47 protein-coding genes and 1 tRNA gene (2 of these 48 only partly in view) are annotated in these 57,671 nt (G+C 61.4%); 29 read left to right on the forward strand and 19 right to left on the reverse strand.

The features are described 5' to 3' along the window. Positions 1 to 207: the 5' end (the start) of an aspartate carbamoyltransferase catalytic subunit gene (locus AC0V6X_RS10120; protein WP_486185566.1), read on the reverse strand. 810 nt of this gene lie to the left of the window's left edge; the window shows 207 of its 1,017 coding nt (coding positions 1–207); the start codon lies at positions 205 to 207; the stop codon falls past the left edge of the window. 367 nt (positions 208 to 574) lie between these two features. On the opposite strand from AC0V6X_RS10120, the gene sppA reads away from it, so the two are divergent. Together sppA and AC0V6X_RS10130 are read left to right on the forward strand one after the other, a co-directional pair. Next, entirely contained in the window at positions 575 to 2,467 is a 1,893-nt protein-coding gene (gene sppA / locus AC0V6X_RS10125) for a signal peptide peptidase SppA (RefSeq protein ID WP_486184427.1), read from the forward strand. Positions 2,468 to 2,567: 100 nt separating this feature from the next. Next, a tRNA-Val gene (locus AC0V6X_RS10130) sits at positions 2,568 to 2,642 on the forward strand. Between the two features lie 37 nt (positions 2,643 to 2,679). Here the strand turns inward: AC0V6X_RS10130 and AC0V6X_RS10135 are convergent. Both AC0V6X_RS10135 and AC0V6X_RS10140 read right to left on the reverse strand, forming a co-directional pair. Continuing rightward, on the reverse strand, positions 2,680 to 4,785 hold the full coding sequence (locus tag AC0V6X_RS10135; RefSeq protein WP_486184428.1) for a TonB-dependent receptor: 2,106 nt from the start codon (positions 4,783 to 4,785) through the stop codon (positions 2,680 to 2,682). A gap of 36 nt (positions 4,786 to 4,821) precedes the next feature. Next, positions 4,822 to 8,076, reverse strand: coding sequence for a glycosyl hydrolase (locus AC0V6X_RS10140; RefSeq protein ID WP_486184429.1), 3,255 nt, complete (start codon positions 8,074 to 8,076; stop codon positions 4,822 to 4,824). A gap of 180 nt (positions 8,077 to 8,256) precedes the next feature. Between AC0V6X_RS10140 and AC0V6X_RS10145 the strand changes: the two genes are divergently transcribed. From AC0V6X_RS10145 to AC0V6X_RS10155, 3 genes are all read left to right on the forward strand, one after another. Next, positions 8,257 to 9,852 carry an alkaline phosphatase D family protein gene (locus tag AC0V6X_RS10145; RefSeq protein WP_486184430.1) on the forward strand — a complete coding sequence of 532 codons (1,596 nt, stop codon included), beginning with the start codon at positions 8,257 to 8,259 and terminating at the stop codon, positions 9,850 to 9,852. A 67-nt stretch (positions 9,853 to 9,919) separates the two neighbouring features. Further along, positions 9,920 to 11,383, forward strand: coding sequence for a putative basic amino acid antiporter YfcC (yfcC, locus tag AC0V6X_RS10150; protein ID WP_486184431.1), 1,464 nt, complete (start codon positions 9,920 to 9,922; stop codon positions 11,381 to 11,383). 58 nt (positions 11,384 to 11,441) lie between these two features. Then, positions 11,442 to 12,170 (forward strand): hypothetical protein, encoded by a 729-nt coding sequence (locus AC0V6X_RS10155; protein WP_486184432.1) that lies wholly within the window; start codon positions 11,442 to 11,444, stop codon positions 12,168 to 12,170. Here AC0V6X_RS10155 and AC0V6X_RS10160 read toward each other — a convergent pair. Continuing rightward, complete coding sequence (locus tag AC0V6X_RS10160) at positions 12,167 to 12,790, reverse strand: TetR/AcrR family transcriptional regulator (RefSeq protein ID WP_486184433.1); 624 nt, start codon at positions 12,788 to 12,790, stop codon at positions 12,167 to 12,169. The genes AC0V6X_RS10155 and AC0V6X_RS10160 overlap by 4 nt on opposite strands. Before the next feature lie 118 nt (positions 12,791 to 12,908). Here AC0V6X_RS10160 and AC0V6X_RS10165 point away from each other — a divergent pair, with 118 nt between their 5' ends. From AC0V6X_RS10165 to AC0V6X_RS10180, 4 genes are all read left to right on the forward strand, one after another. Beyond that, positions 12,909 to 15,260, forward strand: coding sequence for a TonB-dependent receptor (locus tag AC0V6X_RS10165; RefSeq protein WP_486184434.1), 2,352 nt, complete (start codon positions 12,909 to 12,911; stop codon positions 15,258 to 15,260). A 106-nt stretch (positions 15,261 to 15,366) separates the two neighbouring features. After that, positions 15,367 to 16,647 (forward strand): serine--tRNA ligase, encoded by a 1,281-nt coding sequence (gene serS / locus AC0V6X_RS10170; protein ID WP_486184435.1) that lies wholly within the window; start codon positions 15,367 to 15,369, stop codon positions 16,645 to 16,647. Continuing rightward, on the forward strand, positions 16,647 to 17,402 hold the full coding sequence (gene surE, locus AC0V6X_RS10175) for a 5'/3'-nucleotidase SurE (RefSeq protein WP_486184436.1): 756 nt from the start codon (positions 16,647 to 16,649) through the stop codon (positions 17,400 to 17,402). The genes serS and surE overlap by 1 nt, the downstream gene beginning before the upstream one ends. A 43-nt stretch (positions 17,403 to 17,445) precedes the next feature. Continuing rightward, positions 17,446 to 18,510 (forward strand): potassium channel family protein, encoded by a 1,065-nt coding sequence (locus AC0V6X_RS10180; RefSeq protein ID WP_486185567.1) that lies wholly within the window; start codon positions 17,446 to 17,448, stop codon positions 18,508 to 18,510. A 126-nt stretch (positions 18,511 to 18,636) separates the two neighbouring features. On the opposite strand, the gene AC0V6X_RS10185 is transcribed toward AC0V6X_RS10180, so the two are convergent. After that, positions 18,637 to 19,035 carry a DUF1761 domain-containing protein gene (locus tag AC0V6X_RS10185; RefSeq protein ID WP_486184437.1) on the reverse strand — a complete coding sequence of 133 codons (399 nt, stop codon included), beginning with the start codon at positions 19,033 to 19,035 and terminating at the stop codon, positions 18,637 to 18,639. Positions 19,036 to 19,102: 67 nt separating this feature from the next. Here AC0V6X_RS10185 and rimO point away from each other — a divergent pair, with 67 nt between their 5' ends. The 5 genes from rimO to AC0V6X_RS10210 all read left to right on the forward strand — a co-directional run bounded on the left by rimO (position 19,103) and on the right by AC0V6X_RS10210 (position 27,767). Further along, entirely contained in the window at positions 19,103 to 20,476 is a 1,374-nt protein-coding gene (rimO, locus tag AC0V6X_RS10190) for a 30S ribosomal protein S12 methylthiotransferase RimO (protein WP_486184438.1), read from the forward strand. Between the two features lie 196 nt (positions 20,477 to 20,672). Next, entirely contained in the window at positions 20,673 to 22,145 is a 1,473-nt protein-coding gene (gene zwf, locus AC0V6X_RS10195) for a glucose-6-phosphate dehydrogenase (protein ID WP_486184439.1), read from the forward strand. Then, positions 22,138 to 23,955 carry a phosphogluconate dehydratase gene (gene edd, locus AC0V6X_RS10200; RefSeq protein ID WP_486184440.1) on the forward strand — a complete coding sequence of 606 codons (1,818 nt, stop codon included), beginning with the start codon at positions 22,138 to 22,140 and terminating at the stop codon, positions 23,953 to 23,955. The genes zwf and edd overlap by 8 nt, the downstream gene beginning before the upstream one ends. A 10-nt stretch (positions 23,956 to 23,965) precedes the next feature. Then, on the forward strand, positions 23,966 to 24,952 hold the full coding sequence (locus AC0V6X_RS10205; RefSeq protein WP_486184441.1) for a glucokinase: 987 nt from the start codon (positions 23,966 to 23,968) through the stop codon (positions 24,950 to 24,952). A gap of 4 nt (positions 24,953 to 24,956) precedes the next feature. Further along, complete coding sequence (locus tag AC0V6X_RS10210) at positions 24,957 to 27,767, forward strand: phosphoenolpyruvate carboxylase (RefSeq protein ID WP_486184442.1); 2,811 nt, start codon at positions 24,957 to 24,959, stop codon at positions 27,765 to 27,767. A 378-nt stretch (positions 27,768 to 28,145) separates the two neighbouring features. Here AC0V6X_RS10210 and AC0V6X_RS10215 read toward each other — a convergent pair whose 3' ends face one another. Together AC0V6X_RS10215 and AC0V6X_RS10220 are read right to left on the reverse strand one after the other, a co-directional pair. Continuing rightward, complete coding sequence (locus AC0V6X_RS10215; protein WP_486184443.1) at positions 28,146 to 29,492, reverse strand: MFS transporter; 1,347 nt, start codon at positions 29,490 to 29,492, stop codon at positions 28,146 to 28,148. Positions 29,493 to 29,575: 83 nt separating this feature from the next. Next, on the reverse strand, positions 29,576 to 30,406 hold the full coding sequence (locus tag AC0V6X_RS10220) for a hypothetical protein (RefSeq protein ID WP_486184444.1): 831 nt from the start codon (positions 30,404 to 30,406) through the stop codon (positions 29,576 to 29,578). 92 nt (positions 30,407 to 30,498) lie between these two features. Here AC0V6X_RS10220 and lipB point away from each other — a divergent pair, with 92 nt between their 5' ends. Both lipB and AC0V6X_RS10230 read left to right on the forward strand, forming a co-directional pair. Next, positions 30,499 to 31,200, forward strand: a complete 702-nt coding sequence (gene lipB, locus AC0V6X_RS10225; protein ID WP_486184445.1) for a lipoyl(octanoyl) transferase LipB — start codon at positions 30,499 to 30,501, stop codon at positions 31,198 to 31,200. A gap of 13 nt (positions 31,201 to 31,213) precedes the next feature. Continuing rightward, the gene (locus tag AC0V6X_RS10230; RefSeq protein ID WP_486184446.1) at positions 31,214 to 31,528 is read left to right on the forward strand and encodes a hypothetical protein; all 315 of its coding nucleotides are present in this window, start codon (positions 31,214 to 31,216) and stop codon (positions 31,526 to 31,528) included. An 11-nt stretch (positions 31,529 to 31,539) separates the two neighbouring features. Here the strand turns inward: AC0V6X_RS10230 and AC0V6X_RS10235 are convergent, their stop codons facing one another. Next, a complete protein-coding gene (locus AC0V6X_RS10235; protein WP_486184447.1) occupies positions 31,540 to 32,652 on the reverse strand; it encodes an alkene reductase in 1,113 nt (370 codons plus the stop codon). A gap of 68 nt (positions 32,653 to 32,720) precedes the next feature. Here AC0V6X_RS10235 and AC0V6X_RS10240 point away from each other — a divergent pair, with 68 nt between their 5' ends. Next, positions 32,721 to 33,629 (forward strand): DMT family transporter, encoded by a 909-nt coding sequence (locus AC0V6X_RS10240; protein WP_486184448.1) that lies wholly within the window; start codon positions 32,721 to 32,723, stop codon positions 33,627 to 33,629. Here AC0V6X_RS10240 and AC0V6X_RS10245 read toward each other — a convergent pair. Both AC0V6X_RS10245 and nadA read right to left on the reverse strand, forming a co-directional pair. Beyond that, positions 33,626 to 34,291: a DUF2971 domain-containing protein gene (locus AC0V6X_RS10245; RefSeq protein ID WP_486184449.1), complete on the reverse strand. Its 666-nt coding sequence runs from the start codon at positions 34,289 to 34,291 to the stop codon at positions 33,626 to 33,628. The two genes, AC0V6X_RS10240 and AC0V6X_RS10245, sit on opposite strands and share 4 nt — an antisense overlap. A gap of 14 nt (positions 34,292 to 34,305) precedes the next feature. Further along, positions 34,306 to 35,307 carry a quinolinate synthase NadA gene (gene nadA, locus AC0V6X_RS10250; protein ID WP_486184450.1) on the reverse strand — a complete coding sequence of 334 codons (1,002 nt, stop codon included), beginning with the start codon at positions 35,305 to 35,307 and terminating at the stop codon, positions 34,306 to 34,308. Positions 35,308 to 35,432: 125 nt separating this feature from the next. Between nadA and AC0V6X_RS10255 the strand changes: the two genes are divergently transcribed. Further along, positions 35,433 to 37,040, forward strand: coding sequence for a class I adenylate-forming enzyme family protein (locus AC0V6X_RS10255; RefSeq protein ID WP_486184451.1), 1,608 nt, complete (start codon positions 35,433 to 35,435; stop codon positions 37,038 to 37,040). Between the two features lie 8 nt (positions 37,041 to 37,048). Then, positions 37,049 to 37,414: a hypothetical protein gene (locus AC0V6X_RS10260; protein WP_486184452.1), complete on the forward strand. Its 366-nt coding sequence runs from the start codon at positions 37,049 to 37,051 to the stop codon at positions 37,412 to 37,414. Between the two features lie 4 nt (positions 37,415 to 37,418). Here the strand turns inward: AC0V6X_RS10260 and AC0V6X_RS10265 are convergent, their stop codons facing one another. The 3 genes from AC0V6X_RS10265 to AC0V6X_RS10275 are packed head-to-tail and all read right to left on the reverse strand — an operon-like array spanning position 37,419 to position 39,730. Continuing rightward, a complete protein-coding gene (locus AC0V6X_RS10265) occupies positions 37,419 to 38,129 on the reverse strand; it encodes an SDR family oxidoreductase (protein ID WP_486185568.1) in 711 nt (236 codons plus the stop codon). 16 nt (positions 38,130 to 38,145) lie between these two features. Continuing rightward, entirely contained in the window at positions 38,146 to 38,847 is a 702-nt protein-coding gene (locus AC0V6X_RS10270; protein WP_486184453.1) for a VIT1/CCC1 transporter family protein, read from the reverse strand. Between the two features lie 4 nt (positions 38,848 to 38,851). Next, positions 38,852 to 39,730 (reverse strand): MBL fold metallo-hydrolase, encoded by an 879-nt coding sequence (locus AC0V6X_RS10275; protein ID WP_486184454.1) that lies wholly within the window; start codon positions 39,728 to 39,730, stop codon positions 38,852 to 38,854. Between the two features lie 58 nt (positions 39,731 to 39,788). Here AC0V6X_RS10275 and glpK point away from each other — a divergent pair, with 58 nt between their 5' ends. Beyond that, positions 39,789 to 41,261 (forward strand): glycerol kinase GlpK, encoded by a 1,473-nt coding sequence (gene glpK / locus AC0V6X_RS10280; RefSeq protein ID WP_486184455.1) that lies wholly within the window; start codon positions 39,789 to 39,791, stop codon positions 41,259 to 41,261. An 8-nt stretch (positions 41,262 to 41,269) separates the two neighbouring features. Here glpK and AC0V6X_RS10285 read toward each other — a convergent pair whose 3' ends face one another. After that, positions 41,270 to 41,731 carry a DUF1465 family protein gene (locus tag AC0V6X_RS10285; RefSeq protein ID WP_486184456.1) on the reverse strand — a complete coding sequence of 154 codons (462 nt, stop codon included), beginning with the start codon at positions 41,729 to 41,731 and terminating at the stop codon, positions 41,270 to 41,272. 387 nt (positions 41,732 to 42,118) lie between these two features. Next, positions 42,119 to 42,316 carry a YdcH family protein gene (locus tag AC0V6X_RS10290; RefSeq protein WP_486184457.1) on the reverse strand — a complete coding sequence of 66 codons (198 nt, stop codon included), beginning with the start codon at positions 42,314 to 42,316 and terminating at the stop codon, positions 42,119 to 42,121. Positions 42,317 to 42,615: 299 nt separating this feature from the next. Here AC0V6X_RS10290 and AC0V6X_RS10295 point away from each other — a divergent pair, with 299 nt between their 5' ends. From AC0V6X_RS10295 to tilS, 5 genes are all read left to right on the forward strand, one after another. Continuing rightward, entirely contained in the window at positions 42,616 to 42,816 is a 201-nt protein-coding gene (locus AC0V6X_RS10295) for a YdcH family protein (protein ID WP_486184458.1), read from the forward strand. Between the two features lie 94 nt (positions 42,817 to 42,910). Continuing rightward, entirely contained in the window at positions 42,911 to 45,193 is a 2,283-nt protein-coding gene (gene ptsP / locus AC0V6X_RS10300; RefSeq protein ID WP_486184459.1) for a phosphoenolpyruvate--protein phosphotransferase, read from the forward strand. Positions 45,194 to 45,364: 171 nt separating this feature from the next. Next, complete coding sequence (locus tag AC0V6X_RS10305; RefSeq protein ID WP_486184460.1) at positions 45,365 to 46,222, forward strand: helix-turn-helix domain-containing protein; 858 nt, start codon at positions 45,365 to 45,367, stop codon at positions 46,220 to 46,222. Positions 46,223 to 46,382: 160 nt separating this feature from the next. Then, a complete protein-coding gene (locus AC0V6X_RS10310; RefSeq protein WP_486184461.1) occupies positions 46,383 to 47,372 on the forward strand; it encodes a tetratricopeptide repeat protein in 990 nt (329 codons plus the stop codon). Positions 47,373 to 47,512: 140 nt separating this feature from the next. Then, a complete protein-coding gene (gene tilS, locus AC0V6X_RS10315; RefSeq protein ID WP_486184462.1) occupies positions 47,513 to 48,421 on the forward strand; it encodes a tRNA lysidine(34) synthetase TilS in 909 nt (302 codons plus the stop codon). A gap of 21 nt (positions 48,422 to 48,442) precedes the next feature. On the opposite strand, the gene AC0V6X_RS10320 is transcribed toward tilS, so the two are convergent. Both AC0V6X_RS10320 and AC0V6X_RS10325 read right to left on the reverse strand, forming a co-directional pair. Beyond that, positions 48,443 to 49,345, reverse strand: coding sequence for a L,D-transpeptidase family protein (locus AC0V6X_RS10320; RefSeq protein ID WP_486184463.1), 903 nt, complete (start codon positions 49,343 to 49,345; stop codon positions 48,443 to 48,445). Between the two features lie 155 nt (positions 49,346 to 49,500). Then, positions 49,501 to 49,845 (reverse strand): arsenate reductase family protein, encoded by a 345-nt coding sequence (locus tag AC0V6X_RS10325; RefSeq protein WP_486184464.1) that lies wholly within the window; start codon positions 49,843 to 49,845, stop codon positions 49,501 to 49,503. A gap of 162 nt (positions 49,846 to 50,007) precedes the next feature. Between AC0V6X_RS10325 and AC0V6X_RS10330 the strand changes: the two genes are divergently transcribed. Continuing rightward, positions 50,008 to 52,293, forward strand: coding sequence for a TonB-dependent hemoglobin/transferrin/lactoferrin family receptor (locus AC0V6X_RS10330; protein WP_486184465.1), 2,286 nt, complete (start codon positions 50,008 to 50,010; stop codon positions 52,291 to 52,293). A 23-nt stretch (positions 52,294 to 52,316) separates the two neighbouring features. Beyond that, the gene (locus AC0V6X_RS10335) at positions 52,317 to 53,324 is read left to right on the forward strand and encodes a DUF6607 family protein (protein WP_486184466.1); all 1,008 of its coding nucleotides are present in this window, start codon (positions 52,317 to 52,319) and stop codon (positions 53,322 to 53,324) included. A gap of 52 nt (positions 53,325 to 53,376) precedes the next feature. On the opposite strand, the gene AC0V6X_RS10340 is transcribed toward AC0V6X_RS10335, so the two are convergent. Together AC0V6X_RS10340 and AC0V6X_RS10345 are read right to left on the reverse strand one after the other, a co-directional pair. After that, complete coding sequence (locus AC0V6X_RS10340) at positions 53,377 to 53,934, reverse strand: (2Fe-2S)-binding protein (protein ID WP_486184467.1); 558 nt, start codon at positions 53,932 to 53,934, stop codon at positions 53,377 to 53,379. A 57-nt stretch (positions 53,935 to 53,991) separates the two neighbouring features. After that, the gene (locus tag AC0V6X_RS10345) at positions 53,992 to 54,768 is read right to left on the reverse strand and encodes a class II aldolase/adducin family protein (protein WP_486184468.1); all 777 of its coding nucleotides are present in this window, start codon (positions 54,766 to 54,768) and stop codon (positions 53,992 to 53,994) included. 128 nt (positions 54,769 to 54,896) lie between these two features. Between AC0V6X_RS10345 and AC0V6X_RS10350 the strand changes: the two genes are divergently transcribed. Both AC0V6X_RS10350 and AC0V6X_RS10355 read left to right on the forward strand, forming a co-directional pair. Continuing rightward, the gene (locus tag AC0V6X_RS10350) at positions 54,897 to 56,300 is read left to right on the forward strand and encodes an MATE family efflux transporter (protein WP_486184469.1); all 1,404 of its coding nucleotides are present in this window, start codon (positions 54,897 to 54,899) and stop codon (positions 56,298 to 56,300) included. Between the two features lie 71 nt (positions 56,301 to 56,371). Then, positions 56,372 to 57,671: the 5' portion of a chemotaxis protein CheA gene (locus AC0V6X_RS10355; RefSeq protein WP_486184470.1), read on the forward strand. It continues 1,115 nt past the right edge of the window; only the first 1,300 of its 2,415 coding nucleotides appear in the window; the start codon lies at positions 56,372 to 56,374; its stop codon lies beyond the right edge, outside the window.

Below are 57,671 nucleotides of genomic sequence, written 5' to 3' on the forward strand. Positions count from 1 at the left end.
GTTTTCGAAGAAGGCGTTGATGATGGTCAGACCCGCAAGCAGATCGGTGTGCTTGTCGCGTTGACGGTTCAATGCCACCCACTGCTCCGCCTGGTCGAGCAGATAGAGGATTTCATGCCGTTCCAACTGTCCGATGCCTGTGAGGTCGCGATGCGGAAAGGCCAAGCGCCCCTTAGGAAAGCGGGAAGAATGCGACCCGTGCGGCATATGGCTTTGCGCATAGTCGGACATAAATTTGCGCAGCTTGTCCGCTGTGCTTCCACGCAAATCGCGCCCCCCTTTAAGCTGCGCAACGAACGGCTTGTCGTTCATCGCGAGCTCGCCAAAACGCGTTTCCGACATCGCAAAGCGGCGGCAGAATTGCTCAATTTCCAACAGAATCTCTTGCATGACCGCCTCCTAGGTTGGATTTAACCAACCGTCCAGCCTGCCCTCCCATTTTCCCCGAATTTGCGCGTTTGACGAGCGATATCAGCCGCTCGACGCCTACAGGTGCGAAAAAATTGGCACTTTGGCGAATGACCATTAGGTAAGAGGGAGACAAATACCGGGCCAAAACAGGAAATCCGAACTCATGAGCTTCATCGGCAAAGCGTGGAAAATCATCGTTGGCATCAAGGACGGCTTGGTCCTGATCTTTATGCTGCTCTTTTTCCTTGCGCTGTTTGGCATCCTTTCAGCCAGCCCCAACCCCGGCCAGGTGCGCGAGGGTGCGCTTTACATCGACCTCACTGGCTTCGTGGTTGAAGAGCGCAGCGAGGTTGACCCCATCGACGTGCTGCTTTCAGGCGAAGCGCCCCCCACTGAATTCCAAGCCCGCGATCTGATCCGCGCGCTTGATGCGGCTGCGACCGATGACCGGATCAAGGCGGTTGTCCTCGATATGTCGGGCTTTGGCGGCGGTGGCCAGGTTCATATGCAGGCCATTGGCGAGGCGATGGACCGCGTGCGTCAGGCAGAAAAGCCGGTCTTCACCTATTCGCTCGCTTACGGCGATGACCACATGCACTTGGCCGCTCACGCAAGCGAGGTCTGGGTCGATCCGCAGGGCGGCGCCATCATTGCAGGCCCCGGCGGCAGCAACCTCTACTACGCTGAATTGCTCGAGAAGCTGAACATCAATGTCCGCGTCTATCGTGAGGGCGAGTTCAAGTCAGCGGTTGAGCCCTACATCCTTGATGGCCCGTCCGAACCCGCGCGCGAAAATCGCGAAGCGCTTTACAATGTTCTGTGGGCAGAATGGCAGGCCAATGTCTCGAAGGCGCGGCCCGCCATCGAAATCGAACGCGTCACCACCGATCCAGTGGGTTGGATCGAAGCCTCATCGGGCGACCTCGCTGAGGCCGCGCTGGAAGCAGGGCTCGTCGATCGGCTCGGCAGTCCGGTCGAATTTGGCGAGCGCGTTGCCGAAGTCGTCGGCGAAGACGATTGGAGCAAGAATCCCGGCGCCTATGCCAAAAGCGACCTGCGCCCCTTCCTCGCCGATGTTGGGGGCAGCAGTGATCCGGAAGGGAACATTGCAGTCGTAACCATCGCCGGCGTGATTGTTGACGGCGAAGCAGGCCCAGGCTCTGCGGGCGGTGAGCGGATTGCTGGTCTGCTCGACAGCGCTTTGAGCGATGACGACATCAAAGGTCTGGTCGTGCGGGTCAACTCACCCGGCGGTTCGGCCTTTGCCTCTGAAGAAATCCGCCGCGCAATCCAGCGCTATCGCGACAAGGAAATTCCGGTTGCTGTCTCCTTCGCCAATGTCGCTGCGAGCGGCGGCTATTGGGTCGCAACATCCAGCGACCGCATCTTTGCCCAGCCAGAAACGATCACTGGCTCCATCGGCGTCTTTGGCGTGGTCCCCACCTTCGAAGACGCAGCCGACGAAATCGGTGTCAGTGCGGAAGGCTATCGCACCACGCCTTTGTCCGGCCAGCCCGACTTGATCGCAGGCTTCACTCCCGAAGTGGACGCGCTTCTGCAAGCCTCCGTCTCTGACACCTATGCCAAGTTCCTGGAGCGTGTCGCATCCGCACGCGGCATGACGGTCGAGCAAATCGACGTCATGGCGCAAGGGCGTGTGTGGGACGGTGGCGCCGCGCGACAAAAGGGCCTTGTCGACCAGTTCGGCGGGATCGAAGATGCGCTCGCTTGGGTCGCGGGCGAAGCCGGGATCGAAGAGGGCGATTGGAACGCGCGCTATCTGGGCGGGACGGTCGACAATTACAACTCACTGATCCGTCAATTGGTCTCGACCAGCGCGTCGGCCGAGGCTTCCAGAGGCTCGGTCGATCTCTTCGCCCTGGCAGCCATGCAGCGCGAGTTGCTGCTAAGCCAGATTGCGCGCGATGCGAAACAACTCTCGGGAACGCAGGGCGTGCAGGCCTATTGCCTTGAATGCCCGGTCGAGATGAACGCGCAAAGTAGGACTGATGCACGAATGTTGCTCGAGCAAATCGGCAGCTGGGTGACGCAGTAAGCCAGCCGCGCAGCGCGAAACAGGCGCTTGCAATAGAGCAAGAGCCGCTCTAGACGCGCGCCTCTGTCCGAGAGCGGCTCCGCGCCGCTGAAAACCGGATGGGCGCGTAGCTCAGTGGTAGAGCACACCCTTCACACGGGTGGGGTCGCAAGTTCAATCCTTGCCGCGCCCACCATTCTCCCGAACACCAAACAAGGGCCCATGCCCTTTGCTCAAAACCGCAGCTGTGCGGTCACTGTCACATGACGCCCCGGCTCATTGGAACCCGAACCATGGGCGCGGTAGGCTTGGTCGAGGATATTGCCGAGTTCTGCGTTGAGGGAGAGGCTGGAGCTTAGCTCGATCCCACTGCGCAGATTGAGCAGTGCATATCCCGGCGTCCCACCCGGCGGGATGCGCTCCACATCGGCAAGGTCTCCTGAGCTAAGCTGATCCGCCCGCGCAAACAGAGCAAGTTCCAGCGTGGCCCAAGCCACTTCCCCCTCCCACGCGAGGGCGAGGTTTCCACTGAGCGGTTGGATACGGCTAAGCGGTTCTCGAACCGGCCCACCGACTTGCGGGGTCGTTAGCCGCCCACGCAGCCAGGTCGCATTGCCGAGCAGCGAAAGACGGGAGGTAAGCTGCGCTTCGGCAAGCAGTTCGACGCCTGAAACACGGCCTGAGGCGGCGTTGCGTTTTGCGACCTCGGTCAGGCCGTCGCGCACCTCTCCTGTGGGGACGGTGGCGATGTAATCGCTCAGGGTCGTTGTAAAGAGGTTTGCCCCCAAGGACAGCGCCTGAGTGTCGTAGCGATAACCGATCTCCAACGTGTCGAAGCGCTCTTGGGAGAGGACGAGGCTCGCCACTTCGATCTCATTGGAGCGGCTGCGACCAAAGCGGCTTATGTCAGCGATGTTGGGCGCTCTGAAGGATCGACTGTAAGCGCCCCAGATTTGGCTCTCGCCCGAGCTATACATAGCGCGGAGCGAACCGGAGAGGTCGAACCAATCGTCGCTAAAGGCAATGGCCTGACTGGTGACGGGATCAGCGAACCGGCCAACTTCAGCAGCGATGTAAGATGCACGAAGGCTCCCTTCGAGTAAGACAGCATCGCTAAGCCCCATCACTGCGTGAACGAACATTCCCGCCTGATCGTAGCGCGCATCATCCCCCACCGGGCCTTGCATGCGCTGTGTCGAGTTGCCGCTCACCGGATCAAAGTCAGTGCGCGCGCTGTCGATATGTTCTCGGCTGAGATCGACGCCATAGGTCAGCGCAAGCTCGCCCGTGTCTGCATTGGCGACGGCGCTAAAAGCGAACAGGTCGGAGGTGAAGTTCTGGTCGATCTCGAGCAGATCACTGCGCACCCGCGCTTCGTCTTCGCGGCGCGACTGGTGGGAAAGGGTCAGCTCGACCGAGCTTAGCGCCGCACTGCCTGTCTCTCCGCTCAACCGAGCATAGGTCAGGTTGCGGCGATGGTCCTTCTCGCGCAGCAGATCGGTACCAGCGACGGTTCCTTCAAATGGTATGGAAAAGACAGTCGAGTGCGTGCGCGGCACGTCGTCTTGCCACAGGCTCTGGTGGTTGAACGTCGCCGTCCAGCGCGGCGTCAAAACAACGTCTAGCCGCGCGTCGAAGGCCCGTTCCGAATATCCTGTCTCCGGCAACCTCCCCAACTCAGCTGCGCGCACATCGCCATAGTCGCGCGAAGTGAAGCCACCTCGAAGCCCCCATCGCTCACCCTTGCCCACGTCGAAGGCAGTGCGCGAGGTTATCGAGTGGTCGCCGCTGGAGACGCGCAATGTCTGCTGCCCTCCCGTAAACGCGCCCTCATTCTCGAACACACCAGAGGAGCGCGTAGAAAGATTGATGACCCCGCCCACCGCCTCTGACCCGTAGAGTGAGGAGGACGGCCCTGCGATCAGTTCGATCTGGTTGAGCGTGAAGGCATCGACCTGAGCGAAATACTCGTTCGCGCCGTCGCGATAGGTTGCATTGTTGTAGCGGATTCCATCGATCACCAGCAGTGTGCGATTACCGGTAAAGCCGCGGATGAAGGGGGAGCCGTGGCCCGAAGCGGTCTTCTGCACCAGCACGCCGGGCAGTTGCTGCAAAGCCTCTGGTACGGTGCTGGGGGAGCGGCGCTCCCGTTCCTCCAGATCGACCACGCTCACCGCATAGGGTGCGACGACCTCACTGCGTTCAAAGCGCGTGCCTGTGATCAGGATCGAGCCACGGCTCTGATCCGCCTCGGGCGCTGAGGGTGCCTCGGAGACGTCTTCGGCAAAGGCAGAACTGGGCCAGACCCCGCCAGCCAGCACGGCCAGCGCGAAAAACATACGTCCTGCGGTCACTTCACTCGTTTGCTGCCTGACCTATTGCGGCCAGGTCGGCACCCCGCTGCCTGGAGTGTAGGGCGCGCCCATTTCAGCAAGCTCCGCCTCGAGCGCTTCGACCCGCAGCTCGATATCGCGCAATTGCGCAAGCGCCGCGGCAAAGTCAGCCTTGACGATTTCGAGCGCGCTTTGGTCAGAGCCCGTAACAGGCGACTGGTGCGACCAGCCCCATCCGCGGATCTGACCGATACGCTGAGCGATGGAGAACGGCACAGGCTCGTTCCGGCTGGAGACCGAGCGGTCTCCAAACATCGCAACTTGCGTCTCGTCCATCAGAGCCTCGATCTGCTGGATCGCCAGTCGCTGATCGTCATTGGGCACTGTAAGCGCCTCAACCGCGACCTTCAGGTGCGCGATGCGATTGCTGAGTTCGCCAGCGGCAACACCAGCACCCGAAATCGCGCGGGAAAGCTCGGCCGTCTCTTGCTGGAAGGCGAGGACCGCTTCGCGATCAGTCGCAAGTTCCGGGCTGTTTTCGAGCGCCTTGACCGTGAAGCTCTGCGGGCTCGCGATCGGCGTCAAAATGCCGTTGATCCGCTTGCCCATGGTCACTGTGTAAGTGCCCGGCGTCACCAGCGGACCTGTTGGTGCGCTCCCAAAAATGCTCGGCGTGGGCTGCGACAGACGTGCAGGATCGGGAGCAGCAAAGCGCAGGTCCCATGCCACGCGGTGCAGGCCGGCCGACTTCGGACCCGTCATCCGGCGCACGACATTGCCGTCGGCGTCGGTGATGGTGAAGACGATGGCAGGTTCATCCTCGCGGTCCTCGGCGCGCAAGGTCTCCCACGAAGGATAGGGCGTGTCGCCGCCCGTTTCCTCAATTTCGCGCTCGGCGGAGCGGCGGGCCTCGGCACGGGTCTCCAACCCTTCATTGAGGACGTAGGTGAAGACCGCACCAAAGGGCGGGTTATCAGCATACCAGAAATCATTGCCGTTGGATGCTTGCGGGCCGCCATAGCCGCCCCACAGATCGCCCTCGATATAAAGCCAAGGGTCGCGCACGTCGAACAAGGTCGCCTCTGCTCCGCCGACGCTAGCGGCGTTGCTGCGCAGGGGCGAGTAGTCATCGAGAACGTAGATGCCGCGCCCGAACGTGCCGACCACAAGGTCATTCTCGCGCTTCTGGATCTCAATATCGCGCACGTCGATGGTCGGGAAATTGGCTTTCAACTGATGCCAGTTCGCCCCGCGATTTTGTGAGTAGAACAGCCCAAATTCAGTGCCCACGAAGAGCAGGTTTGGGTCGACGTGATCCTCTGCAATCGTGTGGACCGATCCCCATTCGGGCAGATCACCCGCAATCGGAGACCATGTGCGGCCTCGGTCGCTGGTGCGATAGACGTAAGGGTTGTGGTCGCCACGCTTGTGGTTGTCGAACACGGCATAGGCAACGTTGGCTGAATGGCTGGAGGTGATGATATCCTCGACCAGCGTCATATCCGGCACACCGCGCACGCTTTCCAGCCTGCGCCAATTCGCGCCGTTATTCTCCGTCACAGAGATCACGCCATCATCGGTTCCGACATAGATCAGACCTTCGGCGAGCGGGCTTTCGGAAAGTGCAATCGCAGCGCCATAGATCGAGGTGGAATCGTTCTTCGCAATCGCATCGACGCTCCAAACACGGCCCATGACTTCCAGCGCGTTGCGATCGATTTGGCGGGTGAGATCGGGGCTGATCTTCTCCCACGAATTGCCGCGATCGTTGGAGGCAAAGAGATACTCTGCCGCGTAATAGATGCGGTCGGGATTGTGCGGGCTGATGAGTAGCGGAGTGTTCCAGTTCCACTTGTAGGCGTTCTCGCCCGGCTCTGGCTGCGGGGTCAGGAAGACCCGTTCCTGAGTCCGGCGGTCATAGCGAACAAGGCCGCCATATTGGTATTGGGCATAGACGCGATTGGGATCGCGCGGGTCGATCTGCGGCTTGTAGCCGTCTCCGCCCAGCACGATGTGCCAGTCCGAATTGGTGATGCCGTGCGACAGCGTCGTGCGCGAAGGACCGCATAGCGAGTTGTTGTCCTGCGTGCCCCCGCAGACATTGTAGAACGGCGCGGCGTTGTCGGGCTGGATGCGGTAGAACTGCACAATCGGCAGGTTCTGCATATGGCGCCAGACCTGGCCGCCATCCCAGCTTTCATAAATCCCGCCATCGCCGCCCATAATCAGGTGATCGGTGTTGCTCTCATCGATCCACAGCGCGTGGTCATCGACGTGGCGGGTCGCGTTGCTGAGATCCGTGAAAGTCTGACCACCATCAATCGAACGCTTGGAGAATGTATCGAGCGAGTAAAGCACGTTCTCGTCCAGCGGATCGACGACGATCTCGTTGTAGTATTGCGGGCTGGTCGTCATGTGGCCTGAGCGTTTTTCCCAGTTCTGGCCAAAGTCGCCGGAGCGGAAGACGCCCTGCTCGTCAGGCTGCCCTTCGATGATCGCGTAGATCATATTCGGATTGGACGGAGCCATGGCGAGGCCGATGCGGCCCATATCGTCACTCGGCAGGCTGGATTGCACTTCTTCCCAGCTTGTCCCCCCGTCGGTTGTGCGGTGAATGCCGGACCCCGGACCCCCATTGATCAGCACCCAGACATGACGCCGCCGCTGGTAGGAAGAGGCAACGATCAGGTCGAAATTATCAGGGTGGACGACGAATTCGTTGATGCCAGTATGCTCATCGACTTCGAGGATCAGTTCCCAAGTCTCCCCGCCATCGGTGGTCTTGTAGAGACCGCGATCCCCGCCAGCGTTCCAGAGCGGACCTTGGCTGGCAACAAGCACTGTGTCGGCGTCTTCCGGGTGGATCCAGATCTGGCTGATATGGCCAGAATCTTTGAGACCCATATGATCCCAGCTTTTCCCGCCATCGGTCGATTTGTAAACGCCGTCACCGAATGCAACCGAGCGCTGGGCGTTGTTCTCACCCGTGCCAACCCAGATCGTGTTCTCGTCCGAGGGCGCGATTTCGACGACGCCGATTGAGTAGGAACCTTCGCGATCAAAGATCGGGGTCCAGGTGGTGCCGTTATTCTTGGTCTCCCACAGACCGCCCGATGCTGTTGCGACGATATAGTGATTGTGCCCGCCAGAGAAGAAGGCGAAGTCAGAGATGCGTCCTGAAGGATAGGCCGGACCGATCAACCGCAGCGGCAAGGAGGAAAGCGCGCCGTGGGCCTTGTCCTCATCCGCCTGTGCGGTGGCAGGAAGAGTGAATGCTAGCCCCAGGCTTACGGTCAAAAACGCAAATGCCTTTGAAAGCGGCTTCATCCATCCGAGCATCTTTGTATTCCCCTCTTCGGCCCTATTGGGCGACAGCAATAACGCAGCCAGAGGATTTGGCAATCGGATCAAGCCTTGAAGCTGCAACATGGTCCGGGCAAGAGATGCGCGACACGATCATTCAAGGACTCGGACCACATGCGCGACCTTCGCTCCAAACGCCTCGAACTCAGCCGCCGTATAGCGCTCAAGACCTTTGGTGTCGGTGCCATAGGAGGCCTTTCACTACTGACCGGCATGCGAGCGATCGCTTCTCCGATCTTCAACCAATATCCGTTCCAATTGGGCATTGCCTCGGGTGAGCCTGAGGCGGATGGCTTTGTCATCTGGACTCGCCTCGCACCTGAACCGCTTGAGCCCGGCTATGGTATGCCGGCTGCACCGGTCGAAGTTCAATGGCAGGTTTGCGATGACCGGCGGATGGAGAATGTCGTGGCGAGCGGCACTGCCATTGCCCGGCCAGAGCTGGGTCATGCTGTCCATGTCGAAGTTGCCGGATTAATGCCGAACCGCCCCTATTGGTATCGCTTTACCTCGGGGCGCGAGCGGAGCGGCGTGGGCCGGGCGAAGACTACGCCCGCTTTGGGCCAACCCATCGAAAACGTGCGCTTCGCCGTTGCCGGGTGCCAGAATTACGAGGAAGGCTATTACACAGCCCACCGTTACTTGGCGGCAGAAGAGCCCGACTTCGTGTTCTGCTATGGCGACTACATCTACGAATATCGCGGCAATCGCATCCGCAATTTCTGGGACGGCCCGCGCGAAATGGTACGGAACCACGCGGGGCAAGAGATCTACACGATCGACGATTACCGGCGCCGCTATGCGCAGTACAAGATGGACGCCGACCTCCAGGCCGCTCACGCCGCTGCACCGTGGTTTGTGACCTGGGACGATCACGAGATCGATAACAACTGGGTCGCGGACATCGATCAGGACGGTACGCCGGAGGCCTTCTTCAAGCTGCGCCAGCAAATGGCGATGCAGGCTTATTACGAAAATATGCCTCTGCGCGCTTCCTCGTTGCCTATTGGGCCGCAAATGCAGCTGTATCGCCAGGCGCGTTACGGCGATCTGCTCGACCTCAATCTGCTCGACACGCGGCAATATCGCAGCGATCAGCCGTGTGATGACCAGTGGGGCGTTGAGTGTGCAGACATCAGCCGTGCGCAGGCAGAGGTACTGGGACGCCAGCAGGAAGGCTGGCTGTTCGACAAGCTTCGGAATACGCAGAGCCGCTGGCAGGTGCTCGCGCAACAGATCATGGTCATGGACCTTGACCGCAAGCCGGGCGAAGGCTCGACCGAGAATCTCGACAGCTGGGCCGGATACCGCGCCCCACGTGAGCGCGTGCTTAGCCAGATTGAACAACTCGGCCTCGATAGCGTTGTTGTTCTTACCGGAGACGAGCACCAGAACTATGCGGGTGAGCTGCATATTGACGGCCAGCGCCCCGGTGCAAAACCGATTGCGACGGAGTTCGTCTCGACCTCCATCACATCGGGAGGCGATGGGGAAGACCAGCGATCCTCCACCAAGCTGATCCAGCAAGAGAATGAAAGCCTCAAATGGCACAATTCGCAGCGCGGCTATGTGATGTGCGACGTGTCGCGCGACCAGTGGACGACAGAGTTCAAAACGCTCGATCGAGTGACAACACGCGGTGGAGAGCTCAAGACCCGGATGACAATGGCGGTGGCTCACGGTCAGCCGGGGTCACTGGCCGAGGCCTAATCACTGCTAGCCTCCGCGCGTTTCTCTCGGCATATGCAGGCCAAGGGATCAACGGGAGGGCTTGGGATTGGCCGACACGAACACTACTGGAACGGGCGCTGCGGACACGAAAACGTGGCAGATGCCCGATACTCTGCTGTTGCTTTTCATCCTTGCGGTAATCGCCTGGGGTGCGACTTTCATCTTTACGCCGGGCGCTTTCGCGGTTGACGGAGAGCCGGCCCGAATTGTTCCGGGCAGCTTTGTTTCTGCCGATGGCCCTGCCCCGGCCCCGATCCTGGGCGATGCGGAGCGCACCGGCTTTCTCGACTTTCTGTTTGCAGGGCTTGTCACCGGAGACCGCTATTCGCCGACCGTGGGCCTGATGGCATTCATCCTGATCCTTGGCGGCGTGTTCGGTATGATTGCCCGCACGCGATCCGTGGACGCAGCAATTGCCGCAGCCTTGCCCAACGGAAAAGCGCGCAGCGAGACGCTGATCGTAACCCTTTTCATCGCCTTCTCCCTCGCCGGAGCGATCTTTGGCATGGCAGAGGAGGCGATTGCGCTAACGCTGGTGCTGACCCCTGCGCTCAGCCGAGCGGGCTACAATCCGATGACCGCTTTGTTGGTCTGTTTCGGAGCAACCCAGATCGGTTTCGCGACCAGCTGGACCAACCCGTTCAGCGTCATTATCGCGCAGTCTATTGCCGGCCTCCCGCCTCTGTCCGGCATGGAGCTGCGGATCGCAATGTGGGTGGGTTTCACCCTGCTCGGCGCAGCGTATATCTGGCATTATGCGCGGCGTGTTCGTCTGAGCAATGCATCCAAACCCGCCGCCGAACATGGAGCCGATGCCATTGCGGACATCCCGCCCTATCAATGGGCGCACGGCCTCATCATCATTGGTCTGATCGCAGTTATCGGCTGGATCGCATGGGGCGTGGGCGCGAAAGGCTATTACCTCGCAGAGATAGCGGCGCAGTTCTTCACTCTAGGGATTGCGGTGGTCCTGATCGCACAGATTGCGAAGCTGCCGGGATGCAATCTCAACGCGATGATGGAAGCGTTCTACGAAGGAGCCGCGGGCCTTCTTCCTGCCGCGTTGATCGTGGGCGCAGCCAAGGGGATCATCCTGTTGATGGGCGGCGACAGTCCAACGGCAGCAAGCTTGCTCAACACGCTGCTCAATTCGCTGTCTGGCCTGACCGCGGCCGCACCGGAGTGGCTCACCGCCTGGGTCATGTATGCCGCGCAAAGCGTCATCAACCTATTCATCACGTCGGGCTCGGGTCAGGCGAGTGTGACCATGCCGATCATGGCTCCGCTGGCTGACCTGTCGGGTGTTACTCGGCAGACGGCTGTGCTTGCATTCCAGCTGGGCGATGGGATCACCAATTTGATCGTGCCAACCTCAGCGGTGCTGATGGGCTGTCTGGCGGCGGCGAAGGTGTCCTACATGGAGTGGATGGCCTTTATCTGGAAGCCCATGGTCGTCCTGATCACGCTTTCTTCGATTATGGTTTTGGGAGCTCATGCTGGCGGGTATTGAGGGCGCCTAATGAACGTCAACTTCACATGACGTCAAAGAATCGATACACCACCTGCCCATGCACCTGTTCGAGACTCTTATTGTCTTTCACGTCATCGCCGGCACGGTCGGGCTGATCGCGTTTTGGGTGCCGATTGCCACCCGCAAAGGAGCCTCCAACCACCGCCGATGGGGGCGCATTTGCTGCTATGGTTTTATGGGAGCCGGCGCGCTCGCCGTCATCATGGCGCTGCTCTCGCTCTATGGGCCGGAGGAGCGCATTCCCTCCGTCACAGACCGTGATCTTTTCGCCGGATTGTTCGGCTGGATGATGCTCTATCTCGGCATTTTGACGATCGGTTTTGCCGATTACGGCCTCGCCGTGGTCAAGCACTCGCGCGACCGCACCGCCTTGCGCCGCCCGCGCTACCAGATCGTCATCGCAGCCGTCCTCCTCTCCGCCCTGCAATGCGGTCTCTACGGTTTCTCCATTGGCGAGCCGCTGATGATGGGCGTCGCGCTGCTTGGCCTTGTCGCCATGAGCATCCAGCAGCTCTTCATCTGGAGAGCCGAAGCGCCCACGCCCCAATCCTATGTCGGAGAACACTTCCGCGCGCTCATTGGCATGGGCATCTCCGCCTACACCGCCTTCATGTCGGTCGGCATGATCCGCTGGGTGCCAGAGGAAGTCTTCAACCCGCTCGTCTGGGCCGGGCCGAGCGTCATCGGCGTCGCGCTGATCGTCTGGTTCTCGCTTAAGATGAAGCCGAAACCCAGCAAGGCAAGCACAGCCAAAGCGCGCGCCTAGCCTTTCGCAATACCGTTTTCGAGCAGGTGGTTGGCCCGCGCCGCCACGTCCGATAACGGAGCATCTGTGCCCTCCTCCGCCCACACCGCATAGCGCAGGCCGATAAAGACGTTCATACCCATGATCGCCCAGGCCTCAAGTTCGCCCAGATCGGACCGGAACGCGCCCATGTTAGCGCCCGCCTGCAAACGGTCCGCGATGCGCCCCGCAATCGTTTCATAGTGCGCGCGGTAGCTCGCCGGATCGACGAATTCCGCCTCGTCAATGATACGGTAGATTTCCTTGTGCTCGCGCGCGAACTCCAGAAACGCGGCCAGCGCCGCCTCCTCGATTTTGAGCGGGCTCATATCCTCTGACAGAGCCGAGCGCGCGCTGCTCATGACATTGCCGCTCATATCGTTGACGAGCGCGCGGAACAGCGCATCCTTGCTGTCGAAATAGGTGTAGAATGTACCCAAAGCGACGCCCGCTCGTCGGGTGATCGAGCTGACTGAGGCTTCGTGAAAGCCCTTCTCTCCAAACTCGGTCGCAGAGGCATCGAGCAGCTTGCGCAAAGTCCGCCGCCCGCGCTCTGTGCGCGGGACTTTGTCCTCCGCCATCACCATATCTGGGTCACTCATGCCCTCTCCCTACCCGTTTTTGACTAAGCGCAAAAATCTCCTTGCACAAGAACAAACTTGAAAGTTGGTTCAACTTTCAATAATGGTCCCTTCAACAACAGGTTTGGGAGAGAAACCGATGACCGGATTGACCACACTTTCACGCGCTGCGCTGCTGTCTGGCTGCGCTGCCATTGCTACCTTTGCCGCCCCCGCAGCCGCGCAGGACGGGGCCATCGGCACAGCGTCAGAAGAGGCAGAGCAAAGCGGCAACACCATCATCGTCACCGCGCGTCGGCGTGAGGAACGTCTGCTCGACGTTCCAATCTCGGTTTCCGCCATCAGCGGGGAGCAGTTGGAGCAGCAAGGCGTGCTCGAGATCACCCAAGTGGCGCAGACCGTGCCCAACATCACTCTCGAAGTCAGCCGCGGCACCAACACCACGCTGACCGCTTTCATTCGCGGCGTCGGACAGCAGGACCCGGTTGCGGGTTTTGAGGCGGGCGTCGGCGTCTATGTCGACGACGTGTACTTGAACCGCCCGCAGGCCGCTGTGCTCGATGTCTATGATGTTGAGCGGATTGAGGTGCTGCGCGGACCGCAAGGCACGCTCTATGGCCGCAACACAATCGGCGGCGCGATCAAATATGTGACCGCGCGGCTGCCTGATGAGACTTCGCTGTCTGTGCGCGGAACGCTTGGCAATTTCGATCAGGCCGACCTCATCATCACCGGCTCGACGCCGATCACCGACAACCTCACCATTGGCGCAAGCGGCGCGCGGCTGTCGCGCGGCGGCTTTGGCGAGAATCTCAATCTCGGCACAGAGAATTACAACAAGGATGTCTGGGCGGCGCGCGGCACGATTGAATTCGATAGCGGCCCTGTCTTCATCCGCCTCTCGGGCGATTATGTGAAGGACAATTCCGAAGCGCGCCAAGGCTCACGCCTGATCCCCGGCCTCTTCACCGGAGCGCCGGTGCTCGACTCGGTGTTCGACACACGCGCTGGTTTGAATGTGGTCGACCAAGAGGTCGAGGCCTATGGCGGCGCGCTCAACATCGCGATTGAGCTGTCCGACACGATTACGCTGAAATCAATCACCGGCTATCGTGAAGACAGCTCGACCACGCCGATTGACTTTGACAGCCTGCCCGCGGCTGACTTGGACGTTCCCGCGATCTACGAGAACGACCAGATTAGCCAGGAATTGCAGCTGCTCTATGAAGGGGATCGCCTGTCCGGCGTTGTCGGGTTCTACTACCTCGACGCCAATGCTTTCACCGCCTTCGACGTGGCTTTGTTCAACACGGGCGATCTGATTTCGCTTCCCGGCCTCAACGCTCAGACTTTGGGCGATGTCGATACGGAGACTTACAGCTTCTTCGGCGACTTCACCTATGAGCTGACCGACACGATCTCGGTCTCAGTCGGCGGGCGCTACACTAATGACAAGCGCACCAGCCGAGTACTGCGCACGACCTTTATCGGCGGCTTCTCCGATCTGTTCATCCCGAACAGTGCGGCGATCCCGATTGCGGTGACGAGCGATTTCCAAGGCAGCGAGACCTTCACCGACTTCAATCCACGCGCCTCGATCAGCTGGCAGCCGGACCGCAATCACAACATCTACTTCACCTATTCACAAGGCTTCAAAGGCGGCGGCTTTGACCCGCGCGGCCAGACCACCGCAGCGCCCGATCTGGATGGTGACGGAGACATCGACTTCGACGACCAATTCGAATTTCTGCGCTTCGCTCCCGAAACGGTCGACAGTTTTGAGCTGGGCTGGAAGGCGAGCCTCCTCGACAACCGGCTGAACATCGCGACGGCCATCTTCTTTGGTCAATATGATAATGTGCAGATCCCGGGCAGCGTCGGGCTCGACACCGATGGCGACGGCACCAATGACAGCTTTATCGGCATCACGTCCAACGCGGCGTCGGCTGACATCAATGGCTTCGAATTTGAAGGCAGCGCGCTGGTGGGAGAAGACTTTGCTGGCGAAGGCAGTCGGTTCAGCGTCAATTGGTCGCTCGGCTACATTGATGCCAAGTTCAACACGTTCATCGACGCGCTCGGCAATGATGTGGCGGACCAACGCGTGTTCCAGAACACGCCGGAGATCACCGCGCATATGGGCTTTAACCTCGGCGTGCCTGCGGGCGACGGGATGGTCGATTTCATCGGCGTCGCCTCGCTGCGTTCCGATGCGAGCCAGTTTGAATCGCCCAATCCCTTCCTCGACCAAGACGGCTTCGTGCTGGCCGATGCTAGCATCGTTTACACCGCTGACTCGGGCCGTTTCTCGATCGGCGCCCATGCGAAGAACATCTTCGACAAGGAATACATCGTCGCGGGCTACAATTTCGTCGCGGGCGGCACGCCTCCGGGCACGCCGTTTACGCCGACACTAGGCCTCGAAGGCACGCTGACCGGCTTTTACGGCGATCCCCGGCGCTTCTACGTGACGGCCGAGGTCAATTTCTAAGAGGCTCCTCTCCAACGCCTCTATCGCGGGTCGGCGGGCTTTCCGGGGGGAGGGCCCGCCGATCTGCTCTTTTCTTGGAAGCGCTAAGCGGGCATAGGCGCGTGCCATGCATGATATTCGCGAAATACGAGAGAATCCGACAGGTTTTGACGCTGGCCTTGCGCGCCGCGGGCTGGAGCCTGTCGCTGCCTCACTTCTCGCTCTGGACGAGGAACGCCGCGCGCTGACGACGCAGCTGCAAGAGGCGCAGAGCCGCCGCAACGAAGCTTCGAAAGCCATCGGCCAAGCCATGGGCAAAGGCGACACGGAAACCGCTGAGGCGCTGAAGGACGAGGTTGCCGAGCTTAAGCAGACTATGCCCGATCTGGAAGAGCGCGAGCGGGCCGCTGCAAAGGCGCTCGAAGACGCGCTGCTGGTCCTCCCTAACCTCGTCGATCCGTCCGTCCCCGATGGCGAGAGCGAGGACGACAATGTCTATTTGCGCGAATGGGGCGAGAAGCCCGACTTCGCCTTCGACCCGGCCGAACACGCTGACATTGCCCCCGCACTCGGCATGGATTTCGAGACCGGCGCCAAAGTCTCCGGCGCGCGTTTCACGTTCCTGCGCGGAGATATGGCGCGGCTGCACCGGGCGCTGGGGCAGTTCATGCTCGACAACAACACCCGGAACCACGGCTTTATCGAGTGCAATCCGCCGCTGCTCATCAACGAGGCATCGGGCTACGGCACCGGCCAGTTGCCCAAGTTCTCAGAGGATCTGTTCCGCACGACCGATGATCGCCTGCTGATCTCGACTTCCGAGATGGTGCTGGGCAATTCCTTCCGCGGCAATCTGTATGATGCGGGCGACTTCCCGATGCGCCTCACCGCGCTGACCCCCTGCTTCCGATCCGAGGCAGGGTCAGCAGGGCGCGATACGCGCGGCTTCATCCGCCAGCACCAGTTTGAGAAGGTCGAGATGATCGTCGCCTCTCTGCCCGAAGAGGCCGAAGCCGAGCTCGACCGGATCACCGCCATCGCCGAAGGTCTGCTCCAACAGCTTGGCCTGCACTACCGCGTCATGGCTTTGTGCACAGGCGATATGGGCGCGGCGATGATGAAAACCTACGACCTTGAAGTGTGGCTGCCGGGCCAAGGCGCCTATCGTGAGATCAGTTCATGCTCGGACGGAGGCACCTACCAGCCGCGCCGGATGAATGCGCGCTACCGGCCTGAGGGTTCCAAGAAGAGCGAGTATTTCCACCTCCTCAACGGCTCCGGCCTTGCAGTCGGACGCACTTTGGTCGCGATCATTGAGAACTACCAACAGGAAGATGGCAGCGTTCTGGTGCCTGAAGCGCTGATCCCCTATATGGGCGGAGTGACCAAGCTCGAGCCGATCAGCTAATGAAAATCCTCGTTACCAATGACGACGGTTATCACGCACCCGGCCTGACGGTTCTGGAAGAGATTGCCGCGCAATTCTCCGAAGATGTCTGGGTCTGCGCACCGTCGGAAGAGCAATCGGGCGCGGGCCACTCGCTGACCCTCAACCGCCCGGTTCGTTTGCAGAAATTCGGCGAGCGGCGCTACGCTGTCACTGGCACGCCGACCGACAGCGTCTCCATGGGCCTGCACAAAGTCGTCGACAGCCCGCCCGACCTCATCCTCTCCGGCGTCAATCGCGGAGCCAATTTGGGCGATGACATCACCTATTCGGGCACGGTCTCAGCCGCGATGGAGGGCGCGCTGGCGGGCATCCGCTCGATTGCGCTGAGCCAGGTTTACTCCAGCGAGACACGCGGCACGGAGCACGAATTCGCCTCAGCCCGCGAATGGGGGCCGAAGATCATCGAGCCGCTGCTCGAAGCGCCCTTTGCCGAGCGCACTCTGGTCAACGTCAATTTCCCGCCGCTCGCCCCCAAGGGCATCCGTATCACGCGGCAGGGCTTCCACGATTACTCCCGCGGCAGCGTCGTTGAAGGCACCGATCCGCGCGGGCACCCCTATTTCTGGTTTGGCCTCCACCCCTTTGAGCACACGCTCGACCATGGCACCGATCTGGAGGCGATTGAGGACGGCTATGCATCGGTCACGCCGCTGCAATTGGACCTCACCCATTATTCCAGTATCGATACGCTAGCAGGCCGGTTCGAGAGCTAGAGGGAGCAAGAGGGGCGTGGCACAGCGTAAAATCTCGACCCTGATGCCGAGCAACCCGGCAAGGCCGCGTCCGTTGCGCCGTTTCCAGCCCTTGCGGCGCGCGGTCAAACTGCCGGTCTGGGCTGATCTGAGCTTGCGTCTGGGAGCAGCCCTTTTCCTGATCTTTGTCGTGGTGATGATCCACTGGTTTGACCGCGACGGGCTGGTCGACAGCGCGGATGGCCATGTCAGCTTCCTCGACATCGTCTATTTCACGATGATTTCCATCACGACGACCGGCTTTGGCGACATCACGCCTGTATCGGACAGCGCTCGCCTGAAAGAGGCAGTGATTGTCACGCCGATCCGGTTTCTCGTCTTCTTCATCTTTGTGGGCACGGCCTACAATTTTCTAATTAAGCGCAGTTGGGAGAAATGGCGCATGACCCGTATCCAGGAACAGCTTTCGGATCATGTCGTCGTGCTCGGCTATGGCGTGTCTGGCTCACAAAGTGTCGAGGAACTGATCGAGCGCGGCACGGACGCTGAGAAGATCGTCGTCGTCGACCCGAGCGAGGAGCGTCTGAAGGAGGCGGAGAAGCTGGGCGTCAACGTCCTCGCCGCCGATGCGACGCGCGATGAGACTTTGAAGGCAGTGCGGATTGAGACCGCGAAGAACGTGCTGGTCTCCGCTGGCCGAGACGACACCTCGATCCTGATCGTCCTCACCGTGCGGCACTTGGCCCCGCGCGTGCCGATCAGCGTCGTGGTGCGCGCCGATGACAACGAGCTGCTCGCTCGCCAAGCGGGTGCAACCAATGTCATTAACCCGGTGCGCTTTACCGGCCTGCTGCTCGCCGGCAGCGCCAACGGCCCGCATATTGCCGACTATCTCGCCGACCTCGCCTCCGTCTCAGGACGGGTGCATCTAGTCGAGCGGGTCGTCACTGAAGACGAATGCGGCTCCTCCATCGCCGAGCTCAGCACCGGCGGCAGAGGCCTGCGCATCTACCGCAATGGCCGCGCCATCGGCTTCTGGGAGGACGAATGCCAAAGCCTCCAGCCCGGCGACGTGATCGTCGAGATCGTGCCGAGTGAGAATGGCCACACCAACGGCGACTCTCACTAATCTGGCACTCAAACGACGCCGCAGGCGTCGCAAGCGCGACCGCGCGCCCGGAGGGGTGGCCCCGCAGGGGTCGGGTCTCCGGAGGAAAGCCTAAGGGGCCGGATGGCCCCGCCGGCGTTTGAGGCCCTACAAAAACATCAAAAACACGCCTCCCATCGCCGCCATGCCGAGGATGAAGTGGCCGGCATCAATCGCGAAGAGCTTCCCGCTTTTGCGTTGAAACAGGTAGTTGATCCCCATCGCGGGGACCATCACGCCCACCGCGAAGCCGATCGCCATCATCATCACCACATGCGGCTCTGCCGCAGTGCGCGCGATCAGATGCCACAGCACCATCGCGATCAGCATCTCGAACAGAAATGTCAGGCCAAAGATCAGCGCCATATTGCCGCTCTGCGCCTCCTCATCCGACAGCCCGGCCTCGCGCTGCCAGACCTTGCCGAACAGCGCCCCGTACCAGATCATGCCGACGACGAAGAACGCCGCGGCTCCGGCCAACACTGGCCACAATGCAAAATCAGTCATTTTTGATCCCTCCCTAGGAGTGATAGGACCTAGCGCAAATGCGCCACCGCGTGTAGAGGCGCGCGCAATGTCTGAAACCGCCACAATTCTCCCTGACGCCAAGAAAGTCGGTATGGTCTCGCTCGGCTGCCCCAAGGCGCTGGTCGATTCAGAGCGTATCCTCACACGCCTGCGCGCCGATGGCTATGCGATGAGCCCCGATTATGCGGGCGCGGATGTGGTGCTGGTCAACACGTGCGGCTTCCTCGACAGCGCGAAGGAAGAGAGCCTAGCCGCCATTGGAGAGGCGATCTCCGAGAACGGCCGCGTCATCGTCACCGGCTGCATGGGCGAAGAGGCCGACGCGATCCGCGCCGCTCACCCTCAAGTGCTCGCCGTCACAGGCGCCCATCAATACGAGCAAGTGGTTGAGGCGGTGCATGAACACGCGCCTCCCAGCCAAGGCCCGTTTGTCGACCTGATCCCTCAGCCTGACATCAAGCTGACCCCGCGCCATTACAGCTATCTGAAGATTTCCGAGGGCTGCAATCACTCCTGTTCTTTCTGCATCATCCCCGACCTGCGTGGGAAGCTGGCGAGCCGCCGGATCGACGCGGTCCTGCGTGAAGCGGAGAAGCTGGTCGCGGCGGGCACCAAAGAGCTGCTTGTGATCTCTCAGGACACCTCGGCTTATGGCGTCGATACCAAACACGAGGCAAAGAGCTGGCAGGGCCGTGAGGTTCGCGCGCACATGACAGACTTGGCGCGCGAACTGGGCCAGCTGCGCACGCCGGAAGGCCGCGCACCGTGGACGCGGCTGCACTATGTCTACCCCTACCCGCATGTTGACAAGGTCATCCCATTGATGGCCGAAGGGCTGCTCACGCCCTATCTCGACATCCCGTTCCAGCACGCCGCGCCATCGGTTCTCAAGAGCATGCGCCGTCCAGCGAACGAGGCGAAGGTGCTTGCGCGGCTGAAGAACTGGCGGGAAATCTGCCCGGAGATCGCGATCCGATCCTCCTTCGTTGTCGGCTTCCCCGGAGAGACGGAGGAGGACTTCCAATATCTCATCGAGTGGCTCGAAGAAGCGCAGCTAGACCGCGTGGGCGCGTTCCGGTTTGAGCCGGTCGAAGGCGCGGCCGCCAACGCTCTGCCCGATCCCGTACCCGAGGAAATCAAGGAAGAGCGCTATGCGCGCCTCATGGAAGTGACCGAGAGGATCAGCGCGGCCAAACTCTCTGCCAAGGTCGGCAAGGTGCTCCCCGTCATCATCGACGAGGTTGGCGAACCGGATGAGGACGGCGACATCGGTGCAACGGGCCGCAGCCAAGCCGATGCTCCCGAGATCGACGGCGCGGTTTATCTGCGCGATGTGCCCGAGGCGCTGCAGCCCGGCGCAATTGTCGATGTCGAGATCGAGGATGCCGATGCGCACGACCTGTTCGGGGTGATTGCCTAACTCGGAGCGCTGGCCACTTGGCCAACCCGCAGGTTACTGCAAAAACCTGCAAATTTATGCAAAAGTAGCTCAAGAAAATTGCAAAAGCGCCTCTTGCGGGTTGCATGGCATCCACTATTGTGCATTGCGCAATCAAACAATATTCAAACTCTGTCAACGTTGTCAGTTTTGGTCTTATTGCCCGGAGGGACCCTGCATGACCGAATTCTTCGCCGACCGACTGCTGCTATTCGGTGCGACCGGCGATCTTTCGCGGCGCAAATTGCTGCCAAGCCTGTGCGCTTTGGACGCGGATGGCCTACTGCCTGAAAAGCTCGCGATCATTGGCACAGCCCGCAGCGACCTCGACGATGCGGGCTTTCGGGACATGGCCCGTGCGGCGCTGGAGGAATTCCTGCCGGCCGAGCGACGCGGGTCGATGGCGCAGTTCCTCAACCGGTTGAGCTACCAAGCGCTCGATGCCTCGACGCCCGAAGGCTATGATGAGCTCGCCGCCAAGGTTGAGGAGGCGCGTCGCAGCGAAGATGAGGAGGGAGGGGTCGCGATTTTCCTCTCGACCGCCCCAAGCCTGTTTGGCCCCACCATTGCGGGATTGGAGAAGGCGGGCCTGACTGGCGACCGCGTGCGGATGTGTCTGGAAAAGCCGCTCGGCACCGATCTCGAAAGCTCCGCTGAAATCAACGATGCGGTGGCCAGCGCCTTTTCCGAAGAGCGCATTTTCCGCATCGACCACTATCTCGGCAAGGAGACGGTGCAGAACCTGCTCGCCCTTCGCTTTGCCAACATCCTGTTCGAGCCGATCTGGAATTCGAACATCATCGAGCATGTGCAGATCACCGTCGCAGAAACCGTGGGTCTGGAAGGCCGCGTCGGCTTCTATGACGATGCGGGCGCTCTGCGCGACATGGTCCAGAACCACATGCTGCAATTGCTGGCGCTCGTCGCGATGGAGCCGCCGACCAGCTTTGACGCGACCGCCGTGCGGGACGAGAAGGTGAAGGTGCTACGCGCGCTTCGCCCCGCCCTCGCCAATGAAACCGTCACCGGCCAGTACCGTGCGGGCGCGGTCAATGGGCAGGCCGTGCCGGGCTATGATGACGAGTTGACCGAGCACGGGCTCGAGCCTTCCAACACCGAGACCTTCACCGCGATCAAGGCCCATATCGACAATTGGCGCTGGCGCGGCGTGCCGTTCTACCTGCGCACCGGCAAACGCCTTCCCGAACGCGTGACCGAGATCAAGATCCAGTTCCGCTGCGTGCCGCACTCGATCTTCGAAGGGTCGGGAGCGGGCCTCCAGCCCAACCAGCTCCTCATCGGCATCCAGCCTGAGGAAGACATTACGCTGTCGCTCATGGCGAAGGTGCCGGGCCTCGACGAAGGCGGTGTGCGCCTGCGCGAAGTGCCGCTGCAAATCGCCATGCCCGACGCCTTTGCGGAGGCCGAGCGGCGGATCGCTTACGAGCGCCTGCTCTTGGACCTGATCAAGGGCGACCAGACTTTGTTCGTGCGCCGCGATGAGGTGGAGGCCCAGTGGCACTGGATCGACGCGATCCGCGCCGAATGGGAAAAGCACAATGTCACGCCCAAGACCTACACGGCTGGTAGCTGGGGCCCGAGCGCAGCCTTCGCTCTGACGGAGCGCGACGGGGTAACTTGGCATGAGTAACATCGCTGGCACGTTGAACGACACGATCCACGCGGTCACGCAGCGCATTATCGAGCGTTCTCGTCCGAGCCGTCAGGCCTATCTCGACCTGATGAAGCGCGAGGCGGATCGCCGTCCGGAGCGCAGCCAGGTGTCCTGCTCCGTCCTCGCCCATGCCTTTGCTGGGGCGCTTGAGGATCAGGACGCAATGAAGGAAGGGCGCGGGCCGAATGTCGGCATCGTCAGCGCCTATAACGACATGCTCTCCGCCCACCAGCCATACGGGCGATATCCCGACCGGATGAAGATCTACGCCCGCGAAGTCGGAGCCACGGCTCAGGTCGCGGGCGGCACGCCAGCCATGTGCGATGGCGTCACGCAGGGCGAAGACGGGATGGAGCTCTCGCTCTTCTCCCGCGACAATATCGCGATGGCGACCGCGGTCGGCCTCTCGCACCAGATGTATGACGGCATGGCGATGCTGGGCATTTGCGACAAGATCGTGCCGGGCCTGATGATCGGCGCTTTGCGCTTTGGCCATCTGCCGGGAATCTTCGTGCCTTCGGGTCCAATGCCGAGCGGTATCTCGAACAAGCAGAAGCAGAAAACCCGCCAGAAATACGCCGCCGGTGAAGTCGGGCGCGACGTGCTGCTGGAAAGCGAGCTTGGCTCCTACCACTCGCCGGGCACTTGCACCTTCTTCGGCACCGCCAACTCCAATCAGATGATGATGGAGATGATGGGGCTGCATGTTCCCGGAGCGGCATTCGTGCTGCCGGGATCAAAGCTGCGCCAAGGCCTCGACCGTGCCGCGGTTCACCGGTTGGTGGAGTTGTCCGGGACGACCGAGCGCACGCTCGCTCAGGTCGTGGATGAGAAAGCGATTGTGAACGCCACCATCGGCTTGCTCGCGACCGGAGGCTCGACCAACCACGCGATCCACATTCCGGCGATGGCGCGCGCGGCGGGCATCATCATCGACTGGGATGATTTGGCCGAATTATCCTCCGCCGTGCCGCTGATCGCGCGGGTCTATCCCAATGGATCGGGCGATGTGAACCAGTTCCACGCCGCTGGCGGCATGGGCTATGTTATTGGCGAGCTGCTCGCCGCAGGGCTTGCCCATCCCGATATCCTGACCGTCTGGGAGGAGGGCTTTGAAGCCTACACCGCAGAGCCTGTCTGGCAGGATGACATGCTTGCATGGAGCCGCGTGACTGAAACCCGCGACGACACGATGCTGCGCCCGGTCGCCGAGCCATTCCAGCACGATGGCGGCATGAGGCTGCTGACCGGAAACCTGGGCCGCGCGTGTTTCAAATCCTCCGCCGTGGCAAAAGAGCGCTGGACCATCACAGCCCCGTGCCGCGTGTTTGAAAACCAGCAGGACGTCACCAAAGCCTTCAAGGCCGGAGAGCTCGACCGCGATGTGGTCGTCGTCGTCCGCTTCCAGGGCCCGCGCGCCAATGGGATGCCCGAACTCCACGCTCTCACGCCGAGCCTTGGCGTGTTGCAGGACAAGGGCTTCAAAGTCGCGCTCGTCACCGATGGGCGCATGTCGGGCGCTTCGGGTAAAGTCCCCGCCGCAATCCACTGCACGCCGGAAGCCAAAGGCGGCGGTCCGCTCTCCAAATTGCAGGATGGCGACATCGTCACTGTCTGCGCGCAAACCGGCGGCCTTTCAACCGAGGCTGATCTGGACGCCCGCTCCCCCGCCCCTGACCCAGAGTACGAAGTCGGCGTCGGGCGAGAACTGTTCCGTATCATGCAAGCGCAGGCCGACGGAGCTGAGCAAGGCGCTTCTGCCATGCTCGCCAGCGCGGGATTGTAGCGGCGAATGGGTGGGACGACAGAATCTGGTCGCGGTCGATGTGGGCGGTACGCATGCGCGCTTCACCATTGCCGAGATTGCAAGCGACGGCAGCATCGCGCTCGACGAGCCGGTCACGCTCCACACCAGCGACCATGCGAGCTTCCAGACCGCGTGGGAGGATTATCGGACACGCAAGGGCGGCACTCTACCCGACAGGCTTGCTATGGCGGTCGCGGCGGCAATCAAAACCGATATCATCCGCTTCACCAACAATCCCTGGATCATCCGCCCGCCGCTGATCGAGGAGAAGCTGGGCGCATCTCAGCACGTTGTCATCAACGATTTCGCCGCTGTCGCCCACGCCGCCGCGCGCGCGCCGGGCGACCAGTTCCTGCATCTCGCCGGGCCGGAGGGCGAGTTGCCCACAACCGGTACGATCAGCGTGCTGGGTCCGGGCACGGGTCTGGGCGTTGCTTTCTTCAGCCACCTTGAAGGGGGCCGTTACCGCGTGCAAGCGACCGAGGGCGGGCATGGCGATTTCGCCCCGCTCGATAGTATCGAAGACGCCATCCTTGCGCGCCTGCGCCAGCGCTACACCCGCGTCTCGAACGAGCGCGTCGTCTCCGGCCCTGCGATCAACGACATCTACCACGCGCTCGCCGCGATGGAGGGCAAAGCGGTCCGCGATCAGACCGATATCGAGATCTGGACCGCAGGGATGGAGGGAACGGATGTGCTTGCCTCAGCCGCGGTCGACCGCTTCTGCCTCGCGCTGGGATCGGTCGCAGGCGACATCGCGCTGGTGCAAGGGGCGAGCGGCGTCGTGATCGCCGGCGGCCTTGGCTACCGGCTGCGCAACACTCTGGCGAGTTCGGGCTTTGCTGAGAGGTTCTGCGCCAAGGGGCGTTTTTCTAGCCTGATGGCGACGATCCCTGTCAAGCTCATCACCCATCCACAACCCGGCCTGCTCGGGGCCGCCGCTGCCTTTGCGCAAACCTATCTGGAAACCGATTGATCTTATGACTCTCCTCCTCACCTCCGTAGATGATCTGTCCGAGCGCCTGCGCGAGCTTCATGCGCGAACGCGGGAGACGCCGCTGTTCAATCCGGTGTTTCAACTCTCGCTAGACCTCTCGCGCGCCTTGGAGGCTCCCGGTGCCGGAGTGCTCGATCTCGACGCGGTTGAGCAGCTGGTCGAGGAGCTGGAATGCACCAGCCTGAAAGCGCGCGCCAAACGGCTCGAGCGGCTGGTCGCTCCGGTCGCGGTCGATACAAACCGCGCAGGGTTGGCCAAGGCTCTGGCGCGGGAGAGCGAGTTCGACGCCTTCAAAGCGCGCTGGGAAACGCCTTCGCTCCACGCGGTCTTCACCGCGCACCCGACTTTCCTGCTGACCCCGAACCACACGAAGGCGGTGGCGGATGCAGCCAGCACGGGCGCAGCCATTGACCATGCCGCCTGCCGCTCCGATGCCGAGCGTCCTGCCATCACGCTCGAATACGAACATGCCGAGGCGATGAAGGCCATCGCCAACGCTCAGGATGCGCGCGCCGACATTGTGCGCGAGATGCTGAGCCATGCGGCGGAAAAATGGCCCGATCAGTGGCTTGAGCTGAAGCCGCTGCCGTTTCGTTTCGCGAGTTGGGTCGGATACGACATGGATGGGCGCACCGACATCAAGTGGTACACCTCGATCCGCTTCCGCCTGTCCGAAAAAGCTGAGCGGCTGACCCGCTACGCCGCCGAACTCGCCGCGATTGTGCCGGACCACGCGCTCATCAAAGTGCTGGAAGCAGGCGCGGCCAATGCAGCCGCCAGCGCCGAGGATTTCGCCGGAGACCTCTCTGACGCGAGCGCGCTATCCGAAGCCGCCAACAGATTAACAGCGGACGATCCCGCCAAACTCACCTCATTGGACAACATCGTCGCGCAGTTGAAGGAGGAAGCCGCCTCCGCCGACACGCCAACAGCCGTGGCGCTCAAGACCCTCACCGCCGCGATGCGCGCGGATGGGCTGGGCATGGCGCATATCCACTTCCGCGTGAACGCCAAGCAGCTCCACAACGCGATCCGCGCGCATCTGCATGAGACGCCGAACCTCGACCTTGCCAGCAAGGGGGCGATGGCGACCCTGCGCCGGATGCTGAAAGAGGTGGAGGCCAAGCGCACCAATTTCGCCAGCCTCGCCATCGAAAGCTCGACCGCGACGCGGCAGTTCCTTGCCATGGCTCAAATCCTTGGTCACATTGACGCCGACACGCCGATCCGCATGCTGATTGCCGAGTGCGAGCAGCCCTCCACCATCCTCGCCGCGCTCTATTTCGCCAAACTGTTCGGGATCGAGGACAAGGTCGATGTCTCGCCTCTGTTCGAAACCGAAAGCGCACTGGAACACGGTGGCCGCTTCCTCGAGGCCCTGTGCTCGGAAGAGCAGTATCGCGACTACGCCCGCCTGCGCGGCCGTGTCTGCATCCAGACCGGCTTCTCCGATGCGGGGCGCTTCGTTGGCCAGATCCCTGCAAGCCTCGCAATCGAGCGTCTGCAAGGGCGCCTTGCTCAGGCGATGGAGCGCAACAAGCTCACTGACGTGGCTGCGCTGATCTTCAACACGCACGGCGAAAGCATGGGCCGCGGCGCGCATCCGTCAGGCTTTGCCGACCGCCTGACATGGCCGCTGAGCCCCTGGGCGCGCAGCCGCTTCACCCGCAACAAAATCGATCTGGAGCCGGAGGTAAGCTTCCAAGGCGGCGACGGTTATCTGCTGTTTGCAGGCCCCGAACTCGCCCGCGCAACACTCACGCGGATCATCACCGAAGGGCCCGAGCCAAGCGATGTGTGCGACGACCCGCTCTACTCGCGCACGGACCTCAGCCTCGATTTCTACCGCGCCATCCGCGCGCATCAGCGGCGGCATTTGCGCAGCCAGACCTATTCGCGCGGGGTCACCGCCTTCGGTCTGGGCCTGCTCAACTCCACCGGCAGCCGTGTCTCGCGCCGCCAGAGCGATCTGTCCGCCGACCGCGATATGAACCTGCGCCAGATCCGCGCGATCCCGCACAATTCGATCCTCCAGCAGCTCGGCTATCCGGTGAACGTCATCGCCGGGATCGGAGAGGCAGCGGACGGCAATTACGAAGAAATCGCCAGCCTGATCGCCTCGAGCGAACGTGGCCAGCAATTGTTGCGCTTGGCCCGCTCGTCCAATGCGCTGGCCAGCATCAAATCGGTTGCGGCCTATGGTGAGCTGTTCAACTCCGCCTATTGGGCCAGCCGTCCCTATCGCGGGACCGAGGCGCATCTGTCTGCTGCGTGTGAGACGCTTGCTGAGTACCTCACTAAGGATGACCGCACGGGTGTGTTCCGGCGTCTCGCTTCGCGGTTGCGGGTCGATGCGCTTAAGTTCCACCGGCTGCTCGATCAATTGCCCGAGGGTCTCGACCCGTCCGCAACCTCGCCCGAGGTAACGCAGGAGACACGTCGGATGATAGGTGCGGCGCAGTCTTTGCGGCTGGCGCTAATGCAGCACATCTTCCTCAAAGCCGTCTCAGTCCCGGTCTTCAGTCGCGCCAATGACATCAGCCGCGAGGACGTGCTGGAGATGGTCTTCTCGCTGCGGATCGACGATGCACTGGCGCAGATGCGCCGGGCTTTCCCTGTGCAGTTCCCTTCGCCAGATGACTTCGCGATGGATGCTGCCGCGGACTATCCCGATGCCTCGGTCGAAGGCTATGCCGCGATTGCGCGCGACTACATCGACCCGATTGAGCGAGCCTATACGCTAATGCTGCGGCTGAGCGTGGCGATTGCGAACCAGTTCGGGGCTCACGGATAGCCAAAGGCTATCCGTGGTTTTGGTTTTGCGCACCCGCATCCGCGGGCGCGATTTCCTCGCTTACACGACCTAAAGGTCGCGTCGCTGCGGGCGGCCTTGCAGGTGGCCTTTGGCCGTCTGCGCCTTCGGCTTCGACTCCGGCCTTGCGGGCCTGTGGCCCGTGCTCCGCCACTACGCAGCGAGAGAGCTCCAAGAAACTAGGCTCCAATCGGTCGGGTAGCGCTGGTTGCGAGCCGACCAGGCGAGCCAGCGCGCGACCGCGCGCCGCCGCTTATGCGGCGAAGCCAAGGCAGGCGGATGCCCGCCGCCCGGCGTCTGAGGGCGCCAACAAACAAAAGACTCCGCGCAAAAACAAAAGACTCACCGCTCTATTCAAACCTAATCCCGAGTCAGGTCCTTATCCGCCTGCAAGCTCACAAAACCATGCACCAGCGCGATCAGGCACAGCGCGATGATCAGGCCAAAGCCGAGCCAGTCGGACGTGCCGTAGAGCCATACGCCCAGCGCCGGGGCATAGACAAAGCTCGCGCCTGCAAGGCTCGCCACAACGCCCGACGCCTGCCCTTGTTCGGCCCTTGTGACGGCGAGCGAAGTGCCTGCTGTCGTGCCCGGGCGGAAGAGACCAAAGCCGAGCGAGGCGATGGCATAGCCCAGCGCGATGACGTGGATCTGGCTCGCCACCGCCAGCAAGGCAACACCCGCTGCGGCGGTGAAAAGGCCCCACAAGGTCGCCGCTCTCGGCCCCAGTTTGAAGCGCGGAATGATGCCCCATTGCGACAAGAGCGAGGCGAGCGCGCCGCTCATCAAGACCAGCCCTACCGGCCCTGCACCAAGTTCTGGCGTGTCGCGCAGTGCAAGCCGGTCGAGCACCAGAAAGCCGCTGATCCCCAGCACCATCGCCTGCGCGTGGCCGCCCAACAGCTGGGCGATGATCCAGGGACGCAGGCGCATATCGGTCCATTTGAGACGGGCAGGCTCTCCTGCAAGCTCGTCCTCTCCCTCTGCCAGTTCGGGCGCGTCCGTCGCCTGGTTGTAACTCGCGGCAACACCGCGCGCGGCAAATTGCGGCTGATCGTCCGGCAAGCGCCAGCGCAAAGCGACCAGCACGACGATGCCGAGCAAGGCAAAGCCGATAAACGGCCCCGTCAGCCCCAGCCCCATGAACGGCAGCACCATCAACGGGGCGAGCGCCGGGCCGATTACCGTGCCGAGGCCAAAGCTCGACGCGATGAGTGAGAGCGCATTGGTCCGCTCTGATCGAGGCGTGCGCGCCGCGACATAGGCTTGCACTGCGGGCGGAGCGGCGCTTCCGAACCCGCCATACAGGCTGCGCGCGGCGGCGAAAGCGATTAACGCCGCGGTTGCTCCCAGCCATCCGGCAAGCCCAGCCCACAGAACCAGACCGCAAGCTACCATCGACACCACAAAACCCGTCAGTCCCAGCGCCATCATCGCCTTGCGTCCGCGCCGGTCCGACCGCCGCGCCCAGATCGGCGCGCAAACGACCCACAGCAAGGCAGAACCGCTAAAAGCGAGGCTGATCCACACATCGCCAATATCCAGGGCCGTGCCAATCGACGGCATCACCGACTGCATCGCGGTGTTCCCCGCCGCCGTCACCAGCATCACCATGAACAGTAACGCCATCCGCCCCGAAGAGATCGGAGAAGATCGCCGCGCTGTGCTCGCAGGCGCTGAATTGGTGGAGGGGTCGCTATCGGCCATTACGCACAAGCGCTAGGCCACTAACCGGCGGCTTTCAATCGGGGTGTGTTCTGTCTCTGGCTCTGAGTGTGCGCGAAGGCTGACTATTCGAAGGTTTCTTCGATTGCGTCTGTGACCGGCGCGGAAAGCTGCGTGAACATCGCGGTCCCCACGGCGCATTGCACCATACCGCCAATCGCGCCGGTGATGCCATTGGCGAGCCCGGTGATCGCCAGCGCTGCTGTGCCGGCACCTGCCACCGCAGCGACCACTCCGGCAGCGCCATTGAAGAGCACGCTCGCGATCGTGATGACCGCCATAATCGCGGTCCAGAAACCCGCAATCGCCCATTGCTTCGGCTTTGTCAGGCGAAAGCTCTCCATTGTGGCAGTGATGGGATTCAAAGTCCCGCCCAGCACCATCACCGGCATGGCAAGCGACATCCGTGCCAGCAGCCAGACCATGGCAATAAGCATCGGAAGCACCGCCAGGGCAGCGAGGCCGGGCGCACCAAGCAACCCTGCCACCAAACTCACCGGGACTGTCACAACCAGCGATAGCAGCATGAAGATCAGTGCGAAGCCAATCAGCACGCCAAACAGGCTAGGCACGGCTTTGAACCCAGTGGCGAGTGCTTGACCCACGGTGGGCCGGGTGTCGCTCATCAGCGCGATCATTGCTGCCTGTCCGCCAAACTGGAATACCATCACAAACAAGCTCCCCGCGATCAGAGGGCCGAGAATCTCGAAAATCTTGTCTTCCAACACCGCTGGGTCTGCGGTTGGGTCCGCCAGCACCGCAAATTCGGGCACCAGCAAATAGAGCGCCATGGTCGGCAGCAACACAAACATCCCGGCGATCACTGCGAGCAGCGAAAAATTGCTCTGCAACAATTCGACCGCGCGCGACCAGCATGTGTTCATATCGAAGTTCATGGTGCTTCCCCTGATCTGGACTCTGCTCCGAGTGGAGATTGGAGCCAATTAGCCCCTTGATCTTGTGCTTCAATGCCCTCAACGCGAGGGGAATGGCAAGCACCGCAATCCAATTGCCCCCGACGCTCACCTCCGGCAGCCTCGAATGGCGGCGGGATCACGCGCATGTGCCGTACAGAGAAGCGCTGGCGGTGATGGAGGAGCGCAACGCGGCGATTTCGGCGGGTGAAGCTCAGGAGCTCGCATGGCTGCTAGAACATCCGCCCGTTTACACCGCTGGTACCAGCGCCGACCCCGCCGAACTGGTCGATCCGCGCTTTGAGGTGATCGAGGCGGGGCGCGGCGGGCGCTACACCTATCACGGGCCGGGTCAGCGGGTCGGCTATCTGATGCTAGACCTTGGCAAACGCGGCAAGGATGTGCGCTGCTTCGTCCATGCCATTGAGGGCTGGGTGATCGACACTCTGTCCGACTTTGGGGTTGAGGCGTGGCGCGCGGAAGGGCGCGTAGGAATATGGTGCAAGGATATTGACGGGTGCGAGGCGAAGATCGGTGCGATTGGCGTGCGCGTGCGGCGCTGGGTGACGATGCACGGCTTTTCGGTCAATCTCGACCCGGACCTATCGCATTTTGGCGGGATCGTACCCTGCGGGATCGACGAATTCGGCGTCACTAGCATGGCGCGGCTTGGCAAAAGCGTGTCGAACGACCAATGGGACGAAGCGCTGATGGCGCGCGCTGATGGATTTCTGGGAACGCTGGAGGCGGCCCGGCAAAAGGTCTGCCAAAAATGAAAAAGTGCAAGACATGAAGAAGCTACTCCTACCTGCCCTGTTACCAGCCCTGCTGCTCGCCGCATGCGACGAGGAAGTGCCTGAGGTCGACACAAGCGAAACCGGCGGAGAGGCCGCAGGCGAAGTGCTCGGCGGGACCATCAGCGATGATATGCTGCCGCTGGAGGAGCTCACCTCAACCTCGCCGCTCGCCCCGCGTCAATCAACGTCGACTACGACGGTGACCGAAGGCGAGGATGGCTCGACCACGGTGGAGACTACGGTCGAGACCAGCAACACGGATGCCCCTGCACCGGCGCCGCCGGAACCCCCAGCAGCGCCAGAATAGGGTCGAGAGTTTTAGGCTGCCGAAGCGGCCTTTTCCTCTTCCATCGTGGGATAGTCGATATACCCTTCCGCAATCGGGAAGTACCAGCTCTTGGGCACATCCTTGTTCGGGTTGAACGACGCGCCTGCCGCGATCCGTTTGTCGAGATCGGGGTTGGAGATATAGGGCCGGCCAAAGCTCACAGCGTCGCAGCGACCGCTCGATACATCGTCATCGGCCTCTTGCGCGGAATAGTCCGAGTTGAGGATCAGCTTGCCCGAATAGATCGAGCGGATCAGCGCGTCTTGCTGCGGCACATCGGTCTGACCAAAGGTGCCGTCTGGACCCGGCTGGCGCAGTTCGACAAAGGCAAGGCCCAACTCCTCACAGACCTTGGCCGCCGCGCCAAAGGTAGCAGGCGGATTGCTGTCATCGGTGCCTTGGGAGTCGCCATTGGGTGACAAGCGAATACCCGTGCGGTCAGCACGCCAGACATCGACGATGGCTTCCAGCACTTCGCGCATGAAGCGGGTGCGGTTTTCAGGGGAGCCACCATATTCATCTTCGCGGTGGTTGGTTCCATCGCGCAGGAACTGGTCGACCAGATAGCCATTCGCGCCATGCAGCTGGACCCCGTCAAAGCCCGCCCTCTTGGCGTTTTCGGCGGCGCGGCGGTAATCGTCGATCGTGCGGTTGATATCGTCCTTGGTCATGGCGCGCGCGGTCGCATATTCGACGCGGCCTTCTGGCGTGTGTGCTTCGCCCGGGGCCTTGGTCTCGCTCGCCGAGAAGGGCCGCTCGCCGCCGAGGAAATAGGGCGCCACAATCCGTCCCATATGCCACAGCTGCATGACGATCATGCCGCCTGCCGCCTGCACGCTCTCGACGATGGGCTTCCACGCCTCAGTCTGTTCGTCGGTCCAGATGCCCGGAGCCGATGGCCAGCCCAGCCCTTCAACGCTGATGCCGGTCGCCTCTGTCAGGATCATGCCGGCCCCTGCGCGCTGGGTGTAGTAAGTGCCCATCATTTCGTTGGGTACGAACATCGGCTTGGCAGCCCGACCACGGGTCAGCGGCGCCATGAAAATGCGGTTCTTCGCTTCGAGCGCGCCCATGGTGAGCGGCTGGAACAGAGCGTCATGCATGCGGTGTCATCCTCCAGATACGTTTCATTTGGCTATTCACTTGGGGCAGTGAGCGCTACATCGCAAGCATGGAAAATGAGGGGGCCTTGAAAGAAACGCTTGAGCCGCAGGCCTCACCGCTGCGTGCGGCGCTGCTGTTGGCGGCCCTGTTGGGCGGGAATGTTGCGTTGGCGCTTGGCCCGTGGCTGGTTCGGCTGACCGATACAGGCCCGGTGAGCGCAGCGTTCTGGCGGCTGTTCCTCGCCCTCCCCTTCCTCATCGCCTTTGCCTGGGTGGCAGGGCAGAAGCTGAGCGGGATGCCGAGAAAGACGCTGGTGCTGGTCGCCATCGGCGCGCTCGCCTTCGCCGGAGACCTTGCAAGCTGGCATATCGGGATCGGGATGACGCGGCTGGGCAATGCGACTTTGTTTGGCAATGCAGGCTCGATCATCCTGCTCTTCTGGGGCTTCATCATCGCGAGGATGCTGCCCAAGGGATTGGACTGGCTCGCAATCATCTGCGCTTTGGGAGGGGCGGCAATTCTGCTTGGCCGTAGCCTGCAAATCTCAACCGAGACCTTCATCGGAGACCTCTTCTGCGTCACCGCCGGCCTGCTCTACGCGGTCTATCTCCTGACCCTGCAAGGCGAACGCGCCCGGTTTGGATCGTGGAGCCTGCTAGTCTGGGTGAGCATCTTCGCAGCGCCCGCGCTACTTGCCCTAGCGCTGGCTTTGGGAGAGCCTGTCTGGCCGACCAATTGGACGCCGGTGATCGTGCTGTTCGTGACCAGCCAGCTGATCGGACAGGGCCTGCTGGTCTACTCGCTTGCGCATTTCCCACCGCTAATCATCGGGCTTGCGCTGCTGACCCAACCCGCGATCGCCGCGGTGATAGGATGGGTGGCGTTTGAGGAAGTGCTGATGCCGCTGGATGTTGTGGGTATGGTCCTGCTGGGAAGCGCGCTGGTGGTGGCTAAAGCAACTCAAAGAGATCGCTAATCCTCGGTATCTTTGTCCTTCAAGCCGTCGGATATCGCCTTTGCCCAGCTGGCATTGTTTACCAGCCGCGATTTTGCAAACGTAAGATCGGCGCAGCCGTCAATCTTGAGTGCAATTTCCTTGAGTGACTTTGCAAGTGACATAGGCATCGACGGGCCCAAGACGATCCTAGTGATGCAGCTCACCTCAACCGGAATCGAGAAGGTTGGTCCGGCAAGCCAATCCTCTTCCCATGCTACGACACGGTATTCTTGCTCGGCCTCGAAAGTATCACGTTTGAGAAATGGCAGATCACCCGCAGAGATCGGTCGCATAGCGCGGATCTCTTTTAGGTTTCGGTACAGGACTGGGCCGTGGACCACTTCTTCATACCGGGCACTTGTATTGAAAGCGTCAATAAGAGCGCGCTTGTCAAAGACAATCGCAAGTCCGTGGCTATCGCCCGCAAAAATTTGCCAGTGATGGGCTTGTTCGTAACCCTCTGCGAAACACGCGGCGAATATTGAGCCTTCACCTTTTAGCTTTGAGTACTGCCTGAGGCCCAATGCGTCATTCTGATCGTACCATTTTGCAGGATTGAGTAGCGTCAGTCGCTTATGGTGAAGCAGGTCCAGTAACGCTAATACATTAGTGTATCGTCTTAGGGTTGGACCACTGCTCATCGTTGCTTTCTAGCTCAATTCGCCGAAAACGGCACCTGTCCCAGATCACCCATGCCAACCGTCCCGCTCGCCATTTCCAGCATCCGGTCGAGGCTTTCCTTTGCCTTCAGGCGCAGGTCCTCGTCCATTTCGATGCGGGGTTCGAGGTCGCGTAGGGCGGAGTACATCTTCTCCATGGTGTTCAGCGCCATGTAGGGGCAGATGTTGCAGTTGCAGTTGCCGTCCGCTCCCGGTGCGCCGATGAAGGTTTTCTCCGGCAGAGCCTTCTCCATCTGGTGCATGATGTGCGGCTCGGTCGCGACGATCAGCGTGTCGCCTTCAAAGCCCTTGGCAAACTTCAGGATACCGCTGGTCGAGCCGACATAATCGGCGTGGTCGATAATCGCGGGCGGGCATTCCGGATGCGCGGCGACGGGCGCTCCGGGGTGCTGTTCCTTAAGCTTCAGAAGCTCGGTTTCGCTGAAGGCTTCGTGCACGATGCACACGCCCGGCCACAGCAGCATTTCGCGGTTGAAATTGCGGCTGAGCCAGCCGCCCAAATGGCGGTCCGGGCCAAAGATGATCTTCTGCTCTGGCGGGATTTGCGAGAGGATCGTCTCTGCGCTGGAGCTGGTCACGATCACGTCGGACAGCGCTTTCACTTCCGTAGAGCAGTTGATGTAGGTCAGCGCGATGTGGTCGGGATGCGCTTCACGGAAAGCCTTGAACTTCTCCGGCGGGCAGGAGTCTTCAAGGCTGCACCCGGCGTCCATGTCGGGCAGGATCACGGTCTTCTCTGGTGAGAGGATCTTGGCGGTGTCGGCCATGAACTTGACCCCGCAAAACAGGATCACATCGGCATCGGTCTCCGCCGCCTTGCGTGACAGCTCCAGCGAGTCTCCCACAAAGTCGGCGATGTCCTGAATATCGGGCGTCTGGTAATAATGCGCGAGGATCACCGCATTGCGCTCTTTGCGCAGCCGATTGATCTCAGCCAGCAAATCATCGCCCGTGGGCACTTTGGTTTCGACGCTCATTTACAGATCCCCGATTGCAGAAAGCTAACTATCTTGCGCCCCACATAGGGATTGATGCGCAATTTTGCGAGCGCTTTACGCCGCAATAAAGCCTGCTAGCGTGGTCGCCTCTAGGGGAGAGTGTGATGTACCAGTTAGACCTGACCGAAGCCTATTGCCCGGCGCAGACCGACACGCCCTATGCTGAGCGCACGATTGAAGGCACATTGCGAGAGCAGGTTGCCGTGCAGCCTGATGCGATGGCTCTGCGCGAAATGTTGGCAGACGGATCGGTTGGGCGCGAATGGACTTATGCGCAATTGCTCCACGATGCAGAGCGCTGCGGACGCGCACTGGCTTCGCGCCATCCGGCGGGAACGCGGATTGCGATCATGGGCGGCAATTGCCCCGAATGGGTGCTGATCCAGCTGGGCGCGGCGATGGCGGGGCTGACCATTGTCACAGTGAACCCCAGCTTCATCGCACGTGAGGTTCGCTATGTGCTCGAACAATCGGGTTCGGGCGCGGTCTACTATCAGCCGCATGTGCGCACCAGCGCTCTGCGTCCCATCGTCGATGAAGCCGCCGCCGGGCTCCCCGCGCATGACTATGTCATCGATATGACCGATCATGGCGAGCTGTTTGCGGGCGAGCATGATGGCGAGCTGCGCCCCAGCGACCCGTTTGACATTGTGATGATCCAGTACACGTCGGGCACGACCGGCTTTCCCAAGGGCGTGCTACTCCACCAGCATGGGCTGGTTCAAAGCAATCACGATATCTTTGCCCGCTGGGGCCTGTCTCCAGGCCAGACAGTTACCTGTCCCTTCCCGCTTTTCCACACCGCTGGCAGCGCAGTGTGTGTGCTCGGCGTGATTGCGCATGGAGCCTGCCTGCTGCTCGTCTCCGTCTTTGACCCCGTCGCAGTGGCCAAGGGGATTGAGCGCGAAAAGCCTGAAATCGTGGGCGGGGTCGCGACCATGATCTACGCCATTATCGAGGCAGCGAAGGCAACCGGCACGGACGTCTCCAGCGTGAAGACAGTGGTGAGCGGCGGCGCGATGGTGCAACCCGCGCTCAACGCAGCCGCGCAGGAGACATTCGGCGTGCCGATCCTGATCGTCTATGGCCAGACCGAAACTTGCCCCGCTATCACGGGCGCCTGGCCGACCGATACTGGCGAAGAATTGATCGAGACGATTGGGCAGCCAATTGCTCATATCGAGGTGTCGATCCGGTCCCCCAATGACAACAGCGTGTGCGCGGTCGACGAGCAGGGCGAGATTTGCATGCGCGGCTACAACCAGATGGCGGGCTATAACGACAATCCAGAAGCCACCGCTGAAACGATTGACGAAGAGGGCTGGTTGCACACCGGCGATCTCGGTTCAATGAGCGCACGCGGCTATGTGAAGATCACGGGCCGGGTGAAAGAGATGATCATCCGCGGGGGCGAGAACCTGTTCTCTGCTGAGATCGAAGCGGCGATGTTGGAACACCCTGCCCTAGCCGAAGTCGCCTGCGCCGGTGTTCCGGATGAGAAATGGGGCGAGATCGTCGCCTGTTTTATGCGGCTGGCAGACGGCGCTGAGCGCCCCTCCGACGACGATTTGAAAGCCCACATCCGACAACGCCTCTCACCGCAAAAGACACCCGCGCATTGGGTCTGGATGAAGGAGTTCCCGCTGACAGGATCAGGCAAGATCCAGAAGTTTCAGCTCGCCGAGCAATTTGCGAAGGGGGAACTGGGTTAGTCACGTAGATGATTAATCCGTCGCACAAACACTTCAAGCGCTATGCACGTGCCCGGCGTTGGCAATGGACCGCCATAGCGGGGACTGCGCTTTTCTTCATTAGCGGTTTTGTCGCTGCGGTGTTCGAGGTCTTCTGGCCACTGGCCGTCACTTTTCCGCTATTCTTATGGGCAGGCTGGCTGTTCAATCTTGGCTGCCATGCCTGCGGCTATCCAATCTTCGCCGACTATAAGGTTGAAGTCAAAACCAAAAAGGCAATGGAACGCGATCGCTATAAATGGTTGTACAAAAACTATGATTACGGCGGCGTACAGCTGCCGCTGAGATCACGCTGCTCAAAATGCGGCGCGAGGTTCTCCTCAGACGAAGAGTGACACTTCACCAAGGATGCTCGATCCCCTCCCAGGTCCAGAAGCGGCCTGACATGTCCCGGGTCAATCGCGTGGTCAGATCGAATATGCCGCCTGCGCTCTCCTCTGGGGCAATGGCTGCCCCAGCGCCGCCCATATCGGTGCGCACCCAGCCGGGGTGGATCGGCACGACGATGATGCCATCAAGGCCAAACTCCGTCGCCAGCACCTGCATCGCCTTGTTCACCGCAGCCTTGCTGGTACGGTAGGCAATGGCACCGCCAAGATCGCGGTTGAGCGATCCCATCTCGCTCGACACAGTCACGATGCGCGGATTGGGTGCGCGGGCAAGCAGCGGCTTCATCGCCAGGGCAATCTGCACCGGCGCGATGGAGTTGACTGCGAGAATCTGTGTCCACTCGGCATAATCGAGAGCAGCGAAGTCAGCCCGGTTGCGGTCCAGAACCCCGGCATTGTTGATCAGCACATCAAGGGTCTCGTCCGACAAATCCTCGGCCAGACGCGTAATCTCTTCGACATTGGTTACATCAAGCTTCCAGATGCGCACATCATGGCTATCGGCCAAGGCGGAGAGAGCCTCCGCTTCCTCAGGCGCGCGGCACGCCGCATGAACCCGCCAGCCTGCGCTCGCAAATCTCTGCGCCAAAGCGAGACCAAGCCCGCGATTTGCTCCGGTGATCAGGACTGTTTCGATTGGCTTTCTCCTATTGGATGCAATTCGACTTGCGCGCCCTCTACACCGCTATTCCGAACAGCGACCCAATCGCAGCTGTTGCGGCCATTGCAAGGACACCCCAGCCTACAACTCGGATAGTCGCCGGAACCATGGGCGCACCGCCAAGCCTTGCTCCGGTCGCTCCCAACAAAGCCAGCGCTGTGACTGAGACGATGGCGATAGCCCAGATCGTCCACTGCGCAGGGGCAAGAACCGCCGCGAGAACAGGAGGAGTTGCGCCAAGGGTGAAGGTTATACCCGACGCAATCGCTGCTTGAAGCGGCTTTGCCGCCAACTCATCCGACAAGCGAAGCTCGTCGCGCAAGTGGGCAGATAGCGGGTCTTTCGCCATCAACTCACGCGCAACCAAGGCAGCGGTTTCATCGCTTAGCCCGCGTTCTTTATAGATCTCGGTCAGTTCATCGAGCTCTTCTTGCGGCATGTCCTCAAGCGCTTGTCTTTCGCGCGCAATATCGGCCTGTTCGGAATCGCGCTGCGCTGAGACGGAGATGTATTCGCCAGCCGCCATCGACATGGCGCCTGCGACAAGGCCGGCAACGCCCGTGATGATGATGACCGAGGGATCAGGATTGGCAGCGGCCACACCAATTACGAGCGATGCGACCGAGATGATCCCATCATTGCCGCCAAGCACCGCAGCCCGAAGCCATCCGCCACGCTCGACATAGTGCGGGTCATCGGGATGTGCGCTTGGTGTCATCGGCTTAACTGACGCTCCAGACTTCCCCATCTCGCTTGGCAGCCCCGCGCTTTTCGAGCTCGATCAGATGCGCCGTTACGCTCATCTCCGCGGCGCCGATCAAACGCGGGTCGAGGCCCTTATACATGTCGGGGATGAAGTCGGAGACAGGGCGCGCGCGCTCACCCATCAGGCGCAAAATCTGGTTTTCGCGCTGACGGCGATGGCCGATCATGCCGCGCACCAGCTGTTTGGGCTTGGTGATCGCAGCGCCGTGAGCGGAGTGGTAAACCGTGTCATCGCGTGCCTGCAGCTTCTCAAGGCTCGCCATGTATTCACCCATGTCGCCGTCGGGCGGAATGACAACGCTGGTCGACCAGCCCATCACATGATCGCCGGTGAACAGCGAACCGCTTTCCTCAAGCGCGTAGCACAGGTGGTTGGAAGTGTGCCCCGGCGTCGCGACGGCCGTCAGCGTCCAGCCAGTGCCGCGCATCTGCTCGCCATCTTCGAGAACCCGGTCAGGCGCATAGGTTGTGTCAAAGCTCTCATCCGAGCGTGGCCCGTCCACCTCCAGCACCAAAGGAGCGCAGCCGACGATGGGAGCGCCCGTTTGCTCAGCCAAGGGCGCAGCGGCGGGCGAGTGGTCGCGGTGTGTGTGGGTGCACATGATCGCGATGACGGAGCGGCCTGCGATAGCAGCGACAATGGCCTCAACATGCTCCGCCTCATTCGGCCCCGGATCAATCACCGCGCAGTCTGGCCCACCAAGCGGACCAACCACATAGGTCTGCGTGCCGGTGTAGGTGTAAGGCGACGGGTTGGGCGCGAGCACTCGGCAAACCAGCGGTTCGACTTGGTCAGCGAGGCCCGTGGGCCATGGTTTTGGGGGTATTCCAGCCATGGACTTGCATATGGAGTGAGGATCGTCAGAAGTCACTCCCAAGAGAAAGAGGGAACCGATGAGCGACTACATTCTTGTCCTGGACGAAGGCACCACTTCCACCCGCGCGATGCTGTTTGCGAGCGACGGTGTGCTGGTAGCCAGCGCGCAGGAGGAGCTGACGCAGTTTTATCCGCAATCCGGCTGGGTGGAGCACGACGCGGGTGAGATCTGGGACAAGACGCTGCAATGTGCGCTCGATGTGATCCCCAAAGCGGGCGGCGCGGCGATGATTGCAGCGATCGGCATCACCAATCAGCGCGAGACGGTGGTGGCCTGGGACCGCTCGACGGGAGAGCCTTTGACAAAGGCCATCGTCTGGCAGGATCGCCGGACCGAACCATTTTGCGCCGAGCTCCGCGAGGCGGGGCACGAGGCGGCGGTGCAGGCCAAGACCGGCCTGCTGCTCGACCCCTATTTCTCCGGCACCAAGATGCGCTGGATGCTCGACAATGTGGGGCAAGTGAAGGCGGCGGCCGAGGCGGGCACGCTCGCCCTAGGCACGATCGAAAGCTGGCTGGTGTTCAAACTCACCGGCGGCGAAAAGCATATCTCCGACGCCAGCAACGCCAGCCGCACTTTGCTGATGGCGCTCGACGGCGCTGGCTTTGATGAAGGGCTGTGCGAATTGCTGGGAGTGCCGCACGCGGCGCTTCCTGAAGTTACCGACATGGCTGGCGCCTTGGGTGAGACCGAGGTCAGCCTGTTCGGCTGCGCGATTCCGATCACGGGCCTTGTCGGCGACCAGCAGGCGGCGACCATCGGGCAGGCTTGCCTTGCTCCGGGAGAGACCAAGGCGACCTACGGCACCGGAGCCTTCATCCTCACCAACCAAGGCGAGGAGGTTCCGCGCTCGCAAAACCGCCTGCTTGGCACCGTGCTGACGCAGTTGGACGGCAAGCGGACCTACGCCATCGAAGGTTCAGTCTTCGTCGCAGGGAGCCTCGTCCAGTGGTTGCGCGATTCGCTCGGCATTGTTGAGGTGGCGAGTGACACCGAGGCGCTTGCCCGCTCGATACCCGACAGCGGAGGGGTGACAATTGTCCCGGCGCTATCTGGCCTTGGCGCTCCGCACTGGAACGCAGAGGCGCGCGGGGTCATTACCGGCCTCAGCTTTGCAAGCGGCAAGGCCGAACTGGCGCGCGCGGCTTTAGAGGCGATGGCGCATCAGACCCACGACCTCGCCAAAGCCTTCGCCGCGGACGGCACCGCGTGGGAGACCTTGCGGATCGATGGCGGCATGTCCGCCAATGACTGGATGGCACAGGACCTCGCTGACATGCTCGGCGTGGTGGTAGAGCGGCCCGGTTTTGTGGAGACGACCGCCTTGGGCGCGGCGATGCTGGCTGCGACAGGCGCAGGCCTTTACCCCGACCTTGCAACGGCAGCGGCGACGATGCGCGGCACGCTAACCCGCTTCGAGCCGTCAATGAAGGCAGAGGTGCGCGAAGCGCGACTCAAAAGGTGGACAGCAGCGCTGGACGCCGCTTAGCGCGCGGGTCAGTTCAGGTCTTCGAAGCGGCGCTGCAAGCGGCTGTGAATGGCGCGCGCGGGCGAAGCCATTTCGAATCCGCTACGCCATGCTTCATCCAGGCGCGCGATACGTTCGTGGAGCCGCTCTGTCTCCGCAATCAGCTCGCGAGTCGCCGGTTCCAGCGCCAGAAGCGATTTTGGATCAGCGGTGCGATCGGGCGGCAAAGTGCCATGGCGACGTACCTGATTCTCGCTCAGCTCACCGGAGAAAAACGCCCGCTGGTTGAGCAGCCACGCCAGCACATGCATCATCCGCGTCGTGGTCTTCAACCCCTCGGTCGAGAGCGCCAGACGCGCCGTGGGCTCCTCACCCACTGCTGGCTCGCGCGTGCCCAAAGCGAAGACGGCGCGCACTTCATCGGCGAGCACCAGAGCTTCACTGTAAAGCGCCTCGATGATCGGGCGAGAAAGGTTTGTTGTGCGTGGCATAGACAGACGGCGCTATTGCGCGAGCGGCCTTGTTACCAGCCACCTATGGTTACTTTCCCGGAGAGATTGAACGGCGTCCCGATGTGGGGCGTTTTAGTTGTGTGTTCACCCATGCGGGTGAACTCCTCGGTGCTATCCCCTTCGCTTCGCTGCGGGGCACCTGCGGCTCGGCCGCGTGGCCTCGCGGTCCACTGGTCGTGGACCGAACCAGCGCTACCCACGCGGCAGGCACCAAGAGGCTAGGCGCTTCGTAGCAAGGTAATCGCGGAGCACGGGCCGCGAAGCGGACCGCAAGCGCGACTGCGCGCCGCGGCTTGTGCCGCCCCAAGCTTTTCTGGGCCAAGCGGACCGGATGGTCCGCGCCCGGCGTTTGAGGGCCTCAGAAAACTACGCAATAATATCGGGCAGCAGCGTGTCTTCGATCAGCGCGATCTGATCCTTCAACCGCAGCTTGCGCTTTTTCAGGCGGGCGATTTGCAGTTGGTCGGTGGAGCCAGCATCGCTGAGCGCGCCAATCGCTGCATCCAGATCGCGATGCTCGGTGCGCAGCATTTCGAGCCGCTTCATAAGCTCTTGCTCATTCATGCTGACAGCGACTCGCTAACGATCTTGGACGTCATGGCGGCAACCATGCGGGAAAAATTGCGCCACTGCCACGGTCTTTTCTCAGCCAGGCGGCGTGTTCTTGACCGCAGGCCTAGGCATTGCCCCTAAGTACTCGCCACAGTTCACCTCAGAATCCTGCAGCCATGTCGCTTCACGCTTCATAAGCCCTTTGCAAGTTAGCGTCTTTGTGGTCAGATTGCGGTCTGCGGCCCGGCCGTTTCCATGTGTGCCGAGTCGCTCCACCGGGGGCATACCCCCACACACATAGGAGAACGAATATGGCATCGTCCCCAGCTTCACACGCAGACGCACCTCAGGCAGGCGCAACCGCATCTCACGTGAATGCTCTCCAATCCAAACATGCAGGCCTCGATGCTCAGCTCCGTGATGAGCTTGCGCGGCCTTCCCCGGATGCGGCGATGATCCAATCTCTTAAAAAGCAGAAGCTCAGGCTGAAGGAAGAGATTGCACGCTGCTAGCGGCGTTCTCACCTTCCGTTTGAGCCAATACGGCGCGAAGTGTCTGTCTTCGCCTTTGCTTTTGTGTGGCCTAGAGCCTAATCCATAGGCACCTATGACTGGCGCCGCTTCCGCTCGACAAATTCTCACCCGCTTGCACGAGGTTATGGCCTCGCGCCTGCATGCGCAGGGTAAGCTCGATCAGGTCGTCGAAATTGTCGGCGAATCCCTGACCAGTGAAGTGTGCTCGATCTATCTCCTGCGCGAGGGGATGCTGGAGCTTTACGCAACGCGCGGCCTTAATAAGAGCGCGGTTCACGTCACCCGCATGGCCATCGGCGAAGGGCTGACAGGAACGATTGCGGACAATGTCGAGACGCTGAACCTGGCTGAGGCAAAAGCCCATCCCGACTTCCAGTATCGCCCGGAAACAGGCGAGGACAAATTCCACTCTTTTGCCGGCGTTCCCATCGTCTACCACGAACGAGCGGTGGGTGTCCTATGCGTCCAACACGTCGATCCACGCCGCTATGAAGATGTCGAGATTGAGGCGCTCCAGACCACTGCCATGGTCCTGTCCGAACTGATCGCCAATGCCGAATTGGTTGATGAGGAGGAGGCTCTGGGCCTCACAGCGGAAGTGTCTGGTCCGCAAAACATCAGCGGTCTGACACTGGTCAAAGGGCTCGGCGCTGGGGTCGCTGCCTACCACCAGCCGCGCGTTCAGATCACGCAGGTCGTGGCCGAGGATACCGAAGCGGAGCGGCAGCGCGTCTACCGGGCCTTTGACCGCATGCGCGAACAGATTGATGGCCTTACCAACCAGGCTGAATTCGGCGCAGGGGGCGAGCATGAAGAGGTGCTCGAGACCTATAAGATGTTCGCCTATGACGAAGGCTGGTCGCGGCGCATCAACGAAGCGATTGATTCAGGCCTTACCGCAGAAGCGGCGATTGAACGCGTACAGCAGCACACCCGCATGCGCATGCGTGAGATTGACGACCCGCTGCTTGCTGATCGGATGCACGATCTGGAGGATCTGGCGAACCGGCTGTTGCGGATTGTCTCGGGCCAGCTCGGCACGGCGGCGCAACAGGGCCTGCGCAAGGACACCATCCTGATCGCGCGCAATCTGGGTCCGGCGGAATTGCTCGAATATGATCGGCGGCGGTTGAAGGGGGTGATCCTGGAAGAAGGGTCGCTCACCGCCCATGTCGTGATCGTCGCGCGCGCCATGGGCGTGCCTGTGATCGGGCGGGCCAATCACGGCAATGGGGGGCTGCGCGGCGTGGTGCGCGAAGGGGATGAGATCCTGCTCGATGCGAGCGCCGCCACCGCCACCATTCGCCCCTCCAACCAGATGGCAGAGGCCTTTCAGCAGCGCTTCGCCAAATCCAAAGAGCGCCAGGCCGCCTATGCGGAACTCCGCGATGTGGAGCCCTTCACCCGCTGTGGCACGCGCATTCAGGTAATGATGAATGCCGGGCTACGTGACGATGTGAGCATGCTGGCGATGACGGGCGCGGACGGGATCGGGTTGTTCCGGACAGAGTTTCAGTTCCTCGTTTCAGCCACCCTTCCCCAGCGTGAGCGGCAATTGCGGCTCTACCGCGATGTGCTCGACGCGGCGGGAGATAAGCCCGTCATCTTCCGCACGGTCGACATTGGCGGCGATAAATCGGTGCCATACCTGTCCAACAATCCCGCTCAGCATGATGAGAATCCGGCGATGGGCTGGCGTGCGCTTCGATTGGCGCTGACCCGCGAAGGGCTGATGAAAGCGCAGGCGCGCGCCTTGCTGGAGGCGGCGGCGGGTCGTTCGCTCCATGTGATGTTCCCGATGGTTTCGGAAGTGTGGGAGTTCGACGCGGCAAAGCAGGTCTTCGAAGAGCAGCTTGCCTTCCTGCGCTCCAAAAAGAAGATGGTGCCAGAGCAAATTCGCTATGGCGCGATGCTGGAAGTGCCCGCGCTGGCGGAGATGCTCGACCTGTTGATCCCGCGTCTGTCTTTCCTGTCGGTTGGGACCAATGATTTGACGCAGTTCCTCTACGCTGCCGACCGGGGCAATCCGGCTTTGGCCGAACGCTATGACTGGCTCTCCATCCCGATCCTGCGCTTCTTGCGCCGCGTGATGCAATCGAGTGTCGGAAGCTCTGTCGATGTCGGCGTGTGCGGAGAGATGGGCGGGCGCAGGCTCGAAGCGCTCGCGCTGATGGGTATCGGCTTCCGCCGTCTCTCCATCACGCCAGCCGCCGTCGGCCCGATTAAAGAGCTGGTGCGCAAAGTCGACTTGGCTGAGATTAGTGAGGCGATGAATACTTGGTTGTCAGAGCCCGGCACGGACCTTCGCAAAGAGCTGGGCGCATGGGCAGCTGATCGCAATATTGAGGCGGACTGACGCGCCAATCGCGGCGCGCACTCCAGTTACCGGAGCTGCAGGGCAGTTGACCTGACCGAAACACTTTTTTGCATCACAGCGCTTGACAGCTGACCGGTTGGAAAGCTTCTGTATGGGTACTCCAAATTCACAAAGAGTCACCGTTAGAGTGACAAACCAGCGGACCGGGTCATGGCAAGCGAACAGGACGCAGTCGAAGAAGGGCTGTCCGAACTGACGGAAACCAGTTCGGCAAGTGTTGGCGATCGCCTTCGCACAGCGCGCGAAAAACAGCGCATGGATCTCGACCATGTGGCGGCTCAAACGCGCATTCCCGTCCGCCATCTCGAAACGATTGAAGCGGGTAATTTCGCCGATCTGCCGTCACGCGCTTATGCGATTGGCTTCACCCGCACCTATGCCCGCACCCTTGGCCTTGATGAGGTTGAGATGGGAGATGCGCTGCGCGAAGAGCTCGCCGATGGCCATGCACGCGCCTCTGCTATGGCAGGGGGGATGGAGCCGGGTGATCCGGCGAAGTTGCCCTCGGCAGGGTTGGCTTGGTTCGGCGGATTTGCCGCTATCTTGTTGACCATCGGGGTGGTGGCCTTTGTGAGCTCCTATTTTGGCGCAGGCGATCCCTTGCCCAGCCTGATCGCGAGTGAGGACGCGGCGGGTGAAGCGGTGCAGACCGACCTTGTCGCCGGTGACACGACAGCTGACGGCGGGACCGTAGACACGGCGGCACCCACTGGGGGTCAGGTTGTTTTCACTGCGCTCGAAGATGGGGTCTGGGTGCGTTTTTATGAGGATGGCGGCGACCGCCTGTTCGAAGCGACCATGGCCAGCGGCGAAAGCTTTGAGCTTCCCGGCGATGCAACCGAACCGCGCATCAACACCGGACGTCCAGACGCTTTCGCGATCACGGTTGGCGGACGCGAAGTTCCCAAACTGGCCGATGAACCGGTGACGATGGGGGACACGCCGATATCCGCCTCCGCTTTGTTGGCGCGCGTGGCTCCGGTCGATGGAGCGGTTGTAAACAATTGATGCCTTGGATGGAATGCGCACGCACATTCCCCGGTTTAGTAGGAGCACGGGGTCGACTTGGGGCCGCTGCTAAGCCACAGATTTAGCCACAATCCAGACGCTGTTCATACACGCGATGCCAAAAGGCGACGCGAAGGACAGGTAAGGGAGTCTGCCCAGGATGAGCAATCGTATGAACACTCGCCAGTATTTTCTCGCAAACCCACTTGCTGCATTGCGCAAGATGACGCCTGCCTTGGGCGCTCTGACCGCCGCGGCAGTGGTTGCTACAACCCCTGTGCCCTCCGTGGCGCAGGACAATTCCGAAGCGCGCCTGCGACGGGCAGAGGCGGAAATTCGCGCCCTACAGCGCGCGGTCTTTCCAGGCGGAGATGGTCGCTTCTTTGAACCGCAAATCACCGCTGACGGAACAGCCACCGGTCCGACCCGCTCGACGGCTCCATCAACCAGTGCTGTGACCGACATCCTCGCCCGGCTCGACACCATTGAGCTGCAATTGCAGCAGCTCACCGCCCGCTCGGAAGAGAACACCAACGCGATCAGCATGATGAATGAACGGGTTGCGATGTTGGAGGCGCGCACGTCGCAGCCCGTCCCTCAGGACATAACTGAAACGCCATCCAACCCATTCGAAGAGCAGGGCGCGACCGACAGCAACCTTTCCGCGATGGCGCAGGAAGAAGAAACGCCGCCCGCTGCGACCGGGCCATCAGCTTCGCGCCTTGCCGCAGTGCAGGAAATCACCAAGCCGCAGACCGATGATGCGGGCGATGATGAATACTCATACGGCTTCCGTCTGTGGAATGCTGGCTTCTTCCCAGAGGCACGCCAACAGCTTGCCTCCTATGTCGAAGCCTATCCCGACCACTACCGCATCACCTATGGCCGAAACCTTCTGGGCCGTGCGTTCCTTGATGATGGCATGCCGGAAGAAGCCGCACGCTGGTTCCTGCGCAACTATCAAGCCGACCGCACCGCGCGCCGCGCGCCGGATAGCCTGTTGTTCCTCGCTGAAAGCATGATCGCCATGAACGACACGCGCCGTGCCTGCATCGCGCTCGCGGAGTTTGCAGAGACCTATCCGGCGGTGGCTTCTGGCCGCTTAGCCGATCAGTTTCAGAGCAACCGCTCCAATGTGTCGTGCAGCTGAGGCTGCTCGTCTAAGCGGAGGCGCTGATTGATAGCCCTGTCCCTCTTGACCGGATTGACCCCGAACTAAGCGAACGATTCGCAGAGGAACTTGCACGGCTGTGGCCGCAAGAGGACCGCGAGCGTCCCTTGGGTCTGGCGGTGTCCGGTGGGCCAGATTCGCTCGCACTCCTGCTGCTCGCAGCTCTGACGATCCCGGATGATGTCGCGGTGATGAGCGTCGACCACGGCCTCCGTCCAGAGGCCACCGAAGAAGTCGCTCTGGTGGAGCGGCTTTGCGCGGCGCTTTCCATCCCCTTTACACCAGCGCGGGTCGATGTTCCGCGTGGCAACCTGCAGGCCAAAGCACGCGAGGCACGTTATGCAGCCCTTGCCCGCTGGGCCGGGATGGAGGGGCTAGGCGCTATCGCCACCGCACACCACGCCGACGATCAGGCCGAGACGCTGCTGATGCGGCTGGCGCGCGGAAGTGGCCTTGCTGGCCTTGCTGGCGTGCGCGACTTTGGCACATTGCCGGGAAGCGAGATCACGCTCCTTCGTCCGCTCCTAGGCTTCCGCAAGGCAGAGTTGGAACGGATTCTCGCCGATTGCGGGATCAAACCGGCACGCGATCCATCCAACGCCAATATGGCCTTTGACCGTGTCCGGGTGCGCGACCATCTGGCTCAGCACGATTGGCTCGACGCAGCGGCTCTCGCGACCAGCGCGGGGCACCTGGCGGAAAGCCTGCGCGCGATCGAGTGGTATGCCGCGATGGACTTTGAAGAGATGGTCGAGCGCGAGGTGACGCCAGAAAGCGGCCCGTCGTTGCGCTACACCTGCAATGTCCCGCGGGCGATCCAGGTGGAGACTGTCATGCGCATCGTTTCGGAGCTGGGCGGATTGGTCACTCGGTCAGAAGCAGGCCGCGCCGCCGACCGTCTTTGGCGCGGCGAGAATGCATCGCTGGGAGGTGTCCTGGCGGTGGCGGGGACCGGTCAGCTTGAAGGAACGCCGCTCACGGTGCGAGTCTGGACCTTCAGCCCAGAGCCTCCGCGCCATTCTCACTGAATTTTGGTGAGCCGCAGGGCCTCAAGACATGATCTTGTCGCCAACCCCGATGAACTGACCACGCGTGATCACGACCTTGTCGCCGCGCTTAGCGATGGCGAAGAGCTTCTCCGCAAACGGATCGGGCACACCGATGCAACCGTGCGAGGCGTAGCCATTCATTACTGGCGAACCGTGGATCGCAATGCCCGACCAAGTCAGGCGCAGCGTCCATGGCATGGGCGCGTTGTTGTATTTTTCCGAAACGTTGTCGCGTTCCTTGGTCAGGATCGGGAAAGTGCCGAGCGGGGTCGGGTGACGTTCTGTGCCCAACAGAGCCACAGCCGTGCCAATCTCATGCCCATCGCGGAACACGCTGATGACGCGCGCATCGAGGTCGACTGTGATGACCAGCTTCCCATTGGCAGGGGCCCGCGATTCGTCCCAGTACCACTCGCCGTAGCGAATAGTGCCTTCGATCGGCAGGATGCTCTTGACGACGAAGGGATCGTCAGCCTGCGCCTGTGTGAGGGCAGGTACAGTTTGGGTCGCGGGAACGGCCTGGACCTGCGCCTGCGAAATCATCCGTGCAGCAGGACCGCGCGGAGGCTGTGCGACTGTAGGCGTTGGGAGAGCGTCGGTCGCTACTTCGTCAAAGTTCAGTTGTTCGCTGGCAGGCGGCAGTTCGGGAAGGCTGAGGACGTCCTCGTCAAGCTCGGCTTCCAGGCCATAGGGCTGTGGCAGGCTCGGATCGATAATGAGCGAGTCACCACCCGTCGTCGGGTCGATCGCGCGGATCGCATCTTCAGCATCGGCAGCGACTTCAACCGCAGCATCAGCGGCATCCTCTGGAGAGGTCTGGGCCAGGACAGTGGCGCCGCCGGTCAGAGCAGCGAGACCCAAAAGGCCAGCGCCCAAAGTCCCAGAGAGGCGAAAATTCTTCACAGCCAATTCCTTCAATCCCGAGCGTTAGCTTCGTTAGTCAGTGCGCGCATTATTACGTATTTTGCGCAGGACAGCCAGTAGGATGCGATGAGCCGTCCCTTGCCGAGACGCTAGCGGTGTCAAATCGTTAACGCTGGAACCTGGTCAGCTCACTATCACAGCAGGGTCAGCACCTTGTCCTGAGGCCGGCAAAGCGCGACGCCCTTCTCAGTCTCAACCAGTGGACGCTCAATCAGAATCGGCTCTGTGGCCATCGCTTCGAGCACGGTGTTGGCGTCTGCATCAGGCAGCCCTCGCTCCGCCGCATCAGTTCCGCGAAGGCGCAGGCCTTCTGCCGGTGTGATCCCCGCATCGGCGTAAAGCTGAGCGAGCTTCTCCTTGGTCGGGGGTTCTTTGAGGTACTCAACCACGGTCACATCGACCTTTGAGAGGTTCTCAAGAATAGCGAGAGTCTTTCGCGAAGTGCCGCATTTGGGGTTGTGCCAGATGGTTGCCTTCATGGCCTTTGCTCCGAATTTCCAAGGGTCGAGATACTGCTTCAGCGCTAGCGGAATGGCGCAAATATGGCCACTGCCGAATTATTGCGAGTGATTCTCATATTCCTTGTTGCATTTGCGAGTCATTGTCATTAGCGACATTGAAATGTTGCTGAAGGGAATCAAATGCCACGTTTTATTATCCATACTGCCTTACTCACCTCAGGCGCTGCCCTCGCCCTTCCGGCTGCTGCTGAGACCCCGAATGAGGAACAGGCTGCTCCACCAGAGCAAGGCCGCATCACTGTGACCGCCACACGCACCCCGGTCGTGGTTGAAGAAGCCCCCGCCGCGATCACGATCATCACTGACGAGGAAATCGCCGACCAGCTTGCGACCGATCTGCGCGATCTGGTCCGGTTTGAACCCGGTGTGACTGTCCGCCGTGCTCCCGCCCGCTTCGGCGCAGCAGGTTCCTCGCTTGGCCGCGCACGCAATGAAGACATCGCGATCCGCGGGATCGGTGGCAATCGCGTGCTGATCCAGGTCGACGGCATCCGCACTCCGCAAGGCTTCGCCTTTGGCGCACAAAGCGCAGGCCGAGGAGACTACACCGATGTGAGCCTCGTCAAACAGGTCGAGATTCTGCGCGGCCCCGCCTCCTCGCTCTATGGCAGCGACGGAGTGGCGGGCATTGTCAGCTTCACGACCTCCGACCCCTCCGACATCCTTGGTAGCGACGGCTTTGGAGGCTTCGTCCGTTCACAATATTCGAGCGAGGATGACGAGTTCGCACAGACCATCACCCTTGCCGCGCAAGGGACAGAGCTCTCCGGCATGATCGCTTACACACGCCGCGACTTCTCCGAGCTTGAGACGCAAGGCACTGTCGGGGGTGTCGGGATAGAGCGCACCATCGCCAACCCGCAGGATGGCGCGTCCGATGCGCTGCTCGGCAAGCTGGTGTGGGACAATGGTGAGCATCGCGTGCGGGTGACCGGCGAGTATCTCGACCAGTCGATTGAGAGCAACGTGCTCTCAGGCCAGCAATCGGTGTTCTTTGGCCCCTCCATTTCCGGCACGCAGGTCTGGGATGTGACCCGCCTCGACACTGCCGACTTTATCGAGCGCAACCGCATCTCCGCGGACTGGACCTATACCGCGACCGGAGAGGCCCCGGTTGAGTACGCCCATGTCGCGATCTATTATCAGGACACAACCAATTCGCAGAACTCGGAGGAAGACCGCACTCCAGTCGCTCTGCCCTCCGCCCCCAACCGCACCCGGATCAACAATCTGGACACCCAAGTCTGGGGCGCGGTCGCCGAGGCACGCACCTCCATCGAGCTGGGTGGTATGGAGCACAACATAGCCTTTGGCGGTGATATCTCTTGGACAGAGCAAGCCAGCCTGCGTGACGGCACGGTTCCGCCCGCCGGCGAGACCTTCCCCAGCCGCGCTTTTCCGCTTACCGACTTCACGCTGGGCGGCGTTTTCGTCGCCAACGAGATCAGTCTGGCAGGCGGAGCAGTGACTTTGTTTCCGGCGCTGCGGCTCGATTTCTACGACCTCAACCCGACCGAGGATCCCTTGCTTGGCGCGAACTTCAGCGCTGAAGGTCAGAGCGATGCGCGCCTTTCCCCCAAGCTGGGCGTCACACTTGAGATCGTGCCCGACCTGCGCCTGTTCGGCAATTACGCGCAAGGCTTTCTCGCCCCAACGCCGGGCCAGGTGAACAACTTCTTCGCCAATCCGCTGCAAGGCTATGCCTCGCTGCCCAACCCTGATCTGGAGCCGGAGACGAGCGAGAGCTTCGAAGCCGGCCTCCGCTACAGCGGCGATGTGTTCTCGGCGCAGCTGGTGGGCTTCTCCGCCAATTATGACAACTTCATCAACCAGATCGTTGTCGGCGGGCAGTTCGGAAATCCGGCGAACCCGGCCTTGTTCCAGTTCGTCAATGAGGACGAGGTGGAGATCGAGGGGATTGAGGGGCGCATCGGCGCGAGGTTCGACAGTGGCCTTAGCGCCAATCTGGCTTTCGCCTATGCCGATGGGGATGTGACCGATGCGGCGGCAGGGACGACCACCCCGCTTCAGACCATCGATCCGTTCAATGTCATTGCAGGTGTTGGCTATGCCGATCCGGAGGGACGGTTTGGAGCCGACCTGATCCTGACCCACAACGCTCGCAAAAGCGCGGATGACGTGGACACCGATGAATGTGGCGGTGAGTGCGTGCGGCCCGATGCCTCAACCGTGCTGGACGCGACCGCCTTCTTCAATGTGACCGACGCTCTGAAGCTGCGCGTGGGCGTCTTCAACCTGCTGGATGAGACCTATGCGCTGTGGCCAACCGTGCGCGGCCTAGGCTTCACCACCGACTTCGCTGGAAATCAAACACCGAGCCAGCCGCTTGATGCTTTCACTCAGCCGGGGCGCAATGTCAGCGCTTCGATCAGCTTTTCATTCTGAACCCACCTCAAGAGGAGATTCCCATGCTCAAATTTGCCAAAACTGCCCTCGCCACGGGCCTCGCCGCAGCGGCGCTTGTCGCAGTGCCCTCCCCCGCCCTCGCCGATGATCCGATTGTCCGCAACGCCGACGCCGCCGACGCGGCCTTCCAAGCCGACCGCGCGACGATCCTTGCTATGGCAGGCGATTTCCGCGTGACCTTTGACATGCAGGAATCGACCGCGTGGATGGAAGGGTATGAGCCGCTCGACCCGAAGACCTCTGGTGGGTTTGAAAGCGTGCGCGTGGTCGAGGATACCGGCGACCGCATCGTCCTCCAGCACCTGCTCGTCACCGGCGACCAGAGCGATCCTTACGTGGTCAAGCATTGGCGGCAGGACTGGCAGTATGAACCGGCGCAAATCCTCACCTATGAAGGCGGCGAGCGCTGGGTCCTGACCGACGTTCCGGAGGCCATGCGAGCCGGGCGCTGGTCGCAGACCGTCTATCAAGTCGATGACAGCCCGCGCTATGCCGGCTGGGGCGAGTGGGAGATGTCGAACGGGATCAAGCGCTGGCGCTCCAACTGGACGACCCGCCCGCTTGCTCGCCGTGACGCTGTGCGTGATCCGATCTATGACCGCTATGTCGGGATCAACCGCCACCAGATGACGCCCACGGGCTGGATTCACTGGCAGGACAACACCAAGATGATGCCCGCCGAGGATGGCTCGGGCGAAATGGTGCCAGTGGTGCAGGAATATGTCCTCAACACTTATGAGCGTTTCGATGGATACAACGTCGCGGCAGCCGAAGAATATTGGTCAGCCACCAGCGAATATTGGGCCGCGATCCGCGACAAGTGGGCGCAGCAAGCGCGCGCCAATGGCGGCATTACAATCGCGCAGGAACCTAATGTCGGGACCGAGATCGCAGGCGAACTCCTCCGCCTCGCCGATGCGGTCAAGAAAGGTGAGAAAGAGGCTGAGGCCGCAACCGCAGAAGCGCTCGCTTTGATCGAGGCGGGCACCGCGCCGCAAAACGGTGGCTGAGCTTCTGTCTCAGAGTCTGAGGGGAGAGGGGGCCGCCCTTGGCTCCCTCCTCCTACTCCTCCGGCGCTTCTTCCGGCACGCGTAGGGCGGGCACCTGTCCCGCCGCATCGGCCGCATCAATGCCCGGAGCAGGCGCTGCGCTGATCGTCTCCTGACGGCGCAGCACGCGGCCCGCACGCTCAATCACCCGCACCAGCCGCGGATAGACCCCGCAGCGACACATATTCTGAATCGTCTCTTCGATCTCAGCCCGGCTCGGGTCGGAATTGCGCTCCAGCAAAGCGACCCCCGCAATCACCACTCCGGGTGTGCAGAAGCCGCACTGGATCGCCTGCTCCGCCACCATCGCCTGCTGCATCGGATGCGAGCGGTCGCGCGCGATCCCTTCGATCGTGGTGATGATCCGCCCTTCTGCCTCTGCCAGAGTGATGCGGCACGACCTGAGCGCGGCTCCGTCAACCAGCACCATGCACGCACCACACGAGCAATCTCCCCCGCCGCCGGACTTCGTGCCCGTCAGGTTCGCCGCTTCGCGCAGTGCGTAGAGCAAGGGCATATCCGGATCGAGATCAAACTCGACCGGCCGCCCATTGATCGTCATCCTCGGCACTGCGACTTACCGTTGGGGTGATTGGGTCTGAGAAAGCACTGTTGAGCTTGGCCGCTCTTACGTGCGCCAGCTGTCGTCGATGCGGTCGATCTTGCGCTTCCACGCTTCGAAATCGAACACGCCAGCGCCGCCCTGCGACTGCATGACAGAAAGGTCGCGCTGGTGGACGTCGACCACCTCTTGCGGGACCATCAGAGGATCACCCTGAGACAGAGTGGCAACCTGAATTTCGCAAGCGCGTTGCAGCGCCCACATCTTCACAAACATGCCCTGGATCTTGCTGTCCATCACAACCGGACCATGATTGCGCAGCATCAGGATCGTGTGATTGCCAAGGTTCTGCACCAGCCGCTCACCTTCCTCAGCGCGCACGGTCACGCCTTCAAAGTCGTGATAGCCGATCTGGTCCTGGAAGTTGCAGGCGTAGAAGTTGGTCGGCAGCAGGCCGTCTTTGTGGCTGCACACCGCCATGGTTGCAGTCGTGTGGACGTGGCAGATCGCCTCTGCCCGCGTGCCCAGATGTTTGTGGAAGTAGGCGTGCTGCGTAAAGCCCGCTTTGTTCACCATATATGGCGATCCGCCGACATTATTCCCCTCTACGTCGATCTTGACGAGGTTTGACGCGGTCACTTCGTCATAGAGCAAGCCGAACGGATTGATGAGGAATGTGTCCTCTTCTCCGGGCACTTTGAGAGAAATGTGATTATAGATCGATTCCCCCCAGCCCAGATGGTCGAAGATGCGGTAGCAGGCCGCCAGATCAAGGCGCGCTTGCCATTCTTCCTTGCTGACTTTGCCTTCAAGGCTGGCATCGGGGTTGAGCTGTGTGGCCATGGGTCATCTCTCCGTCGGAATCTGTTTCAAAAGCCATATCGCATGGCATCGCAAGGCTCCACAAGTGTTTCGCCTCGACCACATTCATTTTGCCACCGGTCAGTCGGACCGCTAGGCGCATTGCAGCGATGAGCGACAGCGACACGAAACCAGCGGCCTCCATTCAGGCAAAGCTCACGCAGGGCAGCATTACCGGTCACCTCGTCGGCCAAACCCTGCCCGCGATCATCGGGGTCGCCGCGATCATGTCGATCGGCCTCGTCGATGCTTATTTCATCGGCCAACTCGGAAGCGATGCCCTAGCGGCGATTGCCTTCATCTTCCCGATTGGCGTTGCGTTGAGCTCAGTTGGGGTCGGCGTGATGGTCGGGATCAACTCGGTCGTCGCTCGCGCTTTGGGAGAGGGCGATCCGGTGCGCGCCGCACGCCGAGCGAACTTTGGCATCGTCTTTGCCGGGTTTGCCGGCATCGTCATCGGGCTGTTGCTCTACGCTTCTCTCAACCCGCTCTTCATGCTGATGAACGCGCCGGAGCATCTCCTCCCACTGATCCGGGAATATATGGAGCCCTTCGCAATTGGCTTTCCGCTGATCCTCGGGATCATGGGCTTTAACGGCGTGCTGCGCGGCCAAGGAGAGGCGCGCAAGACCAGCCTTGTCTCGATCACCTATGCAGCGGCCAATTGGGTGCTCGACCCGATCCTGATCACAGGCGCCTTTGGCTTTCAGGGATATGGCATGGCGGGAGCAGCCTATGCGACGATCATCGGCTATGGCATTGGCGCGGTGATGGCGGCGTGGCTGATGCGCAAGGCTGACATTCCGTTCGACCTTTCGCTCATCAAAGACAGCCATTGGTTAGATTCTGCCGGAGCAATCGTGCGCGTTGCAGGACCGGCGGCTTTCTCGAACTCCATCAACCCCGTGGGCCTCTCCATCCTGACCGCTCTGGTTGCGCTGCAAGGCGATGCCGCAGTCGCAGGGTTCGGAGCGGCAGGCCGATTGCAAGCCTTTGCCACCGTGCCCTTGCTCGCTCTGTCCGGGTCTATCGGCGCTATTGTCGGGCAGAATTGGGGGGCGCGCGAATATGGACGCTCACGCCAAGCTGCGCTCTATGCCTTTGGCTTCTGCATCGTCTGGGGGCTTGGCATTGCCATCGCGATGGTTGCCGGCGGCTATTGGTTCGCCGATCTGTTCACCGAAGACGCCGCTGTTGTTGAGGAGTTTGCGCTCTACTTGCAGATCGCCGCCTGGGGCTATGCGGGGTTTGGTTTGCTGATCGTTGCCAACGGAATCCTCAATGCGGTCGACAAGGCCTCCTTTGCCCTTTTGCAATCTGCCGCGCGCGTATTTCTGGTCATGCTGCCCTTTGCCTGGATCATGGTGGCGAGTTGGGGATCATCGGCGATCTACTCGGCAGAATTGGCCGCCAATCTGTTCGGCGGGCTCACCGGCGTGATCCTGATCTATTGGGTACTGGCACGCCGGGCTCCCGATGCCGCGACAAGGGCCGCCACTCCACAGCCGCGCTAGGGCCAAAGGTAGGCCTTCGTTAACCATCTGCCCCCATAAGCGCAGGCGAGCTTATTAGGGGCACGCACGCTATGGATGACCTGCTGGCGGATTTCGTCGCAGAAACACGCGAGATGCTGGAGGCCAGCGAAGGCGAGATCATCGCCTGGGAGGCTGATCCGGCTGACAAAGCGCGTCTCGACACTATTTTCCGCTTTGTTCACACCGTCAAAGGCAATTGTGGCTTCTTCGACTTCCCGCGCCTGGCAGGTCTCAGCCACGCCGCTGAAGACGCGCTGGCAGACTGCCGCGCTGGGCGGCGCAATCCGGACAAAGCTCTGGTCACTGCCGTGCTCGCGATCATCGACCGCATCGTCCAGATGGTCGATGCGATTGAGGCAGGGGAGGACTTTGCTGAAGGCGGCGATGAAGCACTGATTGCCGCGCTTGAGCCGGGCGATGAGACACCGACCGGGGACGTGTCACAGGCTGAGGCGCCCTCACCTGCGGTTCCAGAAGAGGCCGAGACCGAGAAAGCGGCGCCAAGCAAATCCGAAGCTCCCGCTACGCTGCGCACCATCCGTCTACCCGTCGATCTGCTCGACCGGGTAATGAGCGGCGTATCCGACATGGTTCTGGCCCGCAACGATCTGGCCCACCGCCTGCGTCAGGCCGGAACGCAGCCAACGATTGACGGACCGTTTGAGCGTCTCACTACGATCCTTTCCGATGTGCGCGATGCCATCACTCGGATGCGAATGCAGCGGATCGAGACTTTGTTTGTTGGTCTGCCGCGCTTGGTCCGCGATCTGTCCAACGAGTTGGGCAAGCAGGTCATGATCGACCTTGAAGGCGGCGATGTTGAACTGGACCGCGAGATGATCGAAATGATCCGCGATCCGCTAACCCACATCATCCGCAATGCCATCGACCACGGTATGGAAGCCCCGTCCGACCGGTTGAAGCAAGGCAAACGCGAAATCGGCCTTTTGTCGATCTCCGCGCGTCAGGCGGGCAACACGATTTCCATCGTCATCAGCGACGACGGTCGTGGGCTGAACGAAGAACGCATCGCCGACAAGGCCGTTGCCATGGGGCTGATTACCGATGCTGAGCGCGGCAAGATGAGCCGTGAAGCGATCCTCCAGATGATCTTCCAGCCGGGCTTTTCCACCGCAGAGGCGGTCAGCAATGTCTCTGGTAGAGGCGTTGGTTTGGACGTGGTGCGCGACAATATCGAACGCGTTGGCGGGTCTATCAAAGTGACCAGCACGCCCGAAGTCGGCACCCTATTCACGCTGCAAATCCCGCTCACTCTCAGCATCATTGCCGGTCTCACCGTCGAAGTCAGCCAGCAGCGCTTCGCCATCCCGCAGAGCTATGTTGAGGAGA

Source organism: Erythrobacter sp. S267, from assembly GCF_057365045.1.

What these genes read in the sequence shown, in the direction of transcription:
- sppA (WP_486184427.1), top strand. Translation starts at nt 575, where the DNA reads ATGAGCTTCATCGGCAAAGCGTGGAAAATCATCGTTGGCATCAAGGAC.
- AC0V6X_RS10135 (WP_486184428.1), bottom strand. Translation starts at nt 4,785, where the DNA reads ATGTTTTTCGCGCTGGCCGTGCTGGCTGGCGGGGTCTGGCCCAGTTCT.
- AC0V6X_RS10145 (WP_486184430.1), top strand. Translation starts at nt 8,257, where the DNA reads ATGCGCGACCTTCGCTCCAAACGCCTCGAACTCAGCCGCCGTATAGCG.
- AC0V6X_RS10155 (WP_486184432.1), top strand. Translation starts at nt 11,442, where the DNA reads ATGCACCTGTTCGAGACTCTTATTGTCTTTCACGTCATCGCCGGCACG.
- AC0V6X_RS10160 (WP_486184433.1), bottom strand. Translation starts at nt 12,790, where the DNA reads ATGAGTGACCCAGATATGGTGATGGCGGAGGACAAAGTCCCGCGCACA.
- AC0V6X_RS10165 (WP_486184434.1), top strand. Translation starts at nt 12,909, where the DNA reads ATGACCGGATTGACCACACTTTCACGCGCTGCGCTGCTGTCTGGCTGC.
- serS (WP_486184435.1), top strand. Translation starts at nt 15,367, where the DNA reads ATGCATGATATTCGCGAAATACGAGAGAATCCGACAGGTTTTGACGCT.
- surE (WP_486184436.1), top strand. Translation starts at nt 16,647, where the DNA reads ATGAAAATCCTCGTTACCAATGACGACGGTTATCACGCACCCGGCCTG.
- AC0V6X_RS10180 (WP_486185567.1), top strand. Translation starts at nt 17,446, where the DNA reads ATGCCGAGCAACCCGGCAAGGCCGCGTCCGTTGCGCCGTTTCCAGCCC.
- AC0V6X_RS10185 (WP_486184437.1), bottom strand. Translation starts at nt 19,035, where the DNA reads ATGACTGATTTTGCATTGTGGCCAGTGTTGGCCGGAGCCGCGGCGTTC.
- rimO (WP_486184438.1), top strand. Translation starts at nt 19,103, where the DNA reads ATGTCTGAAACCGCCACAATTCTCCCTGACGCCAAGAAAGTCGGTATG.
- zwf (WP_486184439.1), top strand. Translation starts at nt 20,673, where the DNA reads ATGACCGAATTCTTCGCCGACCGACTGCTGCTATTCGGTGCGACCGGC.
- edd (WP_486184440.1), top strand. Translation starts at nt 22,138, where the DNA reads ATGAGTAACATCGCTGGCACGTTGAACGACACGATCCACGCGGTCACG.
- AC0V6X_RS10210 (WP_486184442.1), top strand. Translation starts at nt 24,957, where the DNA reads ATGACTCTCCTCCTCACCTCCGTAGATGATCTGTCCGAGCGCCTGCGC.
- AC0V6X_RS10215 (WP_486184443.1), bottom strand. Translation starts at nt 29,492, where the DNA reads ATGGCCGATAGCGACCCCTCCACCAATTCAGCGCCTGCGAGCACAGCG.
- AC0V6X_RS10220 (WP_486184444.1), bottom strand. Translation starts at nt 30,406, where the DNA reads ATGAACTTCGATATGAACACATGCTGGTCGCGCGCGGTCGAATTGTTG.
- lipB (WP_486184445.1), top strand. Translation starts at nt 30,499, where the DNA reads ATGGCAAGCACCGCAATCCAATTGCCCCCGACGCTCACCTCCGGCAGC.
- AC0V6X_RS10230 (WP_486184446.1), top strand. Translation starts at nt 31,214, where the DNA reads ATGAAGAAGCTACTCCTACCTGCCCTGTTACCAGCCCTGCTGCTCGCC.
- AC0V6X_RS10235 (WP_486184447.1), bottom strand. Translation starts at nt 32,652, where the DNA reads ATGCATGACGCTCTGTTCCAGCCGCTCACCATGGGCGCGCTCGAAGCG.
- AC0V6X_RS10240 (WP_486184448.1), top strand. Translation starts at nt 32,721, where the DNA reads ATGGAAAATGAGGGGGCCTTGAAAGAAACGCTTGAGCCGCAGGCCTCA.
- AC0V6X_RS10245 (WP_486184449.1), bottom strand. Translation starts at nt 34,291, where the DNA reads ATGAGCAGTGGTCCAACCCTAAGACGATACACTAATGTATTAGCGTTA.
- nadA (WP_486184450.1), bottom strand. Translation starts at nt 35,307, where the DNA reads ATGAGCGTCGAAACCAAAGTGCCCACGGGCGATGATTTGCTGGCTGAG.
- AC0V6X_RS10255 (WP_486184451.1), top strand. Translation starts at nt 35,433, where the DNA reads ATGTACCAGTTAGACCTGACCGAAGCCTATTGCCCGGCGCAGACCGAC.
- AC0V6X_RS10260 (WP_486184452.1), top strand. Translation starts at nt 37,049, where the DNA reads ATGATTAATCCGTCGCACAAACACTTCAAGCGCTATGCACGTGCCCGG.
- AC0V6X_RS10270 (WP_486184453.1), bottom strand. Translation starts at nt 38,847, where the DNA reads ATGACACCAAGCGCACATCCCGATGACCCGCACTATGTCGAGCGTGGC.
- AC0V6X_RS10275 (WP_486184454.1), bottom strand. Translation starts at nt 39,730, where the DNA reads ATGGCTGGAATACCCCCAAAACCATGGCCCACGGGCCTCGCTGACCAA.
- glpK (WP_486184455.1), top strand. Translation starts at nt 39,789, where the DNA reads ATGAGCGACTACATTCTTGTCCTGGACGAAGGCACCACTTCCACCCGC.
- AC0V6X_RS10285 (WP_486184456.1), bottom strand. Translation starts at nt 41,731, where the DNA reads ATGCCACGCACAACAAACCTTTCTCGCCCGATCATCGAGGCGCTTTAC.
- AC0V6X_RS10290 (WP_486184457.1), bottom strand. Translation starts at nt 42,316, where the DNA reads ATGAATGAGCAAGAGCTTATGAAGCGGCTCGAAATGCTGCGCACCGAG.
- AC0V6X_RS10295 (WP_486184458.1), top strand. Translation starts at nt 42,616, where the DNA reads ATGGCATCGTCCCCAGCTTCACACGCAGACGCACCTCAGGCAGGCGCA.
- ptsP (WP_486184459.1), top strand. Translation starts at nt 42,911, where the DNA reads ATGACTGGCGCCGCTTCCGCTCGACAAATTCTCACCCGCTTGCACGAG.
- AC0V6X_RS10305 (WP_486184460.1), top strand. Translation starts at nt 45,365, where the DNA reads ATGGCAAGCGAACAGGACGCAGTCGAAGAAGGGCTGTCCGAACTGACG.
- AC0V6X_RS10310 (WP_486184461.1), top strand. Translation starts at nt 46,383, where the DNA reads ATGAGCAATCGTATGAACACTCGCCAGTATTTTCTCGCAAACCCACTT.
- AC0V6X_RS10325 (WP_486184464.1), bottom strand. Translation starts at nt 49,845, where the DNA reads ATGAAGGCAACCATCTGGCACAACCCCAAATGCGGCACTTCGCGAAAG.
- AC0V6X_RS10330 (WP_486184465.1), top strand. Translation starts at nt 50,008, where the DNA reads ATGCCACGTTTTATTATCCATACTGCCTTACTCACCTCAGGCGCTGCC.
- AC0V6X_RS10335 (WP_486184466.1), top strand. Translation starts at nt 52,317, where the DNA reads ATGCTCAAATTTGCCAAAACTGCCCTCGCCACGGGCCTCGCCGCAGCG.
- AC0V6X_RS10345 (WP_486184468.1), bottom strand. Translation starts at nt 54,768, where the DNA reads ATGGCCACACAGCTCAACCCCGATGCCAGCCTTGAAGGCAAAGTCAGC.
- AC0V6X_RS10350 (WP_486184469.1), top strand. Translation starts at nt 54,897, where the DNA reads ATGAGCGACAGCGACACGAAACCAGCGGCCTCCATTCAGGCAAAGCTC.